Raw genomic sequence first — 57671 nt, 5'->3', positions numbered from 1 at the left:
CTGTTGCTTCTTTATCAGGCGATCCTCTTGCTGATGTAGAAGTACTACGAAGCAGTTTAAACAAACGCCTTGATATCAATGGAGTGGATAATCTTAAGAATAGTGAAGTAATCTTTACTCCCAATGGCGAACATCGGTATCAGGTACGATTAAAATATCAAGCCATCCGATTTTTGGCATATAATATAAATTTATTAATTAATTTTGATGATACATATGAGGTAGTGGCTGGTAGTGAAAATTGATTTAGAAAGATTGTGTAGACGTTTGAATTATCAATTCGTAAAACCTGCTTATTTAAAACAGGCTTTAACTCATTGCAGCGTTGGTAGTGAAAATTATGAGCGCTTTGAGTTTCTTGGTGATTCTATATTAAGTTTTGTGATTGCTCATGAGTTATTTAATCGATTTCCCGCGCAGAGTGAGGGGCAACTTAGTCGATTGCGATCTTTTCTGGTCAGAGGAGAAATGCTGGCAGAAATTGCCAAAGAATTAGCGCTGGGTGATTTTCTTTTTTTAGGGCAAGGTGAATTGAAAAGTGGGGGCTTTCGCCGAGCTTCTATCCTTGCTGATGCCTTAGAAGCTGTTTTTGCAGCTGTTTTTTTAGATGGTGGTATCGCTGCGGCAAAAGAAGTTATTTTAAACTTATTTCGTTCAAGACTCGAAGATCCTAATTTAAATGACTGTCTAAAAGATGCTAAAACCCAATTGCAAGAGTACTTGCAAGCTGAGAAATATGCTTTGCCTGAATACAGTTTGACGAAAGTTGAAGGCGATGAGCATGATCAAATATTTTATGTCACCTGTACTGTGGATGGGATCAAGCATATATCTCACGGCCAAGGTTCTAATAGAAGAAAAGCAGAACAGTTGGCCGCCAGATCTCTATTAGAGCAGTTACAGGAAAAACATTAGGGAGCATTGACCCTTGGTTCTCTTGGCCTACGAGCCGCGACTCGTTCGCGGCATCCGGAGAATCTCAATCAGCTACAAATTTCTTCATAGAGCTCGCGCCTAAAAATCTGCATAATTTTCAGTTCTAATCTGCTTTTTCTAAAGCGCTACATACCTCCATCCATTCTTCCTCTGTCTTGTGTAGGGAAGAATGTGCGAAGTCGCGGTCTTGTAGTAGTTTATCCAATTTTTTCTTCTGACTATTATCTTCATAAAGTGTTGAATCACTCAACTGAAGATCGAGTTGCTGAATTTTCTCCTGATACTGGTCCATTAATTGTTCTAACTTCTTTAGGCGATTTTGTAAGGTTTTTTTCTCTTTATACATGCTGGCAGAAGAGTTGGCGGAGACTTCTTTTTCTTTTACGGCATTTTTTGATTGCAACCATGAGTAATAATCATCGAGATCGCCATCAAAAGGCTGAACTTTCTGTTGGTATACCAAATAGAAATCATCCACACTTGTTTTTAGCATATGACGATCATGTGAAATCAAAATCAGGGCTCCTTCGTAACTTTGTAGAGCCAGCTCAATTGCTGATCGCATGCCGAGATCCAAATGGTTGGTGGGTTCATCAAGTAATAATAAATTGGGTTTAAGCCAGACGAGTTTCGCCAAAGCCAAACGTGCTTTTTCACCACCAGAAAAATGATGAATGGCTTGAACTGCCATATCACCGATGAAATTAAAACCACCCAGAAAATCACGAATGCTTTGTTCTCTTGCTTCAGGCGATAAGATTTGGATGGTCTCCACTGGGCTTAGTTTACAATCCAGTTGTTCTAGTTGATGTTGAGCATAATAGCCTATTTTTAAATGAGGAGAGCGATGAATATCTCCGCTTAGAGTAGGCAAAGAACCAGTTAAGGTTTTAATTAGAGTAGATTTTCCTTCACCATTGGGGCCCAGTAGAGCAATTCTATCGCCAGGATTAAGGGTGAGATTAATTTTTTTCAGGATAGGCGCATCAGCTTGATATCCGGCATTAACCTGATTGCATTGAATTAAAGGATTCCCCGCGCGAGGGCAAGGAAAGAAATCAAAAGAAAAAGGAGAATCTGCCTGGGCTGCTGCAATAATTTCCATTTTTTCAATTGCTTTGACACGACTTTGAGCTTGTTTTGCTTTAGTGGCTTTTGCTTTAAAGCGATTTACAAAAGCCATCATGTGATTAATTTTTGTTTGTTGTTTTTCATACATGATTTGCTGCAAAGCTAATTGTTGCGCATGAGTTTTTTCAAAACAACTGTAATCGCCGGTGTAAAGGGTTAAATTTTGCTTTTCAATATGCAATATATGAGTGACAAAGGCATCAAGAAATTCTCTATCATGAGAAATTAAAATAATAGTACTTGGACTTTGTTTTAAAAAACGTTCCAGCCAGAAAATAGCTTCCATATCCAGGTGGTTTGTTGGCTCATCTAACAAGAGCAATGCTGCAGGTTTCATTAAGCAGCGAGCCAGACTTAAACGCATTCGCCAACCACCAGAAAAGCTATTAACCGAGGCTTGCTGCTGATCCCCTCTAAAGCCAAGACCGGACATGATAGTAGCTGCTTGAGCAGGCTTACTGTATCCTGCAGTATGAGCCAATTCTTCATGACAGGCCAAAACGTCTGCATCATTGCCGGATTGCTCCGCTTTTGCCAGGCGCTGCAGCAGATTAATATATTCTTCATCACCACCAAGAACAAAGTCTAAAGCTTTTTCATCGCTATCAGGTAATTGTTGGGATAAATGACTGATACTTAATTGAGGATTAATTAAATATTCGCCTGTATCTGCTGTTAATTTACCCAACAAAAAATCAAAAAGGGTGGATTTTCCACAACCATTATGACCGATCAATCCAATTTTTTGTTTTTCATAGAGACTAACACTGGCTTTATCGAGTAAGACTTTGTTTCCACGAGATAAAGTGATGTGACGCAAGGTGAGCATGTTAAACCATCAGCAAAAATTAATGAGGAATTTTATCATAATTTAGTGAGGCCTTCACAATTAATATTTTCCCGGCACCACTGCAGCGCTTAGCCAAACAATTTGCTTTTATTGGGCAATTGCGACGATTAGTTACACATGAGTGATAGAGCACGAAACTCCAAAGGCGTCACTTTTTTTGGTTTTAATGCAAAATTAGCAGGATTGTTAATTCATGAATTTTCTTTTATTAAGGCCAATTCTGAATTGGCCTTAATATCCTCTTATTGTAAAACTTATAATTTGGTTTGGAAATCTAAGTACTCAGCAACTAACTCCTCTTTTCTAGTGGAATTATTAGTAAGCACGCTCAAACTTACATGAGCTGAGATTGGTTTCACTAGGGGCACATCATTATACTGTTCTATGTTTTGAAGTTTTACAAATTTTTTCCAGAAGCAAGTTTGAAAATTTCGGTTTAGGGAGGAAATCGCGTTTATGTCTTCGGATTCAAGTTCAATACTAGTTGCTTTTAGGTTAGATTCCATGTGAGAAGAACTAGAAGCTTTTACAACAGGTATAATATTTTGTTCCAATAGCCAAGCCAGTATCACTTGATGAGGTGTAACTCCGTGCTTTGTCGCAATACCTTTTATAACTTCTTCCCCCGCTATATCTGCTTTTCCTCTCCCAAAAGATCCATAAGCCATAATTTGAATTGAATTTTGCTGACAATATTTCACAGTCTCATCTTGAGTTAAATAGGGGCTCATTTCAATTTGATTATATTTGATTAAGCGACGATATTCCCCCATTCTTTCTAAATCACTAACAGTAAAGTTGCTAACACCAATTTCTTTTATTTTTCCTTCTCTTTTTAGAGCAATAAGCTCTTCTAAAACCTTAGTGGCATGTTCATGCAATAAAAGAGCAGGACTATGGAACATTAAAATATCAACATACCCTGTATTTAATTCTTTTAAAATATTATCTAAAATGCTCCTAATGGAAAAATTATGATTCAATAAATCATTGTCATTAATTTTTGAGCAAATTTTTATTTCATTACGAGCAATACCATGCAGAGCTTCTCCAAGTAGTTCATGCCCCCCTGAATAAGCAGTCGCTAAGTCAAAGGTTTTGTATCCCACTGTAATAAGCTCTTTTAAGGTTTCTGATGTTTTAATCCCTAATGTTCCTGAACAGATTTCAATTTTTTGCTGCATATAATTCTCCTTATTATATTAATATTGCTGAAATGGAAGATATTCGGTTCCAATTTCACGAGCTAAACTGTGCAGATATTGCTCCATGATTTGGATGCGACTCCTTGCTTCTTCTTTAGCAGATCTGGTATGAAATGTCTGGGGTAATTTAAATAATTTCATATAAAAATGATCGAGAATGAAGCGTTGATCATTTGCTTCTCGCTTATCAGGGAAAGGGTATGCTAAATCATAAAGCGAATTTCCATGGTTAAAACCTACGGCCATAGTTCGAGCAATTCCAATTGCTCCAAGAGCATCTAAGCGGTCAGCATCTTGTACAATTTTTGCCTCTAATGACTGAGGCACGAATCCCGCTGAGTAGCTATGGCAAAGAATGGCATGATAGGTAGCATCATGGAATTCATCTGGATATCCCCATTGCTTAAGTAACTCAATAGTGTTTTGTGCAGATATTTTAGAAGCATCTTTTCGCTTCTTTGAAAACTTATCCATAGGCAAAGAGTCATGAAGTATTGCACTAGGCAAGACGACTGCTAAATTAGCATTTTCCTTTTCAGCTAATTCTAAAGATGTTTTTGTGACACGTAAAACATGATCTAATCTATGGCCAGGATCAAACTGTTGATCAATTTCCCGCATATGTTGAACAAACAACTTGCGCCAACTATCTAGATTTTTTCTTCCTACCGACTGCATTGCGCTCGATTCAAATCTACCATGCATTCTGATATTTCCTTACTTCGCAAACCGCCAAAGTATATGTCATAAAAGCAATAAAATGACGTAATAGTATTGCCCCTGTCACGTTGACTCATCTTAATTTAAATATCCATTAAGAATATCATAAAATGATGGGTTCAATATTAAGTTCTATATCATAATGCTCTTTAATTTGCATTTGAATTCAATCGGCAAACGCTAATAATTCTGCTTGGTAAGCCCCCATAACCAATGCATGCTTCTGTAAATGCCAACGTTGCCTCGTCGTAATCCCTTAAGACCTAAACTATCAATCAGCCACCCTGCTGATACTTTAATTTTCTCGGGATCATGCGTGGGGTACAGCTGTATATTAGCAAGCGTAGGTCGGGCAACAGATTGCCCGACAAGGTGCTAATGAAAGTTATATAAGACTATTAAATAGCACAATGTTAAGAAAGGTTGGGTATGATTAAGTAATTTTGTAAGAGTGATAGCAAGGATCTTTAGTCGGGTAATTCGGCAGCTGCTGGGAAATTTAGGGAGTTGCAATCAGGTGTAATTAATGATTTGTAATGGGTTTTAGATTTTATCAATTAAATTGGATTTTTGATTTATGTTCTTGCTCTACGGTGTTATCAACTCCGGTTTCTTTTTTTCCAGAATATGCCAAATGAGGATTATTAATAAGTTCTCGGCTAATTATCGCCAATCCATTGGAAAGATTTAAATTCTCAGGATCTTCCTCTAAAGCATTTTTCAATTGGCGATGAATATCGGTCAATGAACCTTTATAAAAACATCCATCACCGCATGATAAACAAACATCCGTTGTATAGTCAGTTGGAGGAACAAAGAAGTGCTCCCCATGCGAAGCTAATATTGCTAGTTCTTCATAGCTAATAAAGGTGTCGATTCCTTGGTCTACGGGATTTCTTATGTTCTCTTCTGCTTTGCTATCCCAAGGGCTATCCATTCTATTCGTTATTTGCATATTTACTAAATTTTCATCTTTTTGTTTGGGACAAATTAAATTTTGAATCGAATTTCCATGTAAATGATGTTTTATAAGTTGTTTTAATCTACCATTTGATAAAGCATCTTTATGTAACTCTAGGGATTCTAAAGGCTGGTTTCCAAGTAAAACATTAATCAAGGCATTAGCTGCATCCATTTTTTCATTTCTTGAATACCCAAAATTAAATTTGAATCCTAAAAAGCTAACTGTATTCTCATATTCCTTACCAAACATGCGCATCGTTACATAATTATTAAGGGCAGTAATAATCTCTTTGTTTTCTGGTGATGGCGTGTAATTTAATTTACAAAACTCATGGGGTTCCAGAGGTTGAAAAAATGTTGACGTTGCTGCAGTTATAGAATTTTTAAGTGGTGAAGGCAACTCATGCACTTGCTCCATGACTTCTTCAAAACTTAAACTTTGATTATTAGGGATAATAATGACAGCAGAATCTTTATCTTCACTTTCAGCCAATTCAATATAATTTAAATTAGCCAACGAACTCCTGAATTGAAAACTCCTTCTATTGCCAATAACCATAATTAATCCATTTTCATCAGTCATATTTCTAATATTATGCAGTCCCCTCTGGCCGCTGGAACCGGTGACTTGCGTTATCAAGTCGTTATGGTTATATACATCACTAGGTAAATATTCCAGTATGGTTAGTTTGAAATTGTTAACAAGGTTTTCCGGTATGTCATCGTTTACTACATCCAGATGCAAATCAGGATTTAAATCTTTGTTTATATCAATAGTGTAGAAGTCATCACTATTTGGATGAGTTTCACGATTATGGCTGCAGTGTGGATTGTCATGAGAACAACCAATAACCAAGGCTTGTGGTATATTGGACTCTGATAGAATTGAACTGTCATTTCCGCTCTTCATAAATCATACTCATTCATACTATATTTAATTAACTCTAATTATAGTCATTTTATAGCTATTCTTTTTTTAGTATCGAAGGATTACCGTAAGTCATGGATAAACTAATTAGTTCAAACCAAATTGATTTACACTAATAATCGGACCACTTGGCTCACTGCGGAAAATTATGGTTTAGGGATCTAATTCGTGAGCGCACTTCCGCAGGACCTGACAGCAAAACAACGTGGAATTCAATTTGGTCGCCCTAAGAAAATGAATGAAGAACAAAAATTATTAGCACAACAGTTATTAGAAGAAAACAAATCTGTCAGTGAAATTGCTAAAACTTTTAAGTTCATAAAGCAACAATATATCGTTTGCAAGATCGATAAGGAGTTCGAGTATGCACTCAAAGATATTAAGTTTTTTCAGCACCAAGGCAGGCAAACAGAAAATACAAACTGGATGTCTTTCCCAAACAGAACTCTTTATCTATTTTTATCTTATCATGCTGTTTGATTACTTTGGATTAACTCAGCAAACTTTGGACCTAATAGCTAGGGCTCCAACTACTATCGATTATTTAAATATTTGGCTGTTCCGTATATTAGGTGTGATTGGATTAATACTGTTTTATTTGGTCAATGGTGGAGGCAAGGGTAATGATTTTCTCAGTAAGTTCTTTACCTTTTCTTTCACTGTGGGTATTAAATACTATTTCCTTGATATTCTTTTAGAATGTCTACCAAATTATTTTCCAGTATTGTCTTCTAATTATTATCTAATACCGTTAAATATTTTGATAAATATCATTATGGCAACTAACATTGGCCTGAGAATTTATCAAACCAAAACTTAGTTATAATTTTACAGAATGGTGGTTGATGAGAGCTGAAAAACCTTCCCCACTTTTTATCTCAGATGAGCAAAAATTGGCAAATAGATCAATAAAGCTCCCTAATAATCCTTAAGTCGGTTGGCCGTTCCATTACTCCCCAAGGGCCGACAACTGAATTTTGGTCGTACATTGTAAAAAGAATTATTAATGCGAAAAAAGTTTGTTAACATCATACTAGGGCATCATTAGAATGATATTACGACACTTTAATTGATTACAACCCTAACTGGGTATTTTTTGAGAAAAATAACCATGAAATATTATGCTGTTATACCCCTATTTATTACATTATTCGTTAGTCAGACCTCCTTCTCACTTCAAAAAGCGGTTTTTTCACCTAATTTAGAGTCTATGACGATTACTTCAATTCATAACGCCATTCAGAGTCATCAACTCACTTGCTTTCAATTGGTGACCTTATACCTTGAGCGGATTAAAAAATATAATCTAAGTGTCAACAGCAGCGCACCAATCAATGCCTGGAGTGAAATTAATCCCTCCGTTTTAACCCAAGCACAACAGTTAGATGCATACTTTAAAAAATCAGGTCAGATATCAGGACCACTTCACTGTATCCCTGTCATTCTGAAAGATAATATTAATTCATTTGATACTACAACAACTTCTGGATCTTACGCATTACTAGGCAGCCAACCGATTCACGATGCATTTCTAGTAGAAAAATTACGCAATGCTGGCGCCATTATTTTGGGAAAAGGAGGTATGGACGAATTTGCCTGGGGAATGTTTGGCATTAGCAGCCGTAATGGAAGAATTGGTAATGCCTATGATCCTAGCAAAAACCCTGGAGGGTCTAGCGGTGGACCGGCAGCTGCAGTCAGCGCTAGTTTTGCTTTACTTGGTATTGGTACTGATAACAGTGGATCAGTAAGAATTCCATCTGCATTTCACGGTTTGGTAGGATTGCGCCCAAGTACTGGCCTGATTAGTCAACATGGTATTTTCCCCATGGGTAATCTAGATGGAACGGCAGGACCTATTACACGCACTACACAAGAGCTAGCCATTTTACTGGATATAATTGCGAAGCCTGATCCTCATGATCCGAAAACACTGAAAACCCCGAGAGTGAAAACCTATACGGCATTTCTTAACATGAATGGATTGAGTAACAAACGTATTGGTATCGTGCATTACGTTAGTGACATCAATACATTTGATAAAATGCCAGCTCACATTGCAAAAATAATGCATAACGCCATCACAAGCATGCGGCGGTTGGGGGCAACCATTATTGATGTAAATCTCCCTGCATTTAATAATGATCGTCAAAACAATCAAGCTGGGGAAATTCAAGATGTAAATGAGTATCTCGCTTCTTTTCCATCGACGCGAAAAAGTTTTCGAGATATTTGTGAATCCAACCGCACTCGAAATTTTGGCTCTATAAAAAATTGTCTTCAATTTATGAAGAATATGGCGAGCAAAACCAGCACGTCTTATAAACGTGCTTTAACAATTTTTGCCAAAAATAATAGCTATGTTCAAAAGGTTATGGACAAAAATCATCTGGATGCTTTACTCATGCCGATTACCACACAGGGAACCGCCACATATGATGGTATGAGAGTTAATACTTGGCGTGCACCTATCTCATCTAACGCAGGTCTTCCTTCTATTAATATAAATGTTGGCTATAGTGATGAAACACACATGCCTATCGGAGTTGAGTTAACGGGCAAACAATTTCAAGAGGGTACTTTGATTGAGATTGCTTATGCTTATGAAATGCATTCACCAGAAAGAATCACGCCATCTATGCCAGAAGAAAATTCGGTTTTATTTAATTTTTCAATCCCAGAACTGAATAACTTATTTACCATGTTAGGTAAAAATGCTTACGAGGAAGTATTAATACAAGGTAAAAAGTCCGATGAAGTGTTTAATGAATTAACTCCTGAACGATTCAGAAAAATTACTGCTGACACAATTGAGAAATTAAGGGGGGAATTTAAATTGAATTAAAAATGAGTATTAAACGGTATCGTCATAATCCCGCCGACCCTCAGAGTGAAATAAATTAGGGGTTAACTTAGTCAACGTTAAAAAGCTGACATATAATCCCTCTCCAAACATCGAGTTGATCAGGTACTATTTCTACCGCATTAACCCCCTGTGTGATAAAATGCATAGCGTCCTCTGGTGGATGAGGTCTTATAGAATCATGAAACTCTGCACATAAACTAAGATAGCTACTTAGTCCATGTTGACTCATCAATTAATTTAAATGTCCATTAATAATGTCATAAAATGATGGGTTCAATATTAAGTTCTATATCATAATGCTCTTTAATTTGCATTTGAATCCAATCGGCAAACGCTAATAATTCTGCTTGGTAAGCCCCGCCATAATTTACCATAACCAATGCATGCTTCTGGTAAATGCCAACGTTGCCTTGTCGTAATCCCTTAAGACCTAAACTATCAATCAGCCACCCTGCAGATACTTTAATTTTCTCGGGATCATGCGTGGGGTACAGCTGTATATTAGGGTGTTTAATACATAGTTTCTGCGCTATTTTCTTGGATATAATAGGATTATGAAAAAAACTACCTGCATTCCCTAGCTCGTCGGGGTCAGGTAATTTACTTTGACGAATGCTAATGATTATATTACGTAAGTCATGAGGTGTTGGATCTGTTAAAGTTGAAAGTCTTTGGGCAATATCACCGTAATTAACATGAAGATTGGGCTCCGTTAATAAAGTAAAACTGACGCTAATAACTATAAAACGCGAATTATTTTTTAAAAAGCTATTTCGATAACTAAATTGACATTCTTTATTGCTAAGACTAACTAGTTTTGACGTTTGAAGATCATATACCAAAACCTCTTTGATAAAATCTTTAACCTCGACTCCGTAAGCTCCAATATTTTGAATTGGCGATGCACCCACCGTGCCCGGGATTAAGCTTAAATTTTCCAAACCAAACGCACCATGAATGATGCAATAAGCCACAAACGCATCCCAGTTCTCACCTGCCATTGCCGTAACAATCTGTTCTTGGCCAACTTTAGTAATTGTGATACCACGTAACTTATTATGGATAACTAAACCTTGATATCGGGTGGGTATTATTAGATTACTCCCTCCGCCCAAGATAAAGAACTTTGAAAAATTAGAAAGAATTTCTCTAATTTCATCTAATTTCTCGACTTGATTTAACACAACATAATGAGACGCTGTTGATTTTAAGTGCAATGTATTTAAGGGAGTTAAATCAATATCTTCTAAAATGTTCAGCATCGGTTTCTAATGAGTCGTGTATTAAGATATTTATTATCTCGAATTTTATTTGGAGGCACAATGAGTATAATTAATAATAAGTTTATTTAAGGTTTATATTATCCTTTATGCTGAAGAACAAATGATACATTAAGCACAGAAGCGTGGGTTTTGGTGTATAATATTTATACAATTGATCGAGTTGTCGCGATACAGGGAGATGTATAATGCCGCCCAAACCTCAGCAAAAACCAGCGGGCGCTGCCGCAGCTGCTACTACTTATAGTGAAACGCAAAAAATTTTAAAACCTAAGGGCTGTGGATTAACAAATAAGAAAAAGCCTTCGGTTATCATTATACACGCACCAAGTAATAATGACTCTGCTGTAGGCTACCATACGGTAAAAGACGTTACTGAAACGGCGGGTTATGCTCTTATTAATAAAGGGCAAATTATCTGGGATACAAAGGCTGGACTAGAAAAATTAATTAAACCGGGGCATCAGAATAAGTCATTAACCATATGGGTTGAAGCACACGGTGCCCCCGGCTGGTTTTTTGCTGACAAAAGAAGCGCTATGGATGAATTGGAAAGCACTGCTCGATTTGTGGTTTTTGCTCGAACCATTGAAAAATTGACTGGGGCCAAACTAACCAATATTGTCTTAAGTGGTTGTTACACTGGGGTTGAAATAATCAATAAAGAGGGTAGTCAATTTTTTTATTCCCCCGCGCGCGTACTCAGCATGTTGTTACCTAAAGTGAATGTCATGGGCTTCATTGGGCATAATGCCAATGCCGTGGTTAATGATGTTTATGAATACACCGGTGACGCCTATAAGAAAATATCCGTTAAACCTGAAGATGCTGCGATTGTATTTGAGAATGGAAAAGTAATAGAAAGTTATGCTCGTAAATTATATTGTGACCATCACTACACACCTGATTTTATTCTAAAACAATGCAAGCTTAACAAAGAGGAATATTTTGCTTCTTGTCATGATGATTTGGTGGGCGATAAATCCATAGACATGAAAGATCAAGGCACAGATGCATATGCAGATGCAGATGCAGATGCTGATGCTGATGCAGATGCAGATGCAGATGCTGGTGCAGCTGCTGGTTCTGGTTCTGATGCCGATGCCGATGCCGATGCTGATGCTGATGCCGCTCATTATGGTTTAGATCAAATAAAATTCGTCATCGAAGCATTGGAAAAACAAAAGGCAGCAGCCAATGCAGCAGCTGGGGCGGGGGCTGGAAGAGCCGTAGCGGTAAATACAGCAGCTGGGGCAGGAGGGGCAGCAGTGGCAAATGCAGCAGCTGGGGCAGGAGGAGCAGCAATGGCAAATGCAGCAGTAGAAGCAACTACGGGCTTCAAAGCAGCACTGGCTGCCGCAAAAGCAGCAAGTGCAGATGCGGCAAATGCTGCAGCTGCAGCACCAAAACCCAGCGAGCACGAAAAAGAAGGAGCATCTCCTAGTTTGTAGGAGTCATCTTGTTAGCATATTGTGTAAATCGTTAGCATCCATAGCATCTGGAATTTCTTTACCAAATGTCTTTTTTAATACCCGCGTAATATCTAAAAATCTAGGATGCTCTGTAAATAGCTTCATTCAATATTACATAATTTCACTTGCTAAAAAGGTATTATACTAACAAAGTTGTCACTAAAGAGACCCTAACTACTACAAAAGCAATAAATATTTCATGATGTGTATTATAGTTATGCCACATATTCAATAAACCAAAACAATTAGATTAACCTTCTTTACTGAAAAATTGATAGACAAGGGAAGGAAGATATAAAATACACAGCCAACTAATGGGTATACGGTTAGCTTATGGAGACAAACCAGAAGAATTAATGTTTAAACTTGAATGACTATTAAACGGATGTGCAAAGGTATTGAAATAGAAATTAATGAGGTAAATATGACCCAAGAAACACAAAGCGAATTCATACAAAATAATCAGGAATTAATCCAAAAATTTCTTGAGGAATCGAAACCGCACGAAGATGAAATAAGCGCCAGTATTCAAGCAACTATCGCCCAATTTTTATTAAACACACGCATTGAATTAAATAAACGTGCAAATGGTCAACAATGGATTAGTACAGAAGACATTATACAAGCACAAATAACAGTGTTGAGGAGTTCAATAGTTGATTTAGAGCGTTATTATTTGACACTAGGGGATGGCGAAACTTTACAATGAAGCAACGACGAACGGTTTTAACGACGCCCAATTTCGAGTAGGGCAAAACCTAAATAGCTCGATGTCGGGCAATTTGTTGCCCGACTTACGTTGCTGCTTGAATGAGTATTATAATCTCGCTGAGCTGCACGACAGCCAACCCTATTGCTAATAAATAAAATACCTTAATAATGTGTATACTCTAATTTACCATAATTAAAGTATAATTCTTTTATGGAAAGCCCCCCTAATAGACAATTGTATTTAATCTTAAATGCGAGGAACTGATGAGTAAGAATGCGTTCACTGACTTATTGACTGAAAAGCCCAAGTTTTGGGAACAACCTATGGCATCAAAAAAATTAGATGAGGCCATTGCCAAGCGAGATGTCCAGCGAGGAATAGCTCGTAAAAAACAAAACCATCGGCAGTATGGCTTTATCGAAAATAATATAGTATGGGATTATGTTCAGTTGGTGGACAATAAGCTGCGTAGGGCTTTTTTGAACATTCCTATTAACGATTTTAGGACTGCTTCTGGATTTGGAAATCCTGCTAAAGCGAATGCTGCGGTAAAAAAATATTATGAGGTGCATGCCCATCTATCCTTCTTTGTCAAACAAGATATTAATCAGCATAAAGGATCACCTGACGCGCAATTAAGTGCATTTAGACGCTGGATAAGTGTGTCTAGCCTGTTGCTTAAAAATGGATCCTACGAGGGGTTTCAACTTGTTTTTACTAACTTGCAGGCCCTTGCTACTCCTCAACTAGAGCATGGATTGCCTCTTGCGTTACTTAGGGAATATAACCGCATGTGCCAACTTAACTCACCTCGTCAAAACACTGCGGCATTACGCCATTACATTGAAGATCAGAAGCATGAAAAGAGTTTCACTCCTTTGCTATTACGTTTTAGAGACATCAATACTTTTAACGAGAACATAGAGCAGGCCCAGGACAAGAAAAGCCGTTTCGTTAAAGAAGTTCAAATTCTAAATAATAGGATCTGCAGGTTAAAAAGAAAAATAGAGGAAGATAAAGATTCTGAACCTTTAAAGGCTCTCTTGGCAGAAAAAAAGGCTAAGCTTGCGCGCTGTCAGCGCAGCATAAAAAAGGTTGAGAAAGCAATAGCGTCCTTCGAAGAAGCTAAAATGGTTGTTTTAGTATCCATTGCAAATGAAAAGTCTCAACCTGCAGCCAGTTTGCCCGAACACTCAGAGAAAACCTACAGTAAAATATCTAAGAGTTATAAAAGTGAAGAGGATGAGATCACTATTGCTAATTCCTCCTCTGCCCCCGTTTCACCCCGAGGTCATCAGAGGGAGAAGACCTCTACATTATACTCTGCAAAAATGCTCCCAAGTTTCTTTCCTCGCCAGATGGTTTCACCAGACAAACACTGGGAAGAGGTTTATAGAATGCGTCCAAGAGGGGCGTCTATTTAATAAATTTAGTAAATGTTTTTAAGGATAGCACTGGCTCGTGAAAGATTTCGGGGGCGAGCCAGCCCCGAAATCGACTCGCCAGCACATCGGCTGCGAACGACCTGCCTCCGAAATGCCTAGAGTCCCGAATAACTTTATTCAACAGGCTCTATAGTTTTTTTTCGTGCAGACTGATAACGAGCCTGATTTTCAATATCTATATAACGATCGGTTGTAGCACTGGAGCTATGTCCTGCATCATCTCGAACATGTTCACGAGGCCGAATTTTCACATCCTCCGAGATACCTGTGTGTCTGAGCCAATGAACTGTAGCTGCTGATAAATTATCGGCTTCTTCAGCATGACCACTGTGTCTAAGTTGTTCTGCAGCCAAATCAAAGCATCGCTGGATAATTCGTCGAATAGGGGCGGTATCACTCAAAGGCCCATTGCCACGTATTTTGGGCAGAAGAGGGGAGTTGTCTGCTGGTGAGGGTAAGGGAGTTAACCCTAAAAAAAGGCGCCAACGGGTTAAACATTCTAGCATTTCTTCACTAACGGCAACCTGTCTTTCCTTATTTCCTTTACCTACTGTGGTGAACCACCAGTGTCCATTACTGTCTTTGGCAAAATCATTCATACTGGGGATCCAGCGGTCGCTTGCCGCCAGCTCGGAAATACGCAAATACATACCAAATAACAGACTTAACATAAACCGGGTTCTTTCATGTTTTTCTGGCGAGTCACTGGCCAGCGACTCAGCAGCATGCAAAACAGCATTCCATTGCACTATGCTTAATCGTCGCACAGGAGCATTTTGCTGTCGCTTGCGAATAAATTTACTTTTTTGACGAATTAATGCGACAGGGTTAGAGGTCAAATATTCTTCCGCGATTAAAAAATTGAATAAAGTACTCAAAATGGCAAATATTTCCTGCGTGGCCCCTTGAGATAAATTAAATTGCTCGATGCTGGCCGTCTGTCCATTTTTTCTCGCTGACTTACTAACAGATGCAACAAAGGGACGCCATTCTTCATTAGGGATGCGTTGCCCATCTTTTTCAATAAAGCGAGGAACTTTTTTTAAGCTTATCCATGATTTAGGTGGGCTTTGACAAAAATGGATGTATTGTTCTATATCATCGCGTTTTAGTTCGTCTATGGTTTTATTTTTAATCAACCAGGACCATTGTAATAAACGTTCCGCTTCTCGCCTGTAACTGTTAAATGTTCCCTGGCTTCCCGTATAGCTTTTTAGAAAACTTAACGTGTAATTAAAGTCATTCTGAAAGCGGGGGTCAGGGATTTGTACGTTTTCATGGTTTCTGTGTAAATGGGTCAGATTGTCAAATAAAGGAAGTAATTTGATTTTCATAGTATCTGTAAGTAAAAAAAATAATAATTAATGCTAGCTGAAAATGCCTTATTTAGATAGAAACAGTTTATTTTGGATAAAGATATTTCAATTTTACTAATAAATTTGAAATGAATGAAAATTTAATGGTTTAGGATATTGACCTTGAGGATATCACCTAGTATTATCTGCGCTCTGTCCTTGGGACGGGTAACGGGGTGTAGCGCAGTCTGGTAGCGCGCCTGCTTTGGGAGCAGGATGTCGGGGGTTCGAATCCCTCCTCCCCGACCATATTAGCGCCCGTAGCTCATCTGGATAGAGCATCGGCCTTCTAAGCCGAGGGTAGCAGGTTCGAATCCTGCCGGGCGCACCAGCCGTCAAATTGTTAATAATTATTGCTGGTAATAATTTATGGTGAGCGTAGCTCAGTTGGTAGAGCCCCGGGTTGTGATCCCGGTTGTCGTGGGTTCGAGTCCCATCGTTCACCCCATATGTTACAAAAAAAGTCTACCGCTAAAGATTCCATCTGACTCTTTACAAGACTGAATTACTGATTGATAATCCAACCTGATTTGCGAAAGTGGCGGAATTGGTAGACGCACTGGATTTAGGTTCCAGCGGGGCAACCCGTGAGAGTTCGAGTCTCTCCTTTCGCACCATTTCATGATAATTTCCAAGAGGTGAATTGATGCAAGTTTCTGTTGAGACCCTAAAAGGTTTGGAGCGTAAGGTGACAGTTTCTGTGCCTACAGAGAAAGTTGAGGAAGAAGTGAGCTTGCGTCTCAGAAATCTTGCTCGCAAAGTTAAAATTGACGGTTTCCGTCCTGGCAAAGTGCCCATGGATGTTGTTAAAAGCCGTTATTCAGATAGCGTTCGTGAAGAGGTTGCCAGAGAAATGGTTCAATCTACTTTATATGAAGCACTTCAAAAGAATGAGCTGGTTCCAGCCGGTTACCCATCTGTTGAACCCGAACAACTTGAAGCAGGTAAAGATTTTAGATACACCGCTGTATTTGAAGTATTTCCTACATTTGAAATTGCTGAACTTAATCAAGCTCCAGTTGAATTAATACGTTCTGAGGTTACTGACAAAGACGTAAAAGACATGCTGGAAAAACTACGAGAGCAAAATAAAGAATGGCATGAAGTGTCTCATGCTGTTAAAAAAGGCGATAAAGTAGTTATTGATTTCCAAGGCTTTCTGGACGATAAACCTTTTGAAGGTGGTAGCGCCGAAGGTCATGAATTAGTTATTGGTTCCGGTGCAATGATTCCAGGATTCGAAGATGGAATTATCGGTGGTAAAAAAGATAAGCCTTTTGATATTAAAGTTACTTTCCCTGCAGATTACGGCCATAAAGATTTAGCCGGCAAAGAAGCTACATTTAAAATTACCATTCAAAAAGTCATGGAAGGTAAATTACCTGAGCTGAATGACGCTTTTGCTGAAAAATTTAATATCAAGACAGGTGGCGTTGAAGCACTGAGTAAAGACATTAAAGACAACATGACTCGTGAATTAGAAAGACGCGTCGGTATGATGAACAGAGAAAAATTGTTCGATGCATTGATGAAAGTGAATAAAATTGATTTACCACTCGCATTAATAGATAAAGAAATCGAACACTTGAAACATGACATGTATCATCGCCTGTTTGGACATGAGCACAAAGAAAATGAACAAATTCCTGATTTCCCAAGAGAATTGTTTGAAGAGCAGGCAATGCGTCGTGTTCATCTTGGTTTACTCTTTTCAGAATATGTTAAAAAGCATCAAATAACAGCTGACAAAGATAAAGTGAATGCAATGATTGATAAATTTGCCAGTGCTTATGAAAGTCCAGATGAGCTTCGCGCTTGGTACCAAGGCAGCAAAGAACATTTGGCTGAAATTGAAGCTTTAGTGATGGAAGATTTGGTCGCAGAGAAAATAGGTGCGGATGCCAAACTGAAACATAAGACTATGGATTACGACTCAGTGATGAATCCTAAAAAGGACACTGAAAACAAAGGAGAATAAGCATGCCGGGTTATTCAGATAACATAATACGCAATGCTAGTGGATTAGTTCCAATGGTAATTGAGCAAACATCTCGCGGTGAGCGCTCTTATGATATTTACTCAAGATTATTGAAAGAACGTATCATATTTCTATTGGGTGAAGTTGAAGATCACATGGCTAATTTGGTTGTTGCTCAATTGTTGTTTCTTGAGTCTGAAAATCCTGAGAAAGATATATCACTTTATATCAATTCTCCTGGTGGTGTAGTCACTGCAGGTCTTGCAATTTACGATACCATGCAGTTTATCAAGCCAGATGTGAGTACTTTATGTATAGGGCAGGCAGCAAGTGCTGCAGCCCTATTGCTTTGTGCCGGAGCTGATGGCAAAAGGTTCTGTTTGCCTAATTCTCGAGTGATGATTCATCAACCTTTAGGTGGTTACAGAGGTCAGGCTACAGATATTGAAATTCATGCTCGTGAAACTCTAGCTGTAAGAGAGCGTTTGAATAGCATTATGGCTAAACATACAGGAAAAACATCAGATCAAATTATGCGCGATACAGAGCGTGATAATTTCATGAGTGCTACACAGGCTGCTGATTACGGATTAATTGATAAAGTACTCTACGATAGAGAGTTGTTAGCTGGCAAAGCTGAGTAATTATTAAGTAGATACTTTTAGGCCAATCCGGTGGGGTAATACCGGATTGGCACAAATAAAGTGGCGTATCTTTTCCTGATTGACTAAAATTTTACATGTATATTACTTTTTTTGTGTAATAGCTGTAAGAAGGGGTTTGGTTATGAGTAAATCCGGTAACGGAAGTGGGGATAAAGTTCTGTATTGTTCTTTTTGTGGTAAGAGTCAGCATGAAGTTAAAAAATTAATTGCTGGTCCTTCCGTGTTCGTTTGTGATGAATGTGTTGAATTGTGTAATGATATAATTCGAGAAGAGACTCATGAAACTCATGAAGAGACAGAAACACATTTACCTCCACCAAAAGAAATTTCTAATTTCCTGGATGAATATGTCATAGGACAACCGCATGCCAAGAAAGTTTTATCAGTAGCTGTTTATAATCATTACAAACGCTTACAACATAAAAGTGAAGATGGGGTTGAGCTTGGAAAAAGTAATATTTTACTTATTGGTCCAACTGGTAGTGGTAAGACTCTTCTGGCGCAAACCTTAGCTCGCATTCTCAATGTTCCCTTTGCTATGGCTGATGCAACTACGCTTACTGAGGCGGGCTATGTTGGTGAGGATGTTGAAAATATAATTCAGAAACTATTGCAAAAATGCGATTACGATGTAGATAAGGCACAACAAGGTATTGTTTACATTGATGAAATTGATAAGATTTCGCGCAAATCAGATAATCCGTCCATAACCAGAGATGTATCTGGAGAGGGTGTTCAGCAAGCTTTGCTCAAATTAATTGAAGGAACTATTGCTTCTGTTCCTCCACAAGGTGGCCGTAAACACCCGCAACAAGAATTTTTGCAGGTCGATACGTCAAATATTTTATTCATCTGTGGTGGCGCTTTTGCAGGTTTGGAAAAAGTGATAAGAGAACGAAGCGACAAATCTGGTATCGGATTTTCTGCTCAATTAAAGAATAAAAAAGATACTAGTGATGAGGTTTCGAAAGTTCTAAGTCAATTGGAATCAGATGATTTAATTAAATATGGATTAATTCCTGAATTTGTAGGTCGTTTACCAGTTGTTACTACGTTGCAAGAACTTGATGAAGCCGCTTTGATCGATATCTTGACCAGCCCTAAAAATGCATTAACAAAGCAATTTCAATCTCTTTTCAAAATGGAAGGTGTTGATCTTGAGTTTAGGGAAGAAGCCTTGGTTGCGATCGCTAAAAAGGCGCTGGATAGAAAAATGGGTGCTCGTGGGTTGAGAGCTATACTTGAAAATATTCTTTTAGACACCATGTATGAATTACCTTCTCTTGAAGGTGTGAATAAGGTGGTTATTGATGAGAGTGTAGTTAATAATTTATCCAAGCCTATTCTCATTTATGAACAAGATGAGATGAAAAGTGCATCAGGTAGTAAAGAATAAGTAGTTCAAAAATTTCCGCAGTGTCTTTGCTGCGGAAATTAAATTTCATCCCTCTTTAAATAAATAGAAATAAATTTTTTGTCATAGTGATACGTTTGTTTAAAAAATTTTGTGCAGGCTGGTTAAGCTCTTAAAAAATATCAATAACTTAGTGCTCATGTAACGAATTGTTCCTAGGCCCTAATATCTGTATACTCATAAAAAACGCAGCAAAAAAACTATAATTAAGGCTTTTCGTTTGAATAAGGGTTCATCATGTCTATTGAAAATGAAATGATATCGAATGAGACTGTAAAAATGTCTAACTTACCTGTATTACCATTAAGAGACGTAGTGGTTTATCCTCATATGGTTATTCCTCTTTTTGTCGGTCGTGGTAAATCAATTAAAGCCTTGGAAGCGGCAATGATTGATGCAAAGCAGATCTTTTTAGTTGCCCAGCGTAAATCAGCCAATGATGATCCTGCTCCTGAAGACATTTATCAAGTGGGCACTTTATCTAGTGTATTACAATTGCTGAAATTGCCTGATGGCACGGTAAAAGTGTTGGTTGAGGGGGAGCAACGTGCCAGAGTTATTGAATATACGCAGGATAAAGGGTATTTAGAGGCGTCGTTAGAACCAATCGAAGAAGTGAGCTCTGCTCTGCAAGAGCAAGAAATTGGCATTTTAATGCGCTCATTAATGTCCCAATTTGAGCAATATATTAAACTTAATAAAAAAATTCCTCCCGAAGTATTATCACCCTTAGCGGGCATTGAGGAACCTGGTCGTCTCGCTGACACCATTGCAGCTCATTTAACGCTTAAGGTTGATGATAAACAGGAACTGCTCGAGACTAATGATGTTGGCGTTCGTTTAGAACGTTTGATGGCAGCTATAGAAAATGAAATTGATCTGCTCCATGTTGAAAAACGTGTAAGAGGCAGAGTGAAGCGTCAAATGGAAAAAAGCCAACGCGAATATTATCTTAATGAACAGATGAAGGCGATTCAGAAAGAACTGGGTGAGTTGGGTGAAGAAGGCAACGAAATTGATCAATTAGAAAGTTCGATTAATAAAGCAGGGATGCCAAAAGAAGCAAAAGAAAAATCGCTCGCCGAATTACATAAATTAAAAATGATGTCCCCAATGTCCGCTGAAGCAACCGTTATTCGTAATTATCTTGATTGGATGTTGATGGTTCCCTGGAAAAAGAAAAATAAAATTCAATTTGATTTACGTAAAGCAGAACAATTACTTGATAAAGAGCATCATGGATTAGAACGGGTTAAAGAACGTATTATTGAATATTTGGCGGTCCAACAAAGAGTAAAACGCTTGAAAGGACCCATCTTATGTTTGGTTGGTCCTCCAGGGGTAGGTAAAACTTCTTTAGGACAATCCATTGCAAATGCTACTGGGCGAACATTTATTCGTATCGCTTTGGGTGGTGTTCGAGATGAGGCTGAAATTCGTGGTCATAGAAGAACTTATATAGGCTCTATGCCAGGGAAAATTATTCAGAAACTGTGTAAGGCAGGGGTTAAAAATCCTCTAATTATGTTGGATGAAGTCGATAAAATGGCAATGGATTTCCGTGGTGATCCTGCTTCTGCTTTATTAGAAGTATTAGATCCCGAACAAAATCATACATTTAGTGATCATTATCTGGAAGTTGATTATGATTTAAGTGATGTCATGTTTATTGCAACAGCTAATTCTTTGGAAATTCCTGCACCACTCTTAGATCGGATGGAGGTCATCCGATTGGCTGGCTATACAGAGGATGAAAAAGTAAGTATTGCTGAGAAATATCTGGTACCGAAACAAATTGTATTGAATGGTTTGAATAATAATGAAATTACAATTAGTGAAGGGGCCATCAGAGACATAATTCGCCATTATACTCGAGAGGCGGGGGTACGTAATCTGGAGAGAGATATCGCCAGCGTCTGCAGAAAAGTGGTTAAAGATATATTATCCAGTAAAAAAACCAAGAAAGTGAATGTAACCATTAGTAATATTGAAAAATTTTTGGGCGTAAAGAAATTCAGATATGGATTAGCCGAAGAATTTGATCAGGTTGGACAGGTTACAGGATTGGCCTGGACGAGTGTGGGTGGTGAATTACTGACGATTGAAGCGTCTATGATGCCAGGTAAGGGGAAAGTGACTCATACCGGTCAATTGGGCGAAGTGATGCAAGAGTCCATTCATGCAGCTATGACTGTAGTGAGAAGTCGAGCCAGCAAATTGGGCTTGCCAGATGACTTTTATGAGAAAAATGACTTCCATGTTCATGTACCAGAAGGGGCGACTCCTAAAGATGGGCCAAGTGCTGGTATAGGTATGTGTACGGTACTGGTGTCTGTTGTAACGCAAATTCCCGTTAAAGCTGATGTAGCGATGACTGGAGAAATTACGTTGCGCGGGCAAGTATTGCCTATAGGGGGCTTAAAAGAAAAATTATTAGCTGCTCATAGGGGAGGAATTAAACATGTACTTATCCCTGAGGACAATGTAAAAGATCTGGAAGAGATTCCAGATAATGTTTTGCGTAAGCTAACTATTCATCCCGTTAAGACCATTGAACAGGTGCTTGAGCTCGCTTTACAACGCAGTCCTTGGCTAAATAAGCCAACAAATGTACAACCTGACCCTGTCGCAGGTAAAAGATCTAAAAAAATTAAAAATAATGATTTACATGCACATTAATAAGGGGTATATTTCACTTCGTTGCCCGCTACTGGCGGGCACTGCAAGGAAGTACGAACTTGACTGGGGCAGTTAAATCTGTTTAAATCAGCTCCGGAATATGGATGATTAACTGTAAAGGGGAAAAGATGAATAAGAGTGAATTAGTTGATGCTATAGCAAGCGGTTCAGGTTTAACAAAAGCTGACGCAAGCAGAGTTCTTGAAACTTTTATGACTACTGTAACTGATGCCTTAAAAAGTGGCGATCAAGTTGTAATACCTGGATTTGGTTCTTTTTCAACAGGTAATCGTTCAGCACGTACTGGTAGAAACCCACAAACTGGGAAAACTATTCAGATTAAAGCATCTAGAGTAGCCAAGTTTAAAGCGGGTAAAAACCTGAAAGAAGCGGTTCAACAAGCTTAAGTTTTCAGGGTGCTTAGCTCAGCTGGGAGAGCATCGCCCTTACAAGGCGAGGGTCGTAGGTTCGATCCCTACAGCACCCACCATGAAATGGAGTGGTAGTTCAGTTGGTTAGAATACCGGCCTGTCACGCCGGGGGTCGCGGGTTCGAGCCCCGTCCACTCCGCCAGATTAACGCGCCGAAAGGCGCGTTTTTTTTATCAGCTTATGTTACAATTTGTCTTCATCAAGCTTATTTATTATCAATAATGGATCTCGGGACATGTTGCAGAAGTTAAATGAACGCATACAAGGCGTTGTTGCTTGGTTAGTCATCATATTAATCGCTATTACCTTTACCCTTTTTGGTGTGGATTATTATATGCAGTCTCATCAGACATCGGATGCGAAAGTAGTAGTTAATGATAAGCCCATAACCAATCAAGCATTTGAAACTAACTACAGACGGACACGCGCTCAGCAGGATATGGCTCAAATGACTGCTGGAGATGAAAAAAACCTGCAAAATCAAGTTCTGAATCAAATGATAACTAATGAAGTAACGTTGCAATCAGCACGTCATTATGGTTTTGAAGTAAGTGCAGAACAGGCCAATGCCGCTATTGTTAATATTCCCCAATTTCAAGAGGACGGTCATTTTTCTACCCAAAGATACCAACAGGCATTAAGTGGAGCGTTATTTACTCCGGAAACATTTCAAAATGAAGTAAGGCAAGGAATGTTGCTCAATCAGCAACGTTTTGCTTTTATGGGTAGTTCTTTTGCATTGCCTGCTGAAATCAAGAGGTTTGTCAGGTTATATATGCAGACCAGAGATTATGAGTACGTCATAGTTCCCGCCGCGCGTTTTGAAAAAGAAATTAAGGTTTCAGAAGATAAAATCAGTGAGTACTATAAAAAGCACCAAAAAGAATTTATGACACCCGAACAAGTCAGCATTGATTATGTAATGCTGTCAATGGGCGATATCCGATCTAAAATCAAAATTTCGAATGAAGATGTAAAACGTTATTATGATGAAAACCAAAGTAATTTTTTAACCCCCGCACAATGGCAAGTGGCTCATATTTTATTTGCTGTACCTGATAATGCATCACAAGAAGAAATGGAGCAAGCTCAGAAAAAAGCGGAAGCAGCATACAATGAATTGAAAAAAAATCCTGATCAGTTTAATCAGTTTGTGACTTCCATGTCAGATGACAAATTATCTTTAGCGGATAAAGGTGTTTTGCCTTGGATTACTGCTGGTCAAAGCGAATATGGGAAACTTTTATCAAATTTAACGCAGCCTGGTCAAATCTCTTTGCCAGAGAAAACAAAACATGGCTATGAGATTTTTAAATTAATAGCTTATAAGCCGGTAACAACAAGATCTTTAGCTGAAGTGGATTCGATGATTAGAGAACAGCTTTTGACTGATATGGCTCAAGCTCAATACGCACAGGCTTTAGAACAATTATCTGATTTAAGTTATCAGTCACCTGATTCTCTTAAGCCAGTTTCAGATGCATTAGGTTTAAAAATTCAGCATTCTGAGCCGTTCTCTCGTTTTTCAGGAACCAAGTCTTTAACTAAAAACAAACAAGTGAGTAATGCGGCTTTTAGTCATGATGTTCTTGATTTGGGTAATAACAGTGATCCTGTTCAATTAAATAATGACTCAGTGATAGTATTGCGTGTAAATACTCATATACCAACTAAAGAGCAGCCGTTAGCTACAGTGCATAATGAAATTGAAAAAATCCTGGCTAAAAAACTTGCTGAAGCTAAGGCTAAAAAGATTGGCGCTGCTTTATTAAATCCTGTTGAAGACAAACAGCAACAAGAGTTGATGAGCGTTAATCAATTGCAATGGCAAGCGGTAGTAAATGCTGCCAGAGATAATGATAAGTCCAACGCGTTAATTAATGATTTAGCATTTAATTTGTTAAGACCAGAAAGTCGTGATGGAGTAATTTTAGAAAACGGCGATTATGTGGTGGTTAAACTTAAACGTATTAATGATGGGCAATTAAGTACTCTGGACCAAGAGCAAAGAAATAGCTTGATACAACAAATCGAATCCAGTTACGGTATGATGGATTATGATCTGTATGTAAATAGTTTAATGAAGCATGCACAGATTGTGAAACACTAATACGTAGATAATACGATATTGGGGAAAATTATATAAGGCCATGTTTATCTTGGCCTTTTTTTATTTAGAGATAATATGGTTATTGTGGCCCAATAGTGAAACTAAATTTTATTGGGTTATAAAACCAGAGGTCGTCAGCTGGAATACCTGATTCCCCCCCCGTTTACCTTGTGGGGAGCGGGGTGCCTGGGATAATGCGCCTAAAACTACGAAAGTAGTACTCATGCATGATTTCGAAGATAACTCTCATTTATTTGATATTGCCATGAACTTTTTCATCGAGAAAAACGTAAAGTTTTTGTCCTTTACTGTAGTGGAATAGGTTTTAATGTGCAAATAAAAAAAGCTTTAACAATAATCATTGTTAAAGCTCTTATTTTGTAATGAATTTAGTTGGTGTATTAACTGAACTATTATGCTAGATCGCTCATAGTAGAGACTGCGTGATAGCCTGCATCTACGTGAACAACTTCACCGGTAATTCCTGATGCTAAATCAGAACATAGAAAAGCCGCTGCATTTCCTACTTCATCTGCAGTAACATTTCTTTGTAATGGGGTAATGTTGGCATAAGCAGCTTGAATTTTACGAAAATCCTTAATGCCAGCAGCTGCTAATGTTTTAATTGGTCCTGCTGAAATGGCATTTATTCTTAGGCCTTTTGGTCCTAAACTCGCTGCTAAATAACGAACAGAGGCTTCCAGGCTCGCTTTAGCAATTCCCATGACGTTATAGTTGGGGACAGCCTTTTCTGCACCATAATAACTTAGAGTTAATATAGAGCCTTGAGTTTCTTTCATCATGGGTAATGCTGCTTGGGCAAGACCTACCAGGCTATAGGCGCTGATATCATGAGCAATTCTAAAGCCTTCTCTATTAGCGCATTCTATAAAATCACCACTAATCTGATCTGCAGGGGCATAGGCAACAGAATGAATCAGAATATCCAGTTTATCCCAATGTTGGTGAAGATTAGTAAAAAGGGCGTTTATTTCTGCATCGTGAGCTACATCACAAGGAAAGGTTAGTGTTGAATTGAACTCAGCCGCCATATCTTCAACACGTGCTTGCAGTCTGTCATTTTGATACGTAAAGGCTAATTCTGCCCCTTGAGCATGTAATGCCTTAGCAATACCGTATGCTATTGAGCGATTACTTGCCAATCCAATGATTAATGCTGTTTTTCCAGATAAAAATCCCACAGTATCCTCCTTCCTGTTGCTCATTATTTAGTAGTATGAGTTGCTAATAATTCACGCATTTTTGCTTGAATCATTTCAATAGCAATTCTGTTTTCTCCGCCACGGGGAACAATTATGTCTGCATATCGGCTTGATGGCTCAATAAATTGGAGATACATCGGCCTGACTGTTGTTTCGTATTGATGAACTACAGATTCAAAAGTTCTATGTCTTTCTACGACATCTCTTTTTAAACGTCGTGTCAGGCATACATCAAGAGGTGTAGACATAAAGATACGAATATCCATAATTTCACGCAGGGCTTTGTCACTAAACAGCAGAATACCCTCTAATACAACAATTGCATGCTGACCCACAGTGCGGGTTTCTGGTAAACGCAGATGTTTTGAATGAGAGTAAATGGGGATGTCTACTGATTTACCTTGTCTTAACTGACGTAAATGATCGCAGAGTAGCGAATGATCAAAAGAGTCTGGATGATCATAATTGATTTTTTCTCTTTCAGCGAAGGGCAAGTGGCCATTATCTTTATAGTAGGCATCTTCCGATATAACTACTACTTGTTCTGAGCCTAACTCACTTACTATAGTATTTGCTAAAAGACTTTTTCCGGAGGCTGAAGGGCCGGAAATCCCAATTATTATTGCTTGCTTAGTCATTGGTAATGTCATTAAAAATTTTGTGCAAATAGTAAAGGTTTTTTGCGTCAAATTCAATCGAATAAACAGGTTAATCATAATGAGCTTTAGCTCAAGAAGAATAGATCTCTTCTGTATCCTTTCTGTAATTTTTTTTTCAGCTCAATTTTAACATCTCCTAATTTAATTAAAATAGAGCATCTATTTATAATTAAATTAAGATAACCCTAAAATTTGAAAAAATATGCAATCGGTAAATTCATGGCATTCTAAACCATTCAGTTTTCTAACGGAACGCTTTAGAAAAATGTAACAGGCAAAAGCACGAAGCACTTTATGCTTTATAGTGACAAATAAGAAAGTAGAGCATATTATATTTAAAGTCGCATTTATGGAGGGATTTTCCCATGGAGCAAATGAAACTAATTTCTTTCCTCACTTTATGATAAAACCTATATTTTGTATTGGTGGGGCAAATATTGATAGCAAGCTGAAATCATCTTCTGCTCTGACTTTAAACACATCAAATCCTGTTTCCTCCTCCACTACCTATGGAGGCGTTGCCCGGAATGTTGCTGAAAATCTGGCAAACTGGACAACTAACGTTTATTTGCAATGTGTCGTGGGTAATGATGGTCATGGTGTGCAATTGCTTGATCATATGCGCCGATTAGGTGTTCATACAGAACATTGTGTGGTGTTGAGTAACAAAAAAACCTCTCATTATTACGCCATTTTAAATCAGGATGGGGAATTATTTGTTGCTCTTGCTGATATGGACATTTATGACGAGGTTGCTCCCATCCATATTTTGCCTGCCTGGGAGTTTTGGAATGAGCAAAGTCTGATATTTCTTGATACAAATTTACCTACTGAATTAATTCGGAGAGCATTGGAAAAAGCTGCAGCACGAAAACTCACTGTCTGCATTGATCCTGTTTCTGTGGCTAAAGCCAAGAAATTGCCAGATCGATTAGACTCTGTCTTTTTAATTAAAACCGATCGTTTGGAAGCAAGCGCATTAACGAATATACCTATTCGCTCTCTTGAAGACTGTTTTACCGCGGGTCGTATTTTGCAACAGCGAGGTATAGAACACGTGGTAATTAGTCTGGGAAAACTTGGGTATGTCCTAATTAATAAAACCCTTGAAGAATATGTACCCATCCGACAAGTTGATGGAATAGTAGATATTAGTGGGGCCGGAGATGCTTTTGTTGCTGGAATTTTATTAGGGCTACAACACAATGAACCTATTCTTCAGGCTTGCCAGTTGGGCGCAGCTGCAGCGGCATATACAACTCAATCTCTTCATACGGTAGCTCAAGATATTTCAGTTTCCCACTTGCACTCCTTCATTAATAACCAAAAAGTCAGTCACGAAATAATGGGTTGAATTACAGAAACGGGGCAAATGCGAACTGAGACCCAATAGTGCCATAACTAGAAGTACGCTTAGTTTCTTCATAACAACTCCAACATCATTTGAATTTATATCGATATGGGTACGAGCTATGTTGCTGCGCACCCATAGGTGATTTATAGCTTGATATTGTCTAGGCTATTCATGGCAACCTTACGAAATACAGGGGCAGCCAATTCTCCGCCGGAAGTTAAAGTTTTACCCTTTTTGCTTAAATGACCGTCTTCAATCACTACAACCATTGCATAACGTGGCGCATTAACTGGTAGATAGCCTGCAAATAAGGCAAGATGTTCCGCCTTCGCCAAATTAATATTTTCGGCAACTGTTCCAGTTTTACCCGCTACACTAACATCGGGAATCGCGGCGAGTTTTCCTGTGCCATTTGTAACAACATTCTCAAGGATATTATTGATTGAACTTGCTGTTGCTGAGGAAATAACAGGTGTTTCTCCTTGTTTGAATGGGCGTCCAAAGTTTGCAAGAATAGCATAGGATTTTGTTAACGAGTCAATCGTGACCGGTATATTCTCACCAAGAGAAACCATTGCAAGTTGCAAGTCATCACTTTGATTTGCTTGCCACCAAGTATTCATATCAAAACCAAATTCAGCTAGTTTTTTACGAATTACAGGTAGCCCAGTCTCTTGAGAAACTTTAATAAGGCATACATTACTTGATTTTGCCATAGCCTCTGTTAAGGAAGCAGAACTAATATTGGGATTGTAGTCTGTAAATGTTTTTCCCTCTATCTCATAAGGTGAATGGCAATCATAGGTCTTTGTTTCAGAGCTATGGCCGGAATCGATTGCTGCGGCTGCAATAAAAGGTTTTATCGTCGAGCCAGGTGAAAAAACACGTGATTTCCAACTGTTCTGATTTTTATTCTTACCGGATTCAGCAAAGGCAATGAGTTCACCGCTTTTTGCATTGACGATTGCAATAACCCCTGATTTTGCATGATATTGTTTCACCGCCGTTTTAATTTCTTGCTCTGCAATATGTTGCATTTTAGGATCTAAATGGGATATATCGATTTCTTTTGCCTTAAAACCAGTCAATGTTCCTACCGCTGAATAGGCAACACCGATTGGAGCCAAAATAGAAAACCCCACAAATGCAGCCCCTAACAATAAGGATTTAGAGGGTTTAAGTGGATAAGCTGATAACATTGAAATTCTCCTGATGATAAAAGTACAGTCTTCATTGTCTTTGCCCAAGGCCATACCCACCGTGCATGCAATTTCTCGGTTAGATGACAGAGAACATTGAGATACTGTCTGCACTACATGAAACAGACAGCTACCATAGTCATGCGCCGAAATTTTTGGCTGGCCAACCAATACTTCATCACATGAACATTCTTGTAATTCGCTTAAAATACGACTCCAGCGAGTAACACCTGGATTACCCCAGAAGATAATGCGCAGGGCTTCAATAAAATAGGCCCATAGACAATCACCATTACGATGATGTTGGCCTTCATGAGCAATGGCAATCTTCACATTCTTGGAGGAAGAAAATAGTGATATGGGTAATACTATATACGCTTTATTAAATAAAACGACTGAGAAAGGAATATGGCAACGTCGCGAAACTTTAATGACCAATTTACCGGAGGTTCGATACGGAATTGCTTCAGCCAATAGTACTCTTAAACTGTTCAAACTCAATAAGACTTTATAACTGCGAAATAAGATGAGCAAACAAAAGACGATATAAAAAAGATGAAAATAACTCGTATTGCTTATCGAAAAAGAGGTTACTGATTCAGTAATCTCTTCAGAGTGTTTAGACTTTAAGATGGGTTGATTCACATACTCTTGCAAAGCATCAATGGATGCGTAGTGATGCGGCTCCATTTTTTGATTGGTGTTTATACAATGAACCATTAAGGGAGAAATCACACAGCTAATTAATAAAAAACGGGCCAATTTGAGTTTAAAAGATGGCTGATTTAGAAGCCAACGACCGCCAATACCCCATGAACTTACTAAAAGTAAGCAATGAATGCTCAAGAAAATTTCCAGGAATAACATACTCAAGCCTCTATTTGTTGTTCGGAATTTGCTAATTGTTTTAGTGCTTCCTCAATTGCTTGAATGTCATCATGTTGTAGCCTTTTGGCCATCAACAGTCTTTGCACCAGTGCTACAGGTTCACCATCAAAAACATTAGTGACCATATGCTCAATACATGTACTTTCATATTCAGCCTTAGTAACAATTGGGAGAAAAACATGGGCATAAGTGTTTTTTTGGCATCCCAAAAATCCTTTTTGTTCAAGAACTTTTACTACGGTTGCTACAGTGGTATAAGCCAAAGGTCTTTCTTTGGGCAAATTTGAAACAATATCCTTAATCGTTACCTTATTAAGGCCCCAAATAATATTCATTAATTCAAGTTCTACCTCTGTAAGGAGGCGATCATGGGCAAAAGTATTTGCCCCTTTTTTTGTTGGCATTTTTTCTCCAGAAACTAAATAAAACTTAACCTACTATATTTTTAGTAGATGCTACTATAAGAATAGTAGGATTGAAATAGTTCTGAAAAAATTAATATGTTGAAGTTTCTTGGAAAGATTAATGGGGTATAACAAATAAAATTTAGTTAAAGCACCCTATGGAGGTTCTGGGTTGTCCCCAGAAGCCCTACCTGATGAGTAGCAAATTAAACCCATGCTGAACTACTGAATTTGGGGTGAAGACATGCTGCTGGATCATTTGAATTACAAGGGGGGACTGGGGGTATTACAGGAATGTGTTCCTGTGGTGATTTCTTGCAGATGTACAAGGTTGATAAGACCTATCGTGTTCAATCTCCCGAGAGTATTGACCCTGAACAGACAAACCCCAATGCAATGTGGGTTATCACGCCTATAAGTGATGTAGGCTCGCAGAGTCCAATAGTTTCACGCATTCTTTTGCAAGGAAGTGAAATTCTTAAAGCAGCTTGGTTTGAAAAAGAGATTGATAAGGATGAAGTTATTCAAGCTCGAATGCTCAAATTATTGGAATTAATCGAAGAGCATGGAGCAAATTTAGGTCCACCACATACCGATCCTATGGGTGATGGACTTTTTGAAATTAGAGCTAAAGCTCAAGAAGGCATAGGGCGCTCTCTTTATTGTTATATGAAAGGACGCCATATTATTGTGTTGCATGCTTTTGTTAAAAAAAGTAATAAAACTCCAAAGGCTGAGCTTAATTTAGCAAAAAAGAGAAAAGCGGAGGTTGAAAATGAGTATTCAAAATCTAAAAGATAAAGCATTTAGAAATCCCGAAGTAAAAGCTGAGTATGATTTATTAGAATCACAATTTGCTTTAATTGATACCTTACTTTCTATGCGGAATAAATCTGGATTGACTCAAGATGAAGTTGCGAAAAGAATGGGTACACAAAAAGGTAATATTTCCAGATTAGAAAAAGGTAGTAGCAACCCAAGTTGGAAAACTATACAAAATTATGCTCATGCATGTGGATTTGAAATTTCCATGAAAATTAAAACAATGACCCCACACCAGAGGCAGAAGGTAGCAAGCTAAGTAATTTACTTAAACCAATTACAAATTATTACTAATATGTATTGGTTTAAGAAATGTTGTTTCATTTATATTGACCTTTCCCCTAAATTAGTAGAACAATCATGGGAGACTTGTCAGTAGTTTTCTGATAGTCGATGTAGTTTTCAATATAGGTATTTTTGGCCATTACTAATTATGCGATTAGATTTTGATAAGATAATCTACCACACATAAACGAGTTATGCGATGAGTTGATGAGATTCTCATCGCATAATGATTATTATCCTAGTAGTTTAAAAAGATTTGCCTATCAGAAATCCAGGCTTAAATCCAAAATCAGTATCTTGATTTTTTTGTGGGCACTCTTTTTGTAATTGTGTATTTAAATTAAAAACACCATGTGTCGCCAACATTAGGGAGACACTGTCTTCTTTAAGAGGAGCATTTAACTCCATTATACTACCATGGCTATTTGGATAATTGGTCGCTATCTTTTGTGCGAAATCCTGATTTATCAGTCCCTCACCAATTAATATTTTTGCAAGTTTTAATTTTTCTAAATCAGATCTAATCAATAACTCTATGCTTTCTAAAAATTCAATAGCATCTTGATTGGCAGATAAAGTTCCTGTGATAAGATCCATTTGTTGTGATGTATAGTGAGTTTGTTCGCTGGTTGAATTAAATTTTATTTGTTCTAATGCCAGTGTCGTTTTAAATGAACCTAAAGTCCCCCAGCATCCTTTTTCATAAAAAGATCGGCCTAAATTACGTCTAATTTTTTCTTCAATTTTGTTAGTATAATTTAATACAACATCATCACCGTTTTTCAAAAAAGCAATGCATGTATATTGAGTGGTTGCACCTTGTTTTCCAGAAAGATTCTGCAAAGGAAGTTCCAATAGAGTATTTAATAAATGACGATCTTTACCTTCATTTCGCAAGTCAACCCCATGTTCATCTTGAGTTTCGTGCAAGGCCGTCTCTAATGGGGTTTCGACATAGAGGTTAAATTTATTTTCAATTAAACAAGCAATAATATCTTGATAAATTTGATCTCTAAATAGTTTTCCGATGAACGTGCTTAAAAAATCAATCTTTAAATCAGGAAAAGGCTTCCCTACTTCTAAATTGAAGCACTGTTCATCTTTTATTATAATAATATCTTGGATTCCAGCAGGTGGTGTAATGGTGATAGGACCTACACGATTTGACTCGATACATCCCCAAATAATTTGATTATTCTTATCAATATAAAAGGGTAAAACACCACAACGCATAGTTGGTACAGGATATAAGCCGTCTTTATTTTTTTCCAAAGGTAAAAAATGGATCTCAGTCTTGGCTTTCATTTCAATTTTTTTTTGCATTTCAGCCTATCAGTATCATTAAAGTGCCCAATGATAGCATACCTGCCTATTATTTATCCTAAATTATGATTGACGCGAAGTTGCAAATAAAATCTATAGCCTATTAATTACAAAATCGCGCTCTCAGTTCGTATTTGTCCCGTTTCTGTAATTCAACCCAATAATATAGAAATAATAGGTTAAAACAGAGTACTGTGGCGCATTTTTATTAATGCAGCGATCAAGGCTAAAAAACACTTCCTCCAGGGATATTGAGACAATAGCCCTGGATGGAGTAAGTTCTCTATTTTTTAATTAGGAGCTAGAGTCGATGGAACTTCAGGAGCATCATAATCATAGATATCCGCTGCTTTCAAACCAGTTGATATTCCACGCGTGAGCATCGCTAAAGCCGTTAAGGGTAATACAACCAAATTAATAACGGATTGACATAAGCGGGAAAATACTTCTTCGGCTAAATTTAAGGCCCAATGTGCTGAACTCTCATTGCCGGTACATACATTAACCAAAGCAAATAAATGAAGGCCAATTTCAGCTAAAGAGAAAACGATGCCTGCGCCTACCAGAGAAAACGGGCTTAAAACGGCTACTCCAATCATTGCTAGTGGTTGCAGCGTATGGCGTGCACAAAATATGAATTCTTTTTTTGATTCATAGGGTTTAAAGAACATTTGACCTATGGTACGAGCATTTCTATTTCTAGTTACTACATCAGTAAACAGGTGATTCTCAACTACGGTCACCGTACCTGTCAAATGAGCCACATGCAAATCTTTTAACATATTCATGCTCCGTTTTATACGCATTATAAAGTTGGGCAGATTATATGGGGCTTTAGTCTAAAAAACAATCATATTTATAAATATTGCAGCAAAACCATATAGAAAGGAAATTAATTTTATTTGTCGTTTGCTCACGGAAAAAATTTCGCTCAATAAGGAATGAAATAGATTACGCCTGGGGAAGGGACAAAAGATCAAGAAACTCCAGCAGTTAATCTGTCTTAGTCTTATAAAAACTAAGTATTATTTATAGGAGCTACTAATATCAAATAGGTGCTTTTTTTATATTCGTATTCCCCAACAATTTCCATGCCCAGTTTTTTATGGGCATTGAAATAAAAAGGTTAGCATAGTTTTTTAGACAGCTCTTCTTAATCCGAGATAGGACTATTACCCCATTTAAGTGAAAGGGCTATTCGAATAGGCTTGGAGTTGGGTTGCTGTTGTCAACCTGAGTACTTTCTAGCTCCTGTTTGGATTGCTCTTTGGATTTGTTCAGTTTTTTATAAAGCTCTTTCACGGGAGTAAATAGTTTTAAATGGTGTATATTAAAACTTGATTTTGCTGAACTGGTTTTAGCTTGTTCCACAGAGGTTGATTTACTATTTTTCTTATTTGATTCATCTTTAGGATTTTGAGGTGCTTTTGGCGCATCGTTCTGAGCTATTATAGTCGGTTCGCTTTTATCGATTTGTTCTTTAGTGGTTGTCATGATTGCAGGCTCTACTTCTGCATCTAAAAGAGTTTGCTCTAACTCTCTCTCAACATGATAAATCTGTCGTAATTGGGAACCATTACCTATAAAGAGGGTGGTGCCATAGCCAAAAGAGGAGTTTAGATGTACAGAATCCAGCCGGGCATTTCTTAAGAAAACAGGTTGAGGTTCGTCTTTTTGTTGAAAGCTTTTATCCCAATTGTATGTTCTTGCGTCTGAAAGTACTATTTGTTCTTCCTGAGAAACAGAGGCAAGCGCTAAAGTCAATCCATCTTCGTAGGTAAGTAAAACATCTGGTATGGCTTTAAGGAGCAATGCGTCAGGAGATTGAGATATTAAATAATCTCTTACTGGACTATTGGGGGTTGGTAAAAAACTGTTGCAATTCACTTCATACTTGGCATAAATAAAAGTTCGCTGAAGGTCATTTAACATAAAATTAATGTAATAAATAAAGTCATCTTTCCCTTCGCCAACTTTAGTTTTCTCTACAGAGAGAATTTCACCGCCTAAAATCTGGGTAATACGCAGCAAAACGTCAGGGCAAACTTTATATTTACTATCCGGGTATTTATAGCTTTGGGCTTCATGGTATTTATGTGAGTCAAAGCCATTAGCATAAAATAAGGGCACGGAAGTAAAATCATTATTTTCATTGTAATAATTTAAGTCTTCAAGACCACCAAAATCATCTCTCCCGAATCCAATCATAGTAGTGCAATAGGGAAAGAGCAGAAATACATGGCCCACGTCTGCACCACAATAGGGATAATAAACAGTAGAAACTGATTTTTTTGCGTTGATTTCTTGGCCAAGATTTGTCAATTCTTGGCAATTGGGATTACGGGATGAGCGATGCTTTGATTCACGTAATTTTTTTAATAATTCCTCATGAGTATAATGAGTTACCCTCTGGTCTGCTTCTGCATTACTTTCATTTTCTTCTATAGAGTCTGCAATTACTTGTTCTGCAAAAAAATCAGTTGAACCATTGTATTTCCACATATTGGCTACCGTATAAAAATATTTAGGACCAATATTGTATAATTTTTATATTAAGGGAAAATTAATTGTTACGGCTCAGCCAGGGTATTAAACCAGAGGTTTATTGATACAAAATCCAAACAACAAATTCCCGGGGCTGTTGATCATTTATCTCTAAAAGTCTTAGGTAGCGCGACCTGCCCCTGTGAGTGCCTCACAAAATTTAATCACCACATATTAATAAGCGCTAACGGAGTAGTTTATTTCGTATATTGCAACCTTGGTGAAGTAATCCAGAACGATGCTTCATTGAAAATCTGAGCTGGATTAACTCACTTTGTTCGCAACGACGACAAGGGAGGAATGTTGATTGTGTTTATAACGATGGAGCATAGAAATCAGAGGACTGCATTGGGAACGCGTTATTAGTCGTCGAGCTAACTGTTGTAAAAAAGAGAGGACTTGCAGGGTTTTTCTGTTGACTTGTGTGGGCTTTGGTAAAATGATAGTCATTTGGGCTTTGACTGAATGAAATCAATTGTCTCATGAAATTCAAACTGGGATAATTACCAAATATCTGTTTATAAACCGTTTCTATTTCTACAGCTGGGGCGCCATTGAGTTTATGCAGTTCATCTTGGGCATATTCCTTATTAATTTCTCCCCATTTTTTAAGAATAGTTGTCGTATTTTTAATGGAATATTTTTTTGCAAAAAAAGGATTATTTCTTGTGTCTTCGTTAATAAGAAGATTGGCAAATAAGAATAATGATAAAAGTCGGAGTTCTTTATAGCATGGCGACTCAGCAAAAAATACCGAGGGTAGTACGAGCTTAATCGGCATGAATACTGAATCAATGTTAGAAATAACAAAGAGTAGATTCCAACTGTTATATAAATCGCGCCATTGTGAGTCGATATTAAGCAGGCCTATTTTTTTCTTTGCGCTATTTATTTTTAGATCAGGTAAAAGTTCATAAGCAGAGGTTTCATTCACACTAGTTCCCTGAGGAAGAAGTTGAGAAACCAACTTATAATGGCTGCCATATCGCTTTTCTTCCATGAGCATAATAAGACCAATACCTGCCTTGGCATTATCAGTACCCCCCGTATCCTTGGCATGACCTGTAGAATCCTCCCAAGAAGCCTCCAATATATTTACTCCCATGGCTTGAGTGGTACCTTTAGATGGAGCATCTAATTCAACAGGTACAATATCTGCATTCCAACCCGATAAATGTTTATTAGTTATGAATGAATTTGCATCGGTGACTGTCTCGACTTGTTCTCCCATTTTTTTATGAAACAAAATATTAAGCATTCCAGGTCTTATAGAAATCAGCTTTAATCGTTCAAATAAAGTGGTGTTATAAGGGACCCCAAAGAAAAAATCGGCAACCGGATTTCCGGGGAAAAATGAAGAACGGCGTTGATTAAGATGGTCGTAAACATCTTGAGCGAACTCATTTCCATTAGCCATGGTGATTGTTATCGCCTCAAAAACGCAGAGTAGATTTATTTGTAATTGCAAAGTATCAGCCATTTCTTTCAGTTCAGAATCACTTACTAAATCATTTTCTTGAATAAATGCGAGTAAAGTACATAAGGGCTGGTTATTTAAAATATTTACTTTGAGGTAATTGAGTAACTTACTGAGATCAAGCTCTTCAGTTGAGGCTTTTAAAATGAAATCATTATATTCTTTATTAGTGGTAACGAGCATATGAAGGTTAAGAGCAGCTAACAGTTCCTTAATGAGTTTGGGACTGGATTTATTTTTTATATGTTTTTCAACTCTTAAAAGAAATTCTTCAGCCTGGGCTCTAGTACTCATTCATGCAATCCAAAATCAAAATTGCGCCATTTTATATCTCTTATATTAAGAGAATATTAATTACTTCATGAGCTTTAAATGCTCTTACTGGCCTATGGGAAATTGCCCTAGCGACATTATTCAATTCGTCAGGTGCGATTTTTAGTTGATTTTGGTGGGAATTTTTTCATGACTTACCTCAATTAACATATCAGTATTTTATTTAGAGCATAGGCAATGAAATAATTTTTGTTTTAAAAATGATCAAAATAAATTAGCCATTGTGAAGAAGAAAGGATCATATTTAATGATTTCCCTGCTTGCAGCAAGGGCGGGATCTGAGGTACTGTACTTCCAAAGAATGTTACTTGTCATTATACTGGTGCGTTTTTTGAATCTGGAATTTGTTTTATATTTAAGGATTTATATGTCTATAGAGTTTATAAGAAAAATTAGAATACCAATCATTCTTTGTGCAACGCTGTTACTTCCGCTGTTTTTTGGTTCGCAAATTCCACTTGAGATAAAATCTATTAGTTATGCTTTAAGCTTGAGCATAAAGGGGGTTCTGGAGTTTGTATTGCCCTTCATCATTTTTAGTTTTATTTTTCATTGTCTTTCAAATTTACAAAAAGGAGCGCTCTTTTTTGTTTTTTTATTAATAACCTGTGTCTTTGTTTCTAATTTTACAGCATTGATGGTTGGTTATAGTTCTGGCTTCATTGGCCTTAATCTTCTGCACTTTACTGCAACGCCTATTAGCTCCGCGCCTCAATTAACTCCAGCCTGGCAATTTCATTTAACCAAGTTGATCTCTAACGATATCGCTTTGTTATGGGGTTTTTCTGTCGGCATATTTTTTTCTATTTGGCCAAACGCAAAAGCCAAAAAAATTGCCATTCGTTTAAATTGGTTGGCCAATAACTTTTTAAAGAAAGTATTTATTCCACTGTTACCGTTATTTATTTTGGGCTTTGTATTCAAGCTTGAACATGAACATTTATTAAAAACCTCGTTAAGCCTGTATGGTCCTATTTTGATTTTAATTGTTGCAACGCAATGGCTCTATATCAGCTCATGGTATTTTGTTGCTGCTCAATTTTCATTTAAAAAATTCTGGTTTTACCTTAGAAATGTGTTGCCAGCCAGCCTAACCGGCTTTAGCACTATCTCAAGTGCCGCTGCAATGCCTGTTCTTCTTCTTTCTACAGAAAAAAACTTGGGCAATGCTGAGCAAGCGAGAATGCTTGTTCCGGCTATTATTAATATTCACACCCTAGGCAGTGCCATCGCTATTCCTATTTTAAGTTTGGCTACCATACTCACTTTTGGCTTACCCATGCCTTCTCCTTCGGTATTTGCTATTTTTGCTCTGTATACTGCGCTGGCCAAGTATGCCGTTGCTGCAGTACCCGGTGGCGTTATTATCGTTGTTGCTCCTATTTTGGAGGCTCACCTTGGTTTCTCCAGCGATATGGTAGGATTAATTACAGCTGTGTATTTAATTTGTGATCCTTTTGGTACCACAGCGAATGTTACTGCAAATGGCGTTTTTCCTATTCTGTTCACCAAATTACATAAGCGCCTTACTCAATCAACCAAACCGTTCTTTCCAGATGCAGAAACTGTTGAAAATACTGTGTCACTTTCCGGGTTTGGGAAAGCACGAAATAGTCAGCCTATAAGCTAAAAGATTGAAATAAGTCCTCTCAATTATTGTCTTCCACATCCCGCGACTTGTTCGCGGGATCCAGATGATCCTGGTTAAGACAACAAAAAAAGTAATCTTTCGCGAGATAACATACCCAATAGTCGTTCGAGTGGAATGAAGCAATTGTACCGAGCTCTAACGAAAATCGTTCTGCTTCGCCAAGGCTCGCAATGACGGAATTTTCATACCCGTGAATTACCCAAAGAGGGTTTGGCCGATAGCGCGACTTAAGTTGCTAAATCATACTTAAGGATTGATGAAAAAAATTCATCATGCAAACTTCTTAACTCCAAATTCAATAAAATATTTAAAAAATGGATTCTCTTTTTATCTATTGAGGACTCTTGTGCAGGGTCCTCAATGGCTGTTAATTTCTCTTAAGCTTACTTCTCTCAAATGCGTTTAATACTTCAGATAAAGGCTGGCCAACTGCTCCAGAGGGCTGTTTTATCATTAATAGGACGGCCAAAGTGGGTGCTATGTCTGTCGTTTGAACGGGCCGTGAAATCACGTGAGCATTAAAATTCGAATGGACAAATAATAGAGGGACATAACTATCATATCGCCAGGGGCTTCCATGAGTCACCCGGTTATCATTTTTACTGCCATTGGATTGATAAGGCGGCTGAACTATATAGACGTCTCCTGCACGATAGGGGTAGGCCATTTTATCTACTTTTGCACTAAGCCAATTTTTTTCAATATTGGTAACGGGCAGGGGATATGCTTTAAAGACTCCGGGCTGCCGAGTTAATATTTGAGCGACGTATTGGCTGACTTCAGTTAGATCCAGATGAAGATCATTAATGATCTGATGATCCAGATAAACATAAGGGGGAGTAATGGACTTTAATACTTCTGCAGGAAGGTGGAAACGTGTTTTTAATAGAGCACGAATCTGTTGTTCTGATGCGTTAACATCCATTGGCTTGATCTCATGGATATGATGTGCCTTTAAGTAAGACGGACTGTCATCAACTCCATGATCCGCAGTTAATACGATAAGCACATTATCAAGACCAACCTGTTTGTCTATGGCGGCAAGAAGGTTGGCTATAGTCTTGTCTAGTTCCAATAAGTTATCTTCAGCCTCCAGACTGTTTGGACCAAATTGATGGCCAATAGCATCAACTGCAGAAAAACTGATTGCTAAATAATCCGTTTTATTTGCTGATAATCCTAATTGTTCATTTATTAAAAGTTGCTTTGCAAAATCAGCTGTTAATTGGTCCGCTTTAGGTGTTCTGGATAAATAGGTAAAATACTCCTGCGAAGGTGGATTAGAAATGTGGTGAGGAAAGGTTTGACCGAAACTTTTAAAGTCATGATGAAAAGTTGGGTTATTTGCGTTTTGATATTCTTTTAGCGGACGACCCAGGCTCCAACTATACTCTTGAGGCTTATATTGTTTATTCCATTCTTGAACCCATTGAGGGTAGCTGGAATAATAATAATCAGAAGTAACGAACCCTCCATTCGTTTTATCAAACCAAAACGCTTTTCCTGCATGACCCGCAAGGGTAATTGCTGCGCGATCTTTTAAAGATACTCCAAACGCTTTTCCTTTTTTAGCCAACATTATTTCATCACTTAGAGTGGAGACTTTTAAATTAACAGGCGAGCGCCCCGGATTTTGTGTCTTTGTATGCACAGTAGGCAAGATGCTGGCTTTTAAATCTTCCATGCAATAGACTAATTTTCCGGACGTTCTGTCATACCAATCATTATCAACCACCCCGTGCATTGAAGGATAACTTCCTGTAGCTATAGTGGCATGTCCCGCACAGGTTGTAGTGTTTGCATGGGGATGATGGGCATTATGATAGTCAAGACCATGGTTTAATAAATAGTTAAAACCGTTGCTGCCAAATTGTTCCTGGTGCTGGTGAATTAAATCACCTCTTAATTGATCCACGACCAGTTGGACCACAAGCCTTGGTTGATTCATTTCCGCATGGCTAATAAAAGTGGTGATAAGAAGCATCATGCTGTATGTAATTTTTTTCATATTGAGCCGGATTATAAAATAAAATTGAATGCTAAAATATCGTGAAAAAGCAGCTAAATGCAAGAATCAAATGGATGCTTTATAATTTTATTATTAAAATCAATGGATTAAAAATTATATAATTAGTACAAAAAAACACATGACGAAAATTATGAATTAGTTTACACTGACATGTGGTGGAACATATTGCACCAATCCTTTTAATGGAGTTTAAGGAGAAACAACGATGTCATTTACATTAGTAGCCTATCAGGTACTTAAGTTAAGTATTAAGGAAAGCGTTAACACTTTACTTCGAGATCACAAGTTAGATCCCAATAAATTAGAAGAGTCTTTAGAAAAACTGGATGATGAGAGAAGGATCCAAGCCAGGTTTTTGCTAAAAACCATTGAGATTTTAGATTCGTTAGACAATACACTTGAAAAGGCGCGAATATTAAACGCCGCAGCATATTTTATACACCAGAAAATTGCGAAATCTTATAATTGGGTTTCTCCTGAAAGAAGTAGTTTATACCGGTCATTAAATTCCTCTTTGGATCTTAAGCCAGGTAACCAACCCGAACGAGACGATTTGATCGACATGTATGGACCTTTAGAGAAATTTCTGCGTTCTAATGTTTATGTATCCGCTGATCCAAAAAAAGGATATTTAAAGAAACAACCTTTCGACATTGCAGGATATGAAGTTGAGGCAGACATTATTACTTTATCTACTCAAGTCCAGGGATGGCGTGTAGAGCTCATTCAGGCGGCTAGAGAGTTACATCTAAAAGAACAGGGGGTTAAGAAGCCAGTGCCTGAGGCTAAGAAGCCAGCGTCTAAGGGGTATTTCGGAGGATTTTTTGGCGGTGGGACACCCGCTGAAGAGGGAAAAGTTCAGCAGACAACAAGTCCTTCATATGTTTAACAAAACTACACCCCTGTTTTAGGGGTGTCATTTATTCCTTTATTGGGTAACCAAACATAGCCCACTCAATGATACCACCATCTACAGAATAAACCTCTTCATAGCCTATATCCATTAAACACTGTGCAGCATAGAGCGATCTGACTCCGCCACGACAATGGAGATAAATTGGATGAGTTTTATCCGAAACTTTAGATTCTATGTTGGAGACAATATTATCTTTAGGGATATGATGTGCTCCTGGAATACGGGCTGTTTGCCATTCTTCAAGTTCACGAACGTCAATTAAACATAAGTCTGATTGAGTATCCATTTTATTTTTTAACTCATGAACATCTATAGTTTTAATTTCATGCTTTGTCATAACGCATTTCTCTCATTGCTGGTCTTGTTAATGTGGAATGGTGTAGAATCCAATAGATTGTTGCCGTAAATACACCGCCAATCAATGTGGCAAATGCCCAGGTTGGCGCAGAAACTAAAACAGGTTTTTGTCCCAAGCGATATAAATTTCCAGCATCACGAGCTACGGCTCCTGCAAAAATAAAATGCAAAATGCCATTAATTAACATGATTAAATAAAAAAACGTTTGGATTTGAGTACTAAATTGTTTTGCCAATTCACTCAGCATCAATCAGGCTCCTTGAGTTTGTCTCGATTGTCTCCATGATAACAGAAAAAGTGCAAAAATAACCAAGGCCACTGCCATACTTTGAATAGAGGTAGGGGTCTCACCAAAAACCAGATAACCCCAGAAAAGGCCAGTTAAAGCAACTATTCCTCCCGTTAAACTATAAAATACCGGACCAGCCATGCGGATGAGAATAAAAAAGAGCAGATATCCTAAACTGGATAAGATGATTTCTAAAATAATAATTTGTTTTACTATCGTCAATGGGCCTGATAATGGATAAAAAGCATGTTGGCTAATGACCAGTGGGATGAGTAAAAATGATGCCGCAAGCAGCATTCCACTTGCTGCTTGCAAGGAATTTATTTCCAGTGGCTGTCTGGCACCTATGTATATAGAGCAAAGTGCAAAACCCAGTGGGGTTAACATGGCTAACAGAGTCCAGCTGGAATAAAATCCGGTTGTGCTAATCCCTACAATAAGCAGTATTCCTGTCATGCCCAATAATAAAGCTAAAAAACGCCATCGGTCACGTTTCTCTTGCCCTGAGAAAAGAGCTAAAGGATAAACTAATAAAGGAACAGTATTGACCAGGACAGCTAATAATCCTGCTGGAATATGGCTGGCAATAAAGTACATATTGGTATTGGGGATGGCAATGCCAACCAGACCACATATGAGAAAATAAGACCAATATTCGGGGCGTAAGAATGGTGTTTGTTTGGTTGTAATACAAAAAAAAGTCAATAACAAAGCGGGGCCTAAAGATTGCCAAAAAGCATAGCCCAAAGGCGATACTCCATTAGTCATTGCAAATTTAGCCAGTGAATAACCAGAACCCCAGATAAAACCCAGAAGAATAAGCAACAAGACTGCTTTGATGGTTTTTAATTGCCGCATAGAGAAAATGATTGAACTTGAAATATAGTGTTTTATTATGCCATCTTAGAAATCATTTAACTATGAAACCCCTATAATAAATCTGAAAAACCTCAGGGCAAAAGCATCTTTAAAACAGGCTCTTATTTATAAATTCAGACCGTGTGGATCAAGTTATTTATTGAAAGATTAGATCGTAACAAGGTAGGAATTATTTGACCTGTACTTTCACAAGCAAGTTTTCTCTTAATATTTTCAAAATGTTTATCGACAGTTCGTTTTGATATTTCCAAAATGTCGGCAATACGATGCGTATTAAAACCAAAATAATAGAGATAAATAATCTCTTTTTCTTTTAGTGTTAACTCTTTTGCCGATAAAAAGTTAAAAGGTAACTTATTTAAATCGAAAGCGGTATCATTTACCATTTCTTGCAGTTTATGAGCTTTATCTTTTTTTTCTAAAATGATCTCTTTTAGATTTAAAGACTTGGATGGTTGCTGCGATTGGGCAAGTGTATTCATTTCAATTATAAAATCTTTAGGCAAAATCAATGTATTTTCTTTAGTTAATCGCCGGCAACGCTCCCCAAGATCCTGACTCACTATTCTTAAAACGTCTATATTGTTAAGGACAAAATTATTTGATTGAGCCGCATCGGAGCATGTTGCAAAAGTATAAATTTCTGTGTAGTCCTTATGATTATGGACAATATCAAAAAAATAAACATATTGATGATCTACTAAAGTTTCTTTGATTGAAGCAGATAACATCGCATCATTTTTAATATCTGAGGCGTAAAAGTCATCCTGGTTTGAAGTAATGTTGTTGATAATCTGCGGGACAAATAAATCATTTTTTAAAAAAACATCCAAAAGCACTTTATCAGACATTAACTGCATACAACGACCGCTTAAATCGTAATAGAAGTATCCCCAGCTATAAATTAGAGTATTTGCAAAAATAGGCTGGTAGCGATTCTCTAAATAAGAAGTATACATTTGCATATTATTAAAGGCCTTCATAAAGAAGCTCCTAAAACAAGGCTGCCTTTAATAAGCAGTCTTAATATTGTTAGTATAGTCTAGTCTAGTCATTCATAGCCTATGAGCATTTTTAATAAGATGTAAATAGAGCGAAAATAAACTAAAAACTCAAAAAGAGTAGCTTTTATTGGATAACACTTTTTCTGCTTCCGCTTGTAATCTTTCTCCATTTCTTATCTGCGCTACCTCATTGGTAATTGCCAAGCCTGTTACTGCACTTTGCACCCTGTCCGCTACAGCAAATAGCCCATAGATGCCAGTAGTATTGTTATACGCGGTATTTCCATTTTTAATTTCAATTTCCCCCATAATTTTTTTAGCTTGAGCTGTTGGTTGTTTATTTTGCATTGAGATACTCCAGTTAATTAGACTTCAAAAGTATATCCATCTATTCTAAGCGGCAGATTAAGACCTCTACGCAAAATCCCCCTTTCATACAATTCATTAGCACCAAATAAAGATATTCATACTTGGTTCGCGCTTATATCTTGACGGGTACTCATTGTTGAATGTAAGCGAGAGGGCTTTCCTAGAGAATCATTAAATAGAGAAGATTAAACTCCAGTTCAGGTGACATATTAGACACATTAATTATTCAATGTCATAATTGTGCAAATTATTACAAGGTAGGCCTATGTCTCTAAAACGCTTTATTCTTATCCCTGGTTTAACCACGTTTTATAGTGATGCGACTTGTTCTAAAAAAATCGCCGAAGCTCTAAAAAAGGCAATATCAGGTAAATACTATTTAATCTATCCCAATCTGGCAGCAGCCCAAAGGGATAAGCCCCCTTACTTAAAAAAGCACATGGCCACTGCGGGCATCATTGAATTAGAGATAGAAGAAGAAAGTCAATTAAGTGAGGACAATATTTTAAAGTTTTGTGAGAAGGTCCTGACGTTGCCCACAGATAAAGAAAGGGCAAAAAAATGCTCGTCTTTAATTGAGGCAGTATATGTAAAAGGATTTAAGCTTCCTTTTAATCAGTTGGACGTGAAGGCGCGTGAAATCGCCCAAATCACTTCTTTTAATTCAGTCAATGATTCAACGCTACAACTCACCCTACCTCCTTTACTGTATTTAAAACAAATTCATCCAGAATTACACTTTTTGCTATTTACCGATCATCAGTTTTTTCTCAATTTTGAAAACTGGCGTCACTATAACGCAAGAGAAGCAAGAGGAAAGGGGTGTGTTTATGATTTATTTCAGGCAACAACATCACTATGCAAGCTGTTACCTCAATTGTTAAAGAATTTTACTCTGGAAGACATAAAAGCAGTACAAAAGTTATTAAGTGACAGTGTTTTTTATGGTTCAACTGAAGACAGAAGAGGGATTTTTAGACAAGACTATAATGCTTTTCCTTTGCATCCTGATGCAGCAACAGTGGACGGTATTAAGGAATTACTACAGCGGATAAAGTCGGACAATCAGGCGAATGGTTTTAGAATAGGTTTTGTTAACCGAAGTACCATTGTTTCATCTTTTTGTCGGTATATGTCTTTGACGATACGAGAGGAAAAGCTATGGAAAAAATTCCCGGATGAAATGGATAAGCTAACTCCTGAAATGTTAGAAAAATTAAAGGAATTGGAGAAAAAAGCAATTGCGGAAATGAGGAAAACGAAAGATATCGCGGTACAGGATATAGAGGTTATTATTAATGACTTCTTGAAGGATTTTGAACCTTCTCAAAGAGTATCTTTATCCTCATTTTGGGGTAATTTAAGTTACTATTACAGTGATTTGGCAAATGAGTTTTCCAGGAAATCGACAAAATTGGAACTCCAATATGATCTGAGATGTGGCCGAGCGCATGCGTTGGCAAGCGCTGGAGATGTTGAGGATTCCGCTGTCAATATTAAAGATTTTGCTGATACTGAAATAGACGCATTGGCAAAAAATATTTATACACGAATTCAGCTTTCAAATGATATTTATCTATTCACCCCTGAGCCCAAATTGGCAGAAAAATGGGCTAATGTGGCTCTGGGAAAGTATCATAGCACCATCTCTCAGGCAAAAAGCCCTATGGGGGTTATTGAAGTAGTCGATGAGCTGGTTCACGAGTTGGAGATATTGCATCTTTTTCATGATGTTAATTGTCGTACTAATGATTTATGGAAGAACTTTTTATTTTTAGCTCACTCAATTAAATGGGCTACTGAATTCAATCCGAATCGCCTCGATGCATATAGTAGAAAAGAACGGGTACAACAACACATACAAGGTATTTTACGTACTGATTATATAATAGAGCATCAGGAGCAGCTGCTTCAGGATAATAGACGGATTGATCTTATTTATTTGGCAAACAGGGCGGGCTTACAGACAGTCGATTATTCAGCTGAAGAGTTAAGTCAGGTAAAAACCGATCTTCAATATCAAGAAATCTCGCAACAATTAGCGGAAGAATTGGAGGCGTATGAAAAGATTGTTCAACAAAAACTGGGTCAGTTAATAAAGAAATATGATTTACAATCACACTCTAAATTATCCTCCACTTCTGCTGTAATTTTCTCCATACCCCCCGGGTATCTAGAGTTTGCCGAGGCTTTAAAACAATTTCAAATAAATTATGATACTCCTCTTTTTTTTAAGCGCGTGGCTTACCTTCATACCGTGCCGGAAATTGCTGAGGATATTGAAATCCTAATGAGCCTGACTGGTTTTAACTGCGAGTTAGAAAGCGATGATATGGTGCAGTCTGCCGAAAATTGCAGTCTGTTAGAATATTAATTACGCTATCGTTGACTTTACCAGGATAAATAACTCGAATCACTTTTGACACTTAAAATCGGGTAGATCTTTCATTTTATCATCAACATCGGTACCATTGATCCATTCCAAAATTCAGGGGAGTGAGCATGAATGCTACCGAAATCCCAGTTCCACATTTGACAACGGCTCATTCAGGTCCTTTACACCATGTGGAAAAGATTATTTTAAATCAGGTTCCGGAAATAGAGGCTTGGTTCCGACTAAAGTGGAAAGAAACACCTCCACCTTTGACTTCATCGGTAGATTTGCGCCATGCAGGTTTTAAGCTGGCTCCTGTTGATACGAATTTATTTCCTGCAGGTTTTAATAATTTGAATCCAGAGTTTCTTCCTTTGTGTATTCAGGCTGCACAATCAGTATTAGTAGAATATATTCCTGATTGCACCAAAATATTAATTCTTCCCGAAAGTCATACCCGCAATAAATTTTATATGCAAAGTCTGAATGTGCTACGCAATATTTTAATTAAAGCGGGTTTTATTGTGCGTATTGGTAGTTTAGATCCAGAGCTTAAAGATCCTATGGAAGTGGTTCTTGAACATGGAGAGACTTTATTAATAGAACCTCTGCAACGTCAGGGAAATAGAGTGGGGCTGGATAATTTTAATCCTTGTTTTCTGATGTTAAATAATGATTTATCTTCCGGTATCCCTGAAATTTTGCAAGGTTTGCAACAACGGATTAGGCCCACCGCTAAGTTAGGTTGGGCAACACGTTTGAAATCAAGCCATTTTCAATTTTTTAATGAAGTAGCTCACGAGTTTGCTGACTTGGTTGGTATTGACTCCTGGTTAATTGACCCTTATTTCAGTGCTTTAGACGGCGTTGATTTTATGGCTCAAGAAGGGGTGGATCAATTAGCCCAGGAAGTAGATAAAATACTGTCTTTAGTCAGTGATAAATATGTTACTTATGGCATAAAAGACAGACCCTTCGTGGTAGTTAAAGCAGATAATGGCACTTACGGTATGAGTGTGATGATGGTGCATGACGGTGAGGAGTTACGTCAATTAAATAGAAAGCAACGCACCAAAATGTCTGCTAGTAAAGGAAGCCGTAAGGTAGATAGAGTGATCATTCAAGAGGGTGTTTATACTTTTGAAACCATGCCTGATGGTGCTGTGGCAGAGCCGGTAGTTTATATGATTGGTCAATTTGTTGTAGGTGGTTTTTATCGCGTTCATCAGGGTAGAGGAATAGATGAGAATCTTAACGCCCCTGGAATGCATTTTGAACCCTTGGCTTTTGCTCAAGCCTGTAATATGCCCTGCGATGACTTAGCGGTTGTGGATTGCCCTAATCGTTTTTATGTTTATGGAGTAATTGCACGTCTGGCGGCCTTAGCAGCAGCAAGAGAAATTGCGGCAATTGGAGGAGAATAATGAAACTCGCGGTACTTATGGATCCTTTGCATCAATTAAAGCCATACAAGGACACTACGGTTGCTATGATCACGAGCGCCAAGGCTCTAGGTTGGTCTTGTGTGTATTTCACAAAGATGGATTTATTTTGCCGTGAGGGGCATGCTTATTCACGGGTTTATGATATTACTGTTGGCGACGAGCACAGCCTTGATTGGGCAAAAACTAAAGACTTGGGTGAACAGCCATTAAGTGATTTTGATATCATTCTGATGCGTAAAGATCCTCCTTTTAATATGGAATATATTTATACCACTTACGCATTAGAGTTAGCAGAGCGTGATGGGGTATTAGTCGCTAATAAACCTCAAAGCCTGCGTGATGCCAATGAGAAGTTTTTTACTTTGAATTTTCCTCAATGTTGTCCTACCACACTGGTGTCTAGCAATATTGCACGTTTAAAAGAATTTTGGCAAACCCATCAAAATGTTATTTTTAAACCCTTGGAAGGGATGGGGGGGAGTTCGGTATTTCATGTGGATCAGCATGGACGAAATTTATCAGTAATTTTGGAAGTACTGACCCAAGGGCAAAACATTAATATCATGGCTCAGCACTATATTCCTGAAATAGCCACAGCAGGAGATAAACGTATCTTGTTGCTTGATGGTGAGCCCGTTCCTTATGCTTTAGCACGTATTCCGGCCAAAGGTGAATTACGAGGTAATTTAGCAGCAGGTGCAAAAGGTAAAGTTGTTGAAATTACCGCAAGAGATAGATGGATTTGTGAACAGATAGCTCCCACACTCAAAGCAAAAGGTTTATATTTTGTAGGTATCGATGTGATCGGGGATTATTTAACCGAGATTAACGTAACCAGTCCGACTTGCCTGCGTGAAATTTCAGCTGAAACAGGATTAGATATTGCGGGAGACTATCTGCATTGTCTTGAGCAAATACGTTTGGCCTCATAAGTAACTGTTCACAGGACATGTACATTCCGTCGTTGCGAGCCTTGGCGAAGCAAACCAGAACGCTGTTTCGTTAGAGTTCTGTACTGCTTCACTTTGTTCGCAACGACGACTATTTGGTCATGCTATTTTTATAAATTACATATCCCGTGAACAGTTACCCACATAAGCTGTGTCTCTATGTAGCTCGAATTAGCGCAGCGTAATACAGGCTTCAAAAACAGTTTCACACTTTATATAAAATTATGCCCGTATTACGCTGCGCTAATACGGGCTACATCGGGCGTACCTAGAAAATTATTCATCGACATAATCTGCTGGTGCTTGGTCATTTTGAGCGCCTCCTTCCTTGCCAAGAGCCTCTTGATCCGCTGCAGCATCATCTACGTAAAGCGAGCCATTATCTTGTTCTGCTCCGGAGATGAGATAAGCTCTATGCTGTAAATAAGCATCTCTCATGAACGAGTATTTATCTAAAGCTTCATTCATTATCCGTTCTGAATCAAAGAGTTGGGAGCGCAAATCAACGTAATGTAATCCAAATAAACCATAGGCTACTGCATCATTATTGATGTAGACATAGGGACTCCAAAGAACAAATTGAAATAACCATCCCGAGCCGTCACGTATTGTGCTTGGGCCTATTAAAGGAATGACCAGATAGGGTGATTTTTTATCCCCCCATTTCGCAAAGGTTACCCCTAAATCGTTATAATGTGGTGGCAAGCCAAATTTATTAGCAACATCAAATAAACCTGCAACCCCTAAAGAAGAGTTAATGACAAAACGCCAGGAATCTTTAATCGCCCATTTTCCTTGAGCCTGAAGAAGATCGTTGGCAATGGTGGGAAGCATATCCAGGTTATTAAAGGCATTACCTATCCCTTTTCTAGCTACACGAGGCACCACTGCGTGATATAGTTTTGCTGTTGGTCTTAACATGGTAGCATCAACAGCCATATTGAAATTGTAGACCTTGCGATTAAAGGACTCATAAGGGTCAACGGGATTAGTTCCTTTGTGCGCACAGCCTGTTAACATGAAGGTTCCAATCATACTGGAAAACATTACAATTAAGCGCATTATTTTTCTAATTATTAGATACTTACGATGATGTTACACCAGTTTATGATTCTTGCAAACTGGTCGAACTAATAATCAATGCGGGGTCATGAGCAGGCAATCTCATTGGCAATTGATGGTGCGAGTGCAGCAATTTCATTCACAGCATCTTCAACCGGAGTTGTTTTAAAAAACGTATGCGTGGCAGTATAGGCTAAAGTACCTAAACCAAATAAAGAAGCTCCTCCGGCCACAGCCATTGAGCTTGCCCAGCCTGCTGCCAAACCTGTAAAAAAAGCTCCAGGGCCAGACCATGCACCCAAGGCAAATCCGATCCCAAAGCCTATTACCCCTGCAATTATTGTGATTGCAGCAGTAATAGTCAGTGTCCAAATGGCATTAATGACCGCCTGATATCTCCCTTGGACCAGTTCATTACAGTTTTCATGGAATAAATTAATACTTGCCATTATATCCGGGTTGGAGGGGTTCTGAATATTATCCAGCAGGATGTTTGCCTCAGTTCCAAGGGCTGAGACGACATAAAAAGGCAAGTTAATGGCTTTATTATTTAAATTATCCAAAGCATTATATAAATCTGAGCCTTGAAGGCATCGATTACGTGCTTGTTGAATATTATTTAAAGGATTATAAAAACTGCGGTAGTCTTCTTCATTAGGGCGTAATTTTTTATGGGCTTCTAAACAAAGAGCCTTATAAAGTTTTTTGGATCCCCGTGCTTCTCGTGCGGAGGTAGAAACAGTTGCGGCGAACGTGAACTCTTCTAATTGTTGGAGTACATTGTTCAGAGCATTAGATAACGCCACATCGGCTTTAGTTCCTACTAAAACCAATTGAGCATGGGGATTTATTTCTCTAAATTTATTAATGTCGTCTTTAATTTCTTTGAGCTTGATTTCATCAATTTCTCTTGATAAATCGATACAATATAAGCCAAAATCAAAGTGAGCCAGTATCTCTACATCCCCATTAAAACGATCCTGACCACCCATATCACCTAAATTTAGAGTGATGTTGTCTTCGTTCGATTCGTTGGGAATAGTTATAGTAGTATAATAGATTCCGATGGTCGGCTGATAGGGATGTTCGAGTGGACTAAGATACTCTGGAGAACTGAGTTGTTTAAGAAGCTCTGTTTTACCGCTTTGCTCACTACCAAATATAAAAACATTTAATACTATCATAACAACCTCAATACAAATCGCGCCTCATTATACATTGATGCTGCTATTTGAAAATCACTGGGGCATAGAGAGACAGTAAATGAACGTTCTTTTTAATGCATGTGAGTTAAGTTTAGTAATGAAGGAACGTTTCCAAAACTTGGCGCGATGCGCTCACATAGGTTTCACTTACGTTCGAGATGAAATGCTGTCTCAAAACTGTAATAAAAAAGTTACTGGCCCATCATTGCATAAATGAACCTGCATGTTGGCGCCAAAAACCCCACTTTGAGTATTCGGATAAAGTTCCTGGGCCTGATTTAATAAACTCTCAAACAGTTGACGGCCAAGCTCCGGGGGGGCTGCATTAGAAAAACTTGGACGCAATCCTTTTTGGGTATCCGCCATTAAGGTAAATTGGGGCACTAATAATAAACCACCATTTACCTCTTTTAGACTTAGATTCATTTTGCCCAGACCGTCATCAAAAATACGATAATTGATGCATTTAGTGAGCATGCGATTTAAATGTTCAGGCTTGTCTTCGCGCTCAAAGCCGCAAAGGATCATTAATCCTTGGCCTATCTTACCCACTATTTGATTGCTAATCTCAACTTTAGCTTCACTAACTCGTTGAACAACCGTCAGCATGCATCCAGACCTTGTTTGGAAATTTCTTTACTCGCATAGATCAGCGCATCAATAATTCCTGATTCACGATCCGAGTGCCCCGCATCACGAACTATTCTCAAGTTCGAAGCCGGTATTGCCTGATGAAGCTCCCAGGCACTGGCTAACGGAGTAACTAAATCAAAACGGCCGTGAACGATATAAGTAGGAATATGTCGTATTTTATGGACATTGGCCATAACCTGGTTTTCTTCAATAAAATAATGATTGGTAATATAGTAGGACTCCAGAGTTGCAAGAGCCAGAGCAAAATGAGGATCGCTGAATTGATCAATGACGTATAAATGAGGTTGTAAACTACTGCAGCGCGCTTGCCAAAGAGCCCAGTTTTTTGCTGCACTCATTCGAGCTAATTCATTAGAACCCAGCACGCAGTCAGCGTAATATTGGGGAATATTATCCCTCATGTTTTCAGGCACTTGATTGATGAACTCGTCCCAATAATCTGGATAAACCAAACTGGCACCATGTTTATAAAACCAGTCAATATCTTTTTGTCTGCCTAAAAATACCTGATGTAAAAGCAGCGCTTTAATTTGTTGTGGGAATTTTTGCGCATACAGCAAAGCCAATAATGATCCCCAGCCGCCGCCAGATAAAACGAATTCAGACAGGCTTAAATAATCTCTAATGGCGTCGATGTCATCTAGTAAGAGAGAGGTATTATTGTCATGAACTTCTAAGTGGGGGCTAGAACGACCACAACCTCGTTGATCAAACAGGATGATTCTATAACGTTGTGGATCGAAAAAGCGTCTTAGGTAACCATCAGATCCAGAGCCTGGGCCTGGATGAATAACTAAAACAGGTATTCCTTCAGGATTCCCGGTTTCTTCTATATAAAGAAGATGAGAACCACCTACTTTTAATTCATGTTGTGCAAAGGGTTTAATTGCTGGATAAAGGGAGTGCATATTAGTCCTTTAGGATTATACTTAAATTAGTTGGTTACCAAAATAAAGATATTTTGCGCTCTGAATAAGCTGAAAGCAATAGCATGGGTCTAATCTGACAAAATGCCAATAACTAAAACCTGAATTAGACAGTTTGAATTGCAAATGTTGGGAGTAGCTCCCCTTGTCGAATTTTGGTTAATAATCCCTTTGTCTTTATTTGCTAAATTGAAGATAATGCACACTCTATTTTTTGTTGGAACTAATTTATGACCATGGCAGCACTTCTTAACGGACTGAATGAAAGGCAACGTGAGGCAGTTACTTCTCCACTGGGAAATATGCTGGTTTTAGCTGGGGCAGGAAGTGGAAAAACTCGAGTTTTGGTCAGTCGGATTGCCTGGTTAATTGAACAGGAACATCTTTCTCCACATGCAATTTTGGCTGTAACCTTTACGAACAAGGCAGCCGGTGAAATGCGCTCGCGCTTAACTTCTATGCTTGCTACACCCGTATTGGGATTATGGGTTGGAACTTTTCATGGCCTATGTCATCGCCTATTACGCCGTCATTATAAAGAAGCCAATTTGCCAGAACAATTTCATATTCTGGATTCAGAAGATCAGGCTCGGGTGATTAAACGGGTTATTGCTTCACTCAATCTTGATCCCGATCAATGGTCCGTGAAACAAGCGCAATCTTTTATTAATGGAAGAAAAGATGAAGGAATACGTCCACAACATGTCAATGTATTGTCTTATGGGCCGGGTAAGACCCTGGTTGCGATTTATCAAGCTTATGAACAAGCCTGTCAAACCGCAGGAGTTATTGATTTTGCCGAGTTGTTGTTGAGAACTCATGAATTATTACGTGATAATCCCGAGATTCTCGCCCACTATCGTAATCGTTTTCAGGCAATACTAGTGGATGAATTTCAAGATACCAATACCATCCAATATGCCTGGATACGCCTTCTTGCTGGCGAAGAGGCTGCTGTTTTGGCTGTTGGTGACGATGATCAGTCTATCTATGGATGGCGTGGCGCCAAGGTTGAGAATATTCAGCAATTTTCGAAAGATTTTAAAGAAACTCACATTATCAGACTGGAACAAAATTATCGTTCAACGGGCACTATTCTGGAGGCGGCTAATCGATTAATTACCAATAATAATTCGCGTATGGGTAAAGATTTATGGACTGCGGGAAGTGCTGGTGAAAAGATTGTGGTCTACAGTGCCTTTAATGAATTAGAAGAGGCACGTTTTGTTAGTGAACGAATCATGATGGAAATTAATCAGGGAAATAGTGCGGATGAAATTGCTATTTTATATCGTTCAAATGCTCAATCACGAGTTTTGGAAGAGGCTTTATTACGCGCCGGGATTGCTTATCGAATTTATGGCGGAGTACGTTTTTTTGATAGGGCTGAAGTAAAAGATACATTGGCTTATTTACGTTTATTAGTGAATCCTAATGATGATACCGCTTTTGAGAGGGTAGTGAATTTACCAACTCGAGGTATAGGTGAAAAAACATTGGACGATTTGCGTCACTACGCCAAGTCCGAACAAAGTTCCATGTGGAGCGCTGCCAAAGAACTACTGCAATCTGGTGAGATGGCACAAAGAGCCGGTACGTCTTTAGCAAAATTTATTCAATTAATTGAAACACTACAACTTCAAACTGCTCATATGGAATTAGACGAGCAATTATCTGCAGTGATTCAGACGAGTGGTTTATACGCTCATTTTAGTAAAATTAAAGGAGATAAATCAGAATCGCGTCTGGATAACTTGCAGGAATTAATTAATGCCGCGAAACAATTCCGTTATGATTACGAGCAAGATGAAGAAGATGACTTGCCGTTGGTTAATGCTTTTTTAGCACACGCTTCTTTGGAATCCGGGGAAATGCAAGCAGAAGAACATGAACGCTACGTTCATTTGATGACCTTGCATGCCGCTAAAGGACTTGAGTTTCCAATTGTCTTTTTGGTGGGTATGGAAGAGGGGGTTTTCCCCGGTAAACAATCTATAGAAGAGCCCGGGCGTTTGGAGGAAGAACGCCGCTTGTGTTATGTGGGAATGACTCGCGCAATGCGCAAGCTGATTTTATCTTATGCAGAAGTAAGGCGACAATATGGGCGTGAAGAGTATCACCGACCTTCCAGGTTTTTACGTGAGTTACCTGCGGAATTAATTGATGAGGTACGTGTTAAGGCTCGTTTTCAATCTCCTTCAAGTGCACGCTCCTCAATTCCTTCTGCAGCTGAAACAGCTGGAATACCTTTGGGACAAAATGTGGTTCATGCCAAATTTGGTCAAGGGGTTGTATTGGCTGTTGAGGGCGCGGGAGCACACACCAGGGTGCAGGTCAAATTCAGGGAGCATGGAGTTAAGTGGTTAGTTCTCGCCTATGCTAATTTAACCGTAGTTGATGAGTGCTCTCACTTTTGAGGTTAATCTACTCGACTTAATACATTAAAATATTGAATTTTTCTCAACTGGATGCTAGGGTGCCGTTTGGTGAAGGAAATTGACTTAAAATTATTAGTTAACTATTAAAAAGGGGAATTGAGTGAAATTTACAAATTTACTAGCGGCAGGAGCACTGGCAACATCTTTAGTATCACCAGCAGTTATGGCAGCTGATGCTACAACTACCCCTCCTATGTCCGATGCTCAAAAGAAAGAAATTGAAAAACTGGTTCACGATTATTTGGTGAGTAATCCTGAAGTATTGTTAGAAGCATCTCAAGCCTTACAACAAAAGCAACAACAAAACATGCAGCAACAAGCGCAATCTGCTATTCAGGAAAATGCAGCACAATTATTTCAAGGTAAGCTGACTACCGCTGGCAATCCTAAAGGCAATGTAACTGTCGTTGAGTTTTTTGATTATCAATGCATTCATTGTAAAAAAATGTCTCCAACCATGAGTAATCTGGTTAAAAAAGACAGAGACTTACGAGTCATCTATAAAGAGTTCCCGATTTTTGGTAAGAGTTCTGAGATGGCTTCAAGAGCTGCGCTGGCTGCGGGCATGCAAGGTAAATATCAAGCCATGCACGAAGCTTTATTTAAAGTTGACAAGCGTATCGATAGCCAAGTTGTGATGAACACCGCCAAATCTTTAGGTTTGGATATGGCTAAGTTGAAGAAGGATATGGAAAGTAAAGAAGTCAGTGATATTTTAGATGCTAATCGTCAGTTGGCTGAAAAATTACACTTGATGGGTACGCCTGCATTTATAATAGCATCTACACCAGATGGCCAACTTAAAGCAGGTACTGAGCCTTCATTTATTCCGGGTGCTGCAAGCGAAGAATCATTACAAGAGTTAATTAAAAAAGCAGCTGGAAACTAGGTTTTCCTAACCTGGCTGCCCTGCCGCCAGGTTATTTTACAAAAGTAGGTTGGTGCTGGAGCGCTGCCATTAAGTTAAGGAATTTTTTTGTCATCCTGAGGAGGTCGCGACGAAGAATCTCCTGATATTCAGAAGATCTCTCTCTATGCTCGAGATGACGTTTTTCCTTAACTTAATGGCAGTGAGCGCTGGATGAGGTGAAGTCCAACACTTTCCGGCTTAGGTGTACAGTTTATATTGTTCTAATTCTATGTTTATAATACCTACCGGTTCCTCCCAATCTTTACTTGGTTCCGCATTAACCTATGCGATATGCATGTCATAAATGTTAATTTTGAGATTCTCATGATAAAACCAACAACATTTCAGGATATTATCTTAACCTTACAGCAATATTGGGCGGCCCAGGGCTGTGTCATTTTGCAACCTCTCGATATGGAAGTTGGCGCAGGCACTTTTCATCCTGCGACTTTTTTGCGGGCAATAGGTCCCGAACCTTGGTCTGCCGCTTATGTTCAACCTTCTCGAAGACCTACGGATGGGCGCTATGGGGAAAATCCTAATCGCGTACAACATTACTAT

General features: G+C 38.2%; 48 protein-coding genes and 6 tRNA genes (2 of these 54 running past the window's edge). 30 read left to right on the top strand and 24 right to left on the bottom strand.

Features of this window, described 5'->3' with window-relative positions; translation table 11 throughout:
* Positions 1-245: the 3' portion of a DUF4845 domain-containing protein gene (locus tag LOX96_RS00665; RefSeq protein ID WP_250419827.1), read on the top strand. Its footprint begins 148 nt before the window's first position; the window shows 245 of its 393 coding nt (coding positions 149-393); its start codon lies off the left edge, out of view; the stop codon is at positions 243-245.
* Complete coding sequence (rnc, locus tag LOX96_RS00660; RefSeq protein ID WP_250419828.1) at positions 235-915, top strand: ribonuclease III; 681 nt, start codon at positions 235-237, stop codon at positions 913-915. The genes LOX96_RS00665 and rnc overlap by 11 nt, the downstream gene beginning before the upstream one ends.
* Before the next feature lie 124 nt (positions 916-1039).
* Here the strand turns inward: rnc and LOX96_RS00655 are convergent, their stop codons facing one another.
* From LOX96_RS00655 to LOX96_RS00635, 4 genes are all read right to left on the bottom strand, one after another.
* Complete coding sequence (locus tag LOX96_RS00655; RefSeq protein WP_250419831.1) at positions 1040-2896, bottom strand: ABC-F family ATP-binding cassette domain-containing protein; 1857 nt, start codon at positions 2894-2896, stop codon at positions 1040-1042.
* A gap of 275 nt (positions 2897-3171) precedes the next feature.
* A complete protein-coding gene (locus tag LOX96_RS00650; RefSeq protein ID WP_250419833.1) occupies positions 3172-4101 on the bottom strand; it encodes an aldo/keto reductase family protein in 930 nt (309 codons plus the stop codon).
* An 18-nt stretch (positions 4102-4119) separates the two neighbouring features.
* Entirely contained in the window at positions 4120-4827 is a 708-nt protein-coding gene (locus LOX96_RS00645; RefSeq protein WP_250419836.1) for an HD domain-containing protein, read from the bottom strand.
* A gap of 568 nt (positions 4828-5395) precedes the next feature.
* Positions 5396-6715, bottom strand: coding sequence for a hypothetical protein (locus LOX96_RS00635; protein ID WP_250419840.1), 1320 nt, complete (start codon positions 6713-6715; stop codon positions 5396-5398).
* Positions 6716-6901: 186 nt separating this feature from the next.
* On the opposite strand from LOX96_RS00635, the gene LOX96_RS00630 reads away from it, so the two are divergent.
* Both LOX96_RS00630 and LOX96_RS00625 read left to right on the top strand, forming a co-directional pair.
* Positions 6902-7213: a helix-turn-helix domain-containing protein gene (locus tag LOX96_RS00630; RefSeq protein WP_250419843.1), complete on the top strand. Its 312-nt coding sequence runs from the start codon at positions 6902-6904 to the stop codon at positions 7211-7213.
* Between the two features lie 631 nt (positions 7214-7844).
* Positions 7845-9578, top strand: coding sequence for an amidase (locus tag LOX96_RS00625; RefSeq protein ID WP_250456338.1), 1734 nt, complete (start codon positions 7845-7847; stop codon positions 9576-9578).
* A gap of 278 nt (positions 9579-9856) precedes the next feature.
* Here the strand turns inward: LOX96_RS00625 and murB are convergent, their stop codons facing one another.
* A complete protein-coding gene (murB, locus tag LOX96_RS00620) occupies positions 9857-10861 on the bottom strand; it encodes a UDP-N-acetylmuramate dehydrogenase (RefSeq protein WP_250419849.1) in 1005 nt (334 codons plus the stop codon).
* 206 nt (positions 10862-11067) lie between these two features.
* Here murB and LOX96_RS00615 point away from each other — a divergent pair, with 206 nt between their 5' ends.
* The 3 genes from LOX96_RS00615 (at position 11068) to LOX96_RS00605 (ending at position 14487) form a co-directional block, all read left to right on the top strand.
* Entirely contained in the window at positions 11068-12330 is a 1263-nt protein-coding gene (locus LOX96_RS00615; protein WP_250419851.1) for a hypothetical protein, read from the top strand.
* Between the two features lie 445 nt (positions 12331-12775).
* Positions 12776-13060 (top strand): hypothetical protein, encoded by a 285-nt coding sequence (locus LOX96_RS00610; RefSeq protein ID WP_250419853.1) that lies wholly within the window; start codon positions 12776-12778, stop codon positions 13058-13060.
* A gap of 266 nt (positions 13061-13326) precedes the next feature.
* Positions 13327-14487 carry a hypothetical protein gene (locus tag LOX96_RS00605; RefSeq protein ID WP_250419856.1) on the top strand — a complete coding sequence of 387 codons (1161 nt, stop codon included), beginning with the start codon at positions 13327-13329 and terminating at the stop codon, positions 14485-14487.
* Positions 14488-14621: 134 nt separating this feature from the next.
* On the opposite strand, the gene LOX96_RS00600 is transcribed toward LOX96_RS00605, so the two are convergent.
* A complete protein-coding gene (locus LOX96_RS00600) occupies positions 14622-15842 on the bottom strand; it encodes a tyrosine-type recombinase/integrase (protein WP_250419859.1) in 1221 nt (406 codons plus the stop codon).
* A gap of 193 nt (positions 15843-16035) precedes the next feature.
* Here LOX96_RS00600 and LOX96_RS00595 point away from each other — a divergent pair.
* The 12 genes from LOX96_RS00595 (at position 16036) to LOX96_RS00540 (ending at position 25140) form a co-directional block, all read left to right on the top strand.
* A tRNA-Pro gene (locus tag LOX96_RS00595) sits at positions 16036-16112 on the top strand.
* Between the two features lie 5 nt (positions 16113-16117).
* Positions 16118-16194 (top strand) — tRNA-Arg (locus LOX96_RS00590).
* A 41-nt stretch (positions 16195-16235) separates the two neighbouring features.
* A tRNA-His gene (locus LOX96_RS00585) sits at positions 16236-16311 on the top strand.
* 84 nt (positions 16312-16395) lie between these two features.
* Positions 16396-16480, top strand: a tRNA-Leu gene (locus LOX96_RS00580).
* A gap of 29 nt (positions 16481-16509) precedes the next feature.
* Complete coding sequence (gene tig / locus LOX96_RS00575; protein ID WP_250419862.1) at positions 16510-17841, top strand: trigger factor; 1332 nt, start codon at positions 16510-16512, stop codon at positions 17839-17841.
* Positions 17842-17843: 2 nt separating this feature from the next.
* Positions 17844-18485 carry an ATP-dependent Clp endopeptidase proteolytic subunit ClpP gene (gene clpP, locus LOX96_RS00570; protein WP_250419865.1) on the top strand — a complete coding sequence of 214 codons (642 nt, stop codon included), beginning with the start codon at positions 17844-17846 and terminating at the stop codon, positions 18483-18485.
* Positions 18486-18627: 142 nt separating this feature from the next.
* Complete coding sequence (gene clpX / locus LOX96_RS00565; RefSeq protein WP_250419868.1) at positions 18628-19902, top strand: ATP-dependent Clp protease ATP-binding subunit ClpX; 1275 nt, start codon at positions 18628-18630, stop codon at positions 19900-19902.
* 255 nt (positions 19903-20157) lie between these two features.
* Positions 20158-22599: an endopeptidase La gene (lon, locus tag LOX96_RS00560; RefSeq protein ID WP_250419871.1), complete on the top strand. Its 2442-nt coding sequence runs from the start codon at positions 20158-20160 to the stop codon at positions 22597-22599.
* A 128-nt stretch (positions 22600-22727) separates the two neighbouring features.
* A complete protein-coding gene (locus tag LOX96_RS00555; protein WP_058473652.1) occupies positions 22728-23006 on the top strand; it encodes an HU family DNA-binding protein in 279 nt (92 codons plus the stop codon).
* A gap of 7 nt (positions 23007-23013) precedes the next feature.
* Positions 23014-23089 (top strand) — tRNA-Val (locus tag LOX96_RS00550).
* Between the two features lie 6 nt (positions 23090-23095).
* A tRNA-Asp gene (locus LOX96_RS00545) sits at positions 23096-23172 on the top strand.
* Between the two features lie 93 nt (positions 23173-23265).
* The gene (locus LOX96_RS00540; RefSeq protein ID WP_250419873.1) at positions 23266-25140 is read left to right on the top strand and encodes a SurA N-terminal domain-containing protein; all 1875 of its coding nucleotides are present in this window, start codon (positions 23266-23268) and stop codon (positions 25138-25140) included.
* Positions 25141-25553: 413 nt separating this feature from the next.
* Here LOX96_RS00540 and LOX96_RS00535 read toward each other — a convergent pair whose 3' ends face one another.
* Positions 25554-26342, bottom strand: coding sequence for an enoyl-ACP reductase FabI (locus tag LOX96_RS00535; RefSeq protein WP_250419875.1), 789 nt, complete (start codon positions 26340-26342; stop codon positions 25554-25556).
* 23 nt (positions 26343-26365) lie between these two features.
* On the bottom strand, positions 26366-27001 hold the full coding sequence (udk, locus tag LOX96_RS00530; protein WP_250419878.1) for a uridine kinase: 636 nt from the start codon (positions 26999-27001) through the stop codon (positions 26366-26368).
* A gap of 325 nt (positions 27002-27326) precedes the next feature.
* On the opposite strand from udk, the gene LOX96_RS00525 reads away from it, so the two are divergent.
* The gene (locus tag LOX96_RS00525; RefSeq protein WP_250419880.1) at positions 27327-28376 is read left to right on the top strand and encodes a carbohydrate kinase family protein; all 1050 of its coding nucleotides are present in this window, start codon (positions 27327-27329) and stop codon (positions 28374-28376) included.
* Between the two features lie 143 nt (positions 28377-28519).
* On the opposite strand, the gene LOX96_RS00520 is transcribed toward LOX96_RS00525, so the two are convergent.
* Positions 28520-30442 carry a M56 family metallopeptidase gene (locus tag LOX96_RS00520; protein WP_250419883.1) on the bottom strand — a complete coding sequence of 641 codons (1923 nt, stop codon included), beginning with the start codon at positions 30440-30442 and terminating at the stop codon, positions 28520-28522.
* A gap of 2 nt (positions 30443-30444) precedes the next feature.
* Positions 30445-30867 carry a BlaI/MecI/CopY family transcriptional regulator gene (locus tag LOX96_RS00515; protein WP_250419886.1) on the bottom strand — a complete coding sequence of 141 codons (423 nt, stop codon included), beginning with the start codon at positions 30865-30867 and terminating at the stop codon, positions 30445-30447.
* 321 nt (positions 30868-31188) lie between these two features.
* Between LOX96_RS00515 and LOX96_RS00510 the strand changes: the two genes are divergently transcribed.
* Positions 31189-31668: a type II toxin-antitoxin system RelE/ParE family toxin gene (locus tag LOX96_RS00510; protein WP_250419889.1), complete on the top strand. Its 480-nt coding sequence runs from the start codon at positions 31189-31191 to the stop codon at positions 31666-31668.
* The gene (locus LOX96_RS00505; protein WP_250419892.1) at positions 31643-31948 is read left to right on the top strand and encodes a helix-turn-helix domain-containing protein; all 306 of its coding nucleotides are present in this window, start codon (positions 31643-31645) and stop codon (positions 31946-31948) included. Before LOX96_RS00510 ends, LOX96_RS00505 begins: the two co-directional genes overlap by 26 nt.
* A gap of 272 nt (positions 31949-32220) precedes the next feature.
* Here the strand turns inward: LOX96_RS00505 and LOX96_RS00500 are convergent, their stop codons facing one another.
* The 4 genes from LOX96_RS00500 to LOX96_RS00485 all read right to left on the bottom strand — a co-directional run bounded on the left by LOX96_RS00500 (position 32221) and on the right by LOX96_RS00485 (position 37612).
* Complete coding sequence (locus LOX96_RS00500; protein ID WP_250419895.1) at positions 32221-33297, bottom strand: hypothetical protein; 1077 nt, start codon at positions 33295-33297, stop codon at positions 32221-32223.
* A 290-nt stretch (positions 33298-33587) separates the two neighbouring features.
* Entirely contained in the window at positions 33588-34079 is a 492-nt protein-coding gene (locus LOX96_RS00495; RefSeq protein WP_250419898.1) for a hypothetical protein, read from the bottom strand.
* Positions 34080-34491: 412 nt separating this feature from the next.
* Entirely contained in the window at positions 34492-35799 is a 1308-nt protein-coding gene (locus LOX96_RS00490) for a hypothetical protein (protein ID WP_250419901.1), read from the bottom strand.
* Positions 35800-36154: 355 nt separating this feature from the next.
* Positions 36155-37612 (bottom strand): symporter, encoded by a 1458-nt coding sequence (locus LOX96_RS00485; RefSeq protein ID WP_250419904.1) that lies wholly within the window; start codon positions 37610-37612, stop codon positions 36155-36157.
* 406 nt (positions 37613-38018) lie between these two features.
* On the opposite strand from LOX96_RS00485, the gene LOX96_RS00480 reads away from it, so the two are divergent.
* A complete protein-coding gene (locus LOX96_RS00480; RefSeq protein ID WP_250419906.1) occupies positions 38019-39281 on the top strand; it encodes a cation:dicarboxylate symporter family transporter in 1263 nt (420 codons plus the stop codon).
* A 388-nt stretch (positions 39282-39669) separates the two neighbouring features.
* Here LOX96_RS00480 and LOX96_RS00475 read toward each other — a convergent pair whose 3' ends face one another.
* Complete coding sequence (locus LOX96_RS00475; protein WP_250419909.1) at positions 39670-41310, bottom strand: alkaline phosphatase family protein; 1641 nt, start codon at positions 41308-41310, stop codon at positions 39670-39672.
* Between the two features lie 226 nt (positions 41311-41536).
* On the opposite strand from LOX96_RS00475, the gene LOX96_RS00470 reads away from it, so the two are divergent.
* Complete coding sequence (locus LOX96_RS00470; protein WP_250419912.1) at positions 41537-42220, top strand: hypothetical protein; 684 nt, start codon at positions 41537-41539, stop codon at positions 42218-42220.
* Between the two features lie 31 nt (positions 42221-42251).
* On the opposite strand, the gene LOX96_RS00465 is transcribed toward LOX96_RS00470, so the two are convergent.
* The 5 genes from LOX96_RS00465 to LOX96_RS00445 form a co-directional block, all read right to left on the bottom strand.
* Positions 42252-42584, bottom strand: coding sequence for a rhodanese-like domain-containing protein (locus LOX96_RS00465; RefSeq protein WP_250419914.1), 333 nt, complete (start codon positions 42582-42584; stop codon positions 42252-42254).
* Entirely contained in the window at positions 42571-42852 is a 282-nt protein-coding gene (locus LOX96_RS00460; RefSeq protein WP_250419916.1) for a hypothetical protein, read from the bottom strand. The genes LOX96_RS00465 and LOX96_RS00460 overlap by 14 nt, the downstream gene beginning before the upstream one ends.
* A 3-nt stretch (positions 42853-42855) precedes the next feature.
* Entirely contained in the window at positions 42856-43752 is an 897-nt protein-coding gene (locus LOX96_RS00455) for a DMT family transporter (RefSeq protein ID WP_250419919.1), read from the bottom strand.
* Between the two features lie 134 nt (positions 43753-43886).
* Positions 43887-44756, bottom strand: a complete 870-nt coding sequence (locus LOX96_RS00450) for a helix-turn-helix transcriptional regulator (RefSeq protein WP_250419922.1) — start codon at positions 44754-44756, stop codon at positions 43887-43889.
* Positions 44757-44885: 129 nt separating this feature from the next.
* Positions 44886-45125 (bottom strand): hypothetical protein, encoded by a 240-nt coding sequence (locus LOX96_RS00445; protein WP_250419924.1) that lies wholly within the window; start codon positions 45123-45125, stop codon positions 44886-44888.
* Positions 45126-45411: 286 nt separating this feature from the next.
* Here LOX96_RS00445 and LOX96_RS00440 point away from each other — a divergent pair, with 286 nt between their 5' ends.
* From LOX96_RS00440 to gshB, 3 genes are all read left to right on the top strand, one after another.
* A complete protein-coding gene (locus LOX96_RS00440) occupies positions 45412-47520 on the top strand; it encodes a hypothetical protein (RefSeq protein ID WP_250419927.1) in 2109 nt (702 codons plus the stop codon).
* A gap of 128 nt (positions 47521-47648) precedes the next feature.
* Positions 47649-48944, top strand: a complete 1296-nt coding sequence (gene gshA, locus LOX96_RS00435; protein WP_250419930.1) for a glutamate--cysteine ligase — start codon at positions 47649-47651, stop codon at positions 48942-48944.
* Positions 48944-49897 (top strand): glutathione synthase, encoded by a 954-nt coding sequence (gshB, locus tag LOX96_RS00430; protein WP_250419933.1) that lies wholly within the window; start codon positions 48944-48946, stop codon positions 49895-49897. Before gshA ends, gshB begins: the two co-directional genes overlap by 1 nt.
* 294 nt (positions 49898-50191) lie before the next feature.
* On the opposite strand, the gene LOX96_RS00425 is transcribed toward gshB, so the two are convergent.
* From LOX96_RS00425 to pip, 4 genes are all read right to left on the bottom strand, one after another.
* Entirely contained in the window at positions 50192-50977 is a 786-nt protein-coding gene (locus LOX96_RS00425; RefSeq protein ID WP_250419936.1) for an MlaA family lipoprotein, read from the bottom strand.
* An 86-nt stretch (positions 50978-51063) separates the two neighbouring features.
* A complete protein-coding gene (locus LOX96_RS00420; RefSeq protein ID WP_250419939.1) occupies positions 51064-52161 on the bottom strand; it encodes a Rab family GTPase in 1098 nt (365 codons plus the stop codon).
* Between the two features lie 192 nt (positions 52162-52353).
* A complete protein-coding gene (gene dtd, locus LOX96_RS00415) occupies positions 52354-52791 on the bottom strand; it encodes a D-aminoacyl-tRNA deacylase (RefSeq protein ID WP_250419942.1) in 438 nt (145 codons plus the stop codon).
* The gene (gene pip / locus LOX96_RS00410; protein WP_250419945.1) at positions 52785-53744 is read right to left on the bottom strand and encodes a prolyl aminopeptidase; all 960 of its coding nucleotides are present in this window, start codon (positions 53742-53744) and stop codon (positions 52785-52787) included. The genes dtd and pip overlap by 7 nt, the downstream gene beginning before the upstream one ends.
* A 248-nt stretch (positions 53745-53992) precedes the next feature.
* Between pip and uvrD the strand changes: the two genes are divergently transcribed.
* The 3 genes from uvrD to glyQ all read left to right on the top strand — a co-directional run.
* Positions 53993-56179, top strand: a complete 2187-nt coding sequence (gene uvrD / locus LOX96_RS00405; protein ID WP_250419948.1) for a DNA helicase II — start codon at positions 53993-53995, stop codon at positions 56177-56179.
* A 121-nt stretch (positions 56180-56300) separates the two neighbouring features.
* Positions 56301-57089, top strand: a complete 789-nt coding sequence (locus tag LOX96_RS00400) for a DsbA family protein (RefSeq protein ID WP_250419950.1) — start codon at positions 56301-56303, stop codon at positions 57087-57089.
* Between the two features lie 345 nt (positions 57090-57434).
* Positions 57435-57671: the 5' end (the start) of a glycine--tRNA ligase subunit alpha gene (gene glyQ / locus LOX96_RS00395; protein ID WP_250419954.1), read on the top strand. It continues 669 nt past the right edge of the window; the window shows 237 of its 906 coding nt (coding positions 1-237); it begins with the start codon at positions 57435-57437; its stop codon lies beyond the right edge, outside the window.

Origin of the sequence: Legionella maioricensis (assembly GCF_023618015.1) — a bacterium.
Lineage (GTDB): Bacteria > Pseudomonadota > Gammaproteobacteria > Legionellales > Legionellaceae > Legionella > Legionella maioricensis.
Note: the sequence above shows the minus strand (reverse complement) of the source record. Positions and strands in the feature narration are given on the sequence as shown.

What these genes read in the sequence shown, in the direction of transcription:
- pip (WP_250419945.1), bottom strand. Translation starts at nt 53,744, where the DNA reads ATGCACTCCCTTTATCCAGCAATTAAACCCTTTGCACAACATGAATTA.
- LOX96_RS00635 (WP_250419840.1), bottom strand. Translation starts at nt 6,715, where the DNA reads ATGAAGAGCGGAAATGACAGTTCAATTCTATCAGAGTCCAATATACCA.
- LOX96_RS00440 (WP_250419927.1), top strand. Translation starts at nt 45,412, where the DNA reads ATGTCTCTAAAACGCTTTATTCTTATCCCTGGTTTAACCACGTTTTAT.
- clpP (WP_250419865.1), top strand. Translation starts at nt 17,844, where the DNA reads ATGCCGGGTTATTCAGATAACATAATACGCAATGCTAGTGGATTAGTT.
- lon (WP_250419871.1), top strand. Translation starts at nt 20,158, where the DNA reads ATGTCTATTGAAAATGAAATGATATCGAATGAGACTGTAAAAATGTCT.
- LOX96_RS00455 (WP_250419919.1), bottom strand. Translation starts at nt 43,752, where the DNA reads ATGCGGCAATTAAAAACCATCAAAGCAGTCTTGTTGCTTATTCTTCTG.
- LOX96_RS00495 (WP_250419898.1), bottom strand. Translation starts at nt 34,079, where the DNA reads ATGTTAAAAGATTTGCATGTGGCTCATTTGACAGGTACGGTGACCGTA.
- LOX96_RS00615 (WP_250419851.1), top strand. Translation starts at nt 11,068, where the DNA reads ATGCCGCCCAAACCTCAGCAAAAACCAGCGGGCGCTGCCGCAGCTGCT.
- murB (WP_250419849.1), bottom strand. Translation starts at nt 10,861, where the DNA reads ATGCTGAACATTTTAGAAGATATTGATTTAACTCCCTTAAATACATTG.
- dtd (WP_250419942.1), bottom strand. Translation starts at nt 52,791, where the DNA reads ATGCTGACGGTTGTTCAACGAGTTAGTGAAGCTAAAGTTGAGATTAGC.
- LOX96_RS00625 (WP_250456338.1), top strand. Translation starts at nt 7,845, where the DNA reads ATGAAATATTATGCTGTTATACCCCTATTTATTACATTATTCGTTAGT.
- LOX96_RS00500 (WP_250419895.1), bottom strand. Translation starts at nt 33,297, where the DNA reads ATGCAAAAAAAAATTGAAATGAAAGCCAAGACTGAGATCCATTTTTTA.
- LOX96_RS00655 (WP_250419831.1), bottom strand. Translation starts at nt 2,896, where the DNA reads ATGCTCACCTTGCGTCACATCACTTTATCTCGTGGAAACAAAGTCTTA.
- LOX96_RS00485 (WP_250419904.1), bottom strand. Translation starts at nt 37,612, where the DNA reads ATGAGTACTAGAGCCCAGGCTGAAGAATTTCTTTTAAGAGTTGAAAAA.
- clpX (WP_250419868.1), top strand. Translation starts at nt 18,628, where the DNA reads ATGAGTAAATCCGGTAACGGAAGTGGGGATAAAGTTCTGTATTGTTCT.
- LOX96_RS00555 (WP_058473652.1), top strand. Translation starts at nt 22,728, where the DNA reads ATGAATAAGAGTGAATTAGTTGATGCTATAGCAAGCGGTTCAGGTTTA.
- LOX96_RS00445 (WP_250419924.1), bottom strand. Translation starts at nt 45,125, where the DNA reads ATGCAAAATAAACAACCAACAGCTCAAGCTAAAAAAATTATGGGGGAA.
- LOX96_RS00475 (WP_250419909.1), bottom strand. Translation starts at nt 41,310, where the DNA reads ATGAAAAAAATTACATACAGCATGATGCTTCTTATCACCACTTTTATT.
- LOX96_RS00540 (WP_250419873.1), top strand. Translation starts at nt 23,266, where the DNA reads ATGTTGCAGAAGTTAAATGAACGCATACAAGGCGTTGTTGCTTGGTTA.
- LOX96_RS00425 (WP_250419936.1), bottom strand. Translation starts at nt 50,977, where the DNA reads ATGCGCTTAATTGTAATGTTTTCCAGTATGATTGGAACCTTCATGTTA.
- LOX96_RS00505 (WP_250419892.1), top strand. Translation starts at nt 31,643, where the DNA reads ATGAGTATTCAAAATCTAAAAGATAAAGCATTTAGAAATCCCGAAGTA.
- LOX96_RS00460 (WP_250419916.1), bottom strand. Translation starts at nt 42,852, where the DNA reads ATGCTGAGTGAATTGGCAAAACAATTTAGTACTCAAATCCAAACGTTT.
- uvrD (WP_250419948.1), top strand. Translation starts at nt 53,993, where the DNA reads ATGACCATGGCAGCACTTCTTAACGGACTGAATGAAAGGCAACGTGAG.
- LOX96_RS00465 (WP_250419914.1), bottom strand. Translation starts at nt 42,584, where the DNA reads ATGACAAAGCATGAAATTAAAACTATAGATGTTCATGAGTTAAAAAAT.
- LOX96_RS00605 (WP_250419856.1), top strand. Translation starts at nt 13,327, where the DNA reads ATGAGTAAGAATGCGTTCACTGACTTATTGACTGAAAAGCCCAAGTTT.
- LOX96_RS00420 (WP_250419939.1), bottom strand. Translation starts at nt 52,161, where the DNA reads ATGATAGTATTAAATGTTTTTATATTTGGTAGTGAGCAAAGCGGTAAA.
- tig (WP_250419862.1), top strand. Translation starts at nt 16,510, where the DNA reads ATGCAAGTTTCTGTTGAGACCCTAAAAGGTTTGGAGCGTAAGGTGACA.
- LOX96_RS00480 (WP_250419906.1), top strand. Translation starts at nt 38,019, where the DNA reads ATGTCTATAGAGTTTATAAGAAAAATTAGAATACCAATCATTCTTTGT.
- udk (WP_250419878.1), bottom strand. Translation starts at nt 27,001, where the DNA reads ATGACTAAGCAAGCAATAATAATTGGGATTTCCGGCCCTTCAGCCTCC.
- LOX96_RS00510 (WP_250419889.1), top strand. Translation starts at nt 31,189, where the DNA reads ATGTACAAGGTTGATAAGACCTATCGTGTTCAATCTCCCGAGAGTATT.
- gshA (WP_250419930.1), top strand. Translation starts at nt 47,649, where the DNA reads ATGAATGCTACCGAAATCCCAGTTCCACATTTGACAACGGCTCATTCA.
- LOX96_RS00610 (WP_250419853.1), top strand. Translation starts at nt 12,776, where the DNA reads ATGACCCAAGAAACACAAAGCGAATTCATACAAAATAATCAGGAATTA.
- LOX96_RS00600 (WP_250419859.1), bottom strand. Translation starts at nt 15,842, where the DNA reads ATGAAAATCAAATTACTTCCTTTATTTGACAATCTGACCCATTTACAC.
- LOX96_RS00520 (WP_250419883.1), bottom strand. Translation starts at nt 30,442, where the DNA reads ATGTTATTCCTGGAAATTTTCTTGAGCATTCATTGCTTACTTTTAGTA.
- LOX96_RS00470 (WP_250419912.1), top strand. Translation starts at nt 41,537, where the DNA reads ATGTCATTTACATTAGTAGCCTATCAGGTACTTAAGTTAAGTATTAAG.
- LOX96_RS00515 (WP_250419886.1), bottom strand. Translation starts at nt 30,867, where the DNA reads ATGCCAACAAAAAAAGGGGCAAATACTTTTGCCCATGATCGCCTCCTT.
- LOX96_RS00645 (WP_250419836.1), bottom strand. Translation starts at nt 4,827, where the DNA reads ATGCATGGTAGATTTGAATCGAGCGCAATGCAGTCGGTAGGAAGAAAA.
- LOX96_RS00650 (WP_250419833.1), bottom strand. Translation starts at nt 4,101, where the DNA reads ATGCAGCAAAAAATTGAAATCTGTTCAGGAACATTAGGGATTAAAACA.
- gshB (WP_250419933.1), top strand. Translation starts at nt 48,944, where the DNA reads ATGAAACTCGCGGTACTTATGGATCCTTTGCATCAATTAAAGCCATAC.
- LOX96_RS00490 (WP_250419901.1), bottom strand. Translation starts at nt 35,799, where the DNA reads ATGTGGAAATACAATGGTTCAACTGATTTTTTTGCAGAACAAGTAATT.
- LOX96_RS00450 (WP_250419922.1), bottom strand. Translation starts at nt 44,756, where the DNA reads ATGAAGGCCTTTAATAATATGCAAATGTATACTTCTTATTTAGAGAAT.